This window comes from Vreelandella aquamarina, assembly GCF_020075495.1.
In the GTDB taxonomy this organism is placed as follows: Bacteria; Pseudomonadota; Gammaproteobacteria; order Pseudomonadales; family Halomonadaceae; genus Vreelandella; species Vreelandella aquamarina_A.
The window spans coordinates 172141-229811 of sequence record NZ_JABYQT010000005.1 but is presented as its reverse complement, the minus strand read 5'-3'; the positions used below and the strand labels follow the sequence as shown (position 1 = coordinate 229811).

55 protein-coding genes and 5 tRNA genes (2 of these 60 only partly in view) are annotated in these 57671 nt (G+C 56.5%); 28 read left to right on the top strand and 32 right to left on the bottom strand.

The features are described from left to right. From rsxC to HW452_RS10535, 8 genes are all read right to left on the bottom strand, one after another. Positions 1–1194: the 5' portion of an electron transport complex subunit RsxC gene (gene rsxC / locus HW452_RS10570; protein WP_425348104.1), read on the bottom strand. It extends 468 nt beyond the left edge of the window; only the first 1194 of its 1662 coding nucleotides appear in the window; the start codon lies at positions 1192–1194; the stop codon falls past the left edge of the window. Beyond that, complete coding sequence (gene rsxB, locus HW452_RS10565; RefSeq protein WP_224106066.1) at positions 1195–1788, bottom strand: electron transport complex subunit RsxB; 594 nt, start codon at positions 1786–1788, stop codon at positions 1195–1197. Positions 1789–1797: 9 nt separating this feature from the next. After that, complete coding sequence (gene rsxA, locus HW452_RS10560; RefSeq protein WP_224106065.1) at positions 1798–2379, bottom strand: electron transport complex subunit RsxA; 582 nt, start codon at positions 2377–2379, stop codon at positions 1798–1800. Beyond that, positions 2372–3913, bottom strand: a complete 1542-nt coding sequence (locus tag HW452_RS10555) for a sensor domain-containing diguanylate cyclase (protein WP_224106064.1) — start codon at positions 3911–3913, stop codon at positions 2372–2374. Before HW452_RS10555 ends, rsxA begins: the two co-directional genes overlap by 8 nt. 158 nt (positions 3914–4071) lie before the next feature. Then, complete coding sequence (gene metG, locus HW452_RS10550; RefSeq protein WP_224106063.1) at positions 4072–6108, bottom strand: methionine--tRNA ligase; 2037 nt, start codon at positions 6106–6108, stop codon at positions 4072–4074. A gap of 142 nt (positions 6109–6250) precedes the next feature. Further along, positions 6251–6532 (bottom strand): hypothetical protein, encoded by a 282-nt coding sequence (locus HW452_RS10545; protein WP_224106062.1) that lies wholly within the window; start codon positions 6530–6532, stop codon positions 6251–6253. A gap of 118 nt (positions 6533–6650) precedes the next feature. Then, positions 6651–7835: a 1-acyl-sn-glycerol-3-phosphate acyltransferase gene (locus HW452_RS10540; RefSeq protein ID WP_224106061.1), complete on the bottom strand. Its 1185-nt coding sequence runs from the start codon at positions 7833–7835 to the stop codon at positions 6651–6653. 59 nt (positions 7836–7894) lie between these two features. Beyond that, positions 7895–8833 (bottom strand): recombination-associated protein RdgC, encoded by a 939-nt coding sequence (locus tag HW452_RS10535; RefSeq protein ID WP_224106060.1) that lies wholly within the window; start codon positions 8831–8833, stop codon positions 7895–7897. 165 nt (positions 8834–8998) lie between these two features. On the opposite strand from HW452_RS10535, the gene HW452_RS10530 reads away from it, so the two are divergent. From HW452_RS10530 to HW452_RS10485, 10 genes are all read left to right on the top strand, one after another. Beyond that, on the top strand, positions 8999–9433 hold the full coding sequence (locus tag HW452_RS10530; RefSeq protein WP_224106059.1) for an acyl-CoA thioesterase: 435 nt from the start codon (positions 8999–9001) through the stop codon (positions 9431–9433). A gap of 180 nt (positions 9434–9613) precedes the next feature. Then, positions 9614–9943, top strand: coding sequence for a DUF3140 domain-containing protein (locus tag HW452_RS10525; protein WP_224106058.1), 330 nt, complete (start codon positions 9614–9616; stop codon positions 9941–9943). A gap of 321 nt (positions 9944–10264) precedes the next feature. After that, positions 10265–12967, top strand: coding sequence for a DNA gyrase subunit A (gyrA, locus tag HW452_RS10520; protein ID WP_224106057.1), 2703 nt, complete (start codon positions 10265–10267; stop codon positions 12965–12967). After that, entirely contained in the window at positions 12951–14054 is a 1104-nt protein-coding gene (gene serC / locus HW452_RS10515; protein ID WP_224106056.1) for a 3-phosphoserine/phosphohydroxythreonine transaminase, read from the top strand. Before gyrA ends, serC begins: the two co-directional genes overlap by 17 nt. 5 nt (positions 14055–14059) lie before the next feature. Then, positions 14060–15151: a prephenate dehydratase gene (gene pheA, locus HW452_RS10510; protein ID WP_224106055.1), complete on the top strand. Its 1092-nt coding sequence runs from the start codon at positions 14060–14062 to the stop codon at positions 15149–15151. 5 nt (positions 15152–15156) lie between these two features. Next, positions 15157–17436: a bifunctional prephenate dehydrogenase/3-phosphoshikimate 1-carboxyvinyltransferase gene (locus HW452_RS10505; RefSeq protein WP_224106054.1), complete on the top strand. Its 2280-nt coding sequence runs from the start codon at positions 15157–15159 to the stop codon at positions 17434–17436. After that, entirely contained in the window at positions 17429–18118 is a 690-nt protein-coding gene (cmk, locus tag HW452_RS10500) for a (d)CMP kinase (protein ID WP_224106053.1), read from the top strand. The genes HW452_RS10505 and cmk overlap by 8 nt, the downstream gene beginning before the upstream one ends. A 183-nt stretch (positions 18119–18301) precedes the next feature. Then, positions 18302–19981, top strand: a complete 1680-nt coding sequence (gene rpsA / locus HW452_RS10495) for a 30S ribosomal protein S1 (RefSeq protein ID WP_224106052.1) — start codon at positions 18302–18304, stop codon at positions 19979–19981. Between the two features lie 300 nt (positions 19982–20281). Continuing rightward, positions 20282–20659 (top strand): histone-like nucleoid-structuring protein, MvaT/MvaU family, encoded by a 378-nt coding sequence (locus tag HW452_RS10490; protein WP_224106051.1) that lies wholly within the window; start codon positions 20282–20284, stop codon positions 20657–20659. Positions 20660–21266: 607 nt separating this feature from the next. Further along, positions 21267–21614: a hypothetical protein gene (locus HW452_RS10485; RefSeq protein ID WP_224106050.1), complete on the top strand. Its 348-nt coding sequence runs from the start codon at positions 21267–21269 to the stop codon at positions 21612–21614. Here HW452_RS10485 and HW452_RS10480 read toward each other — a convergent pair. The 6 genes from HW452_RS10480 to pilB all read right to left on the bottom strand — a co-directional run bounded on the left by HW452_RS10480 (position 21599) and on the right by pilB (position 27212). Then, the gene (locus HW452_RS10480; RefSeq protein WP_224106049.1) at positions 21599–22477 is read right to left on the bottom strand and encodes a DNA replication terminus site-binding protein; all 879 of its coding nucleotides are present in this window, start codon (positions 22475–22477) and stop codon (positions 21599–21601) included. The two genes, HW452_RS10485 and HW452_RS10480, sit on opposite strands and share 16 nt — an antisense overlap. Positions 22478–22491: 14 nt before the next feature. Then, entirely contained in the window at positions 22492–22725 is a 234-nt protein-coding gene (yacG, locus tag HW452_RS10475) for a DNA gyrase inhibitor YacG (protein ID WP_224106048.1), read from the bottom strand. A gap of 27 nt (positions 22726–22752) precedes the next feature. Then, positions 22753–23343 (bottom strand): dephospho-CoA kinase, encoded by a 591-nt coding sequence (gene coaE, locus HW452_RS10470; RefSeq protein ID WP_224106047.1) that lies wholly within the window; start codon positions 23341–23343, stop codon positions 22753–22755. An 85-nt stretch (positions 23344–23428) separates the two neighbouring features. Further along, positions 23429–24271 (bottom strand): prepilin peptidase, encoded by an 843-nt coding sequence (locus tag HW452_RS10465; RefSeq protein WP_224106046.1) that lies wholly within the window; start codon positions 24269–24271, stop codon positions 23429–23431. Between the two features lie 16 nt (positions 24272–24287). Beyond that, complete coding sequence (locus HW452_RS10460) at positions 24288–25514, bottom strand: type II secretion system F family protein (RefSeq protein WP_224106045.1); 1227 nt, start codon at positions 25512–25514, stop codon at positions 24288–24290. 3 nt (positions 25515–25517) lie between these two features. Beyond that, the gene (gene pilB / locus HW452_RS10455; RefSeq protein ID WP_224106044.1) at positions 25518–27212 is read right to left on the bottom strand and encodes a type IV-A pilus assembly ATPase PilB; all 1695 of its coding nucleotides are present in this window, start codon (positions 27210–27212) and stop codon (positions 25518–25520) included. 261 nt (positions 27213–27473) lie between these two features. Between pilB and HW452_RS17655 the strand changes: the two genes are divergently transcribed. Next, positions 27474–27878, top strand: coding sequence for a prepilin-type N-terminal cleavage/methylation domain-containing protein (locus HW452_RS17655; RefSeq protein WP_317986342.1), 405 nt, complete (start codon positions 27474–27476; stop codon positions 27876–27878). A gap of 416 nt (positions 27879–28294) precedes the next feature. On the opposite strand, the gene HW452_RS10445 is transcribed toward HW452_RS17655, so the two are convergent. From HW452_RS10445 to HW452_RS10435, 3 genes are all read right to left on the bottom strand, one after another. Beyond that, positions 28295–28371: transfer RNA gene (locus tag HW452_RS10445), tRNA-Pro, on the bottom strand. A 133-nt stretch (positions 28372–28504) separates the two neighbouring features. Continuing rightward, positions 28505–29308, bottom strand: a complete 804-nt coding sequence (locus HW452_RS10440) for an inositol monophosphatase family protein (protein ID WP_224106043.1) — start codon at positions 29306–29308, stop codon at positions 28505–28507. An 83-nt stretch (positions 29309–29391) separates the two neighbouring features. Beyond that, positions 29392–29847 (bottom strand): anti-virulence regulator CigR family protein, encoded by a 456-nt coding sequence (locus HW452_RS10435; RefSeq protein ID WP_224106042.1) that lies wholly within the window; start codon positions 29845–29847, stop codon positions 29392–29394. Between the two features lie 239 nt (positions 29848–30086). On the opposite strand from HW452_RS10435, the gene HW452_RS10430 reads away from it, so the two are divergent. Then, positions 30087–30269, top strand: a complete 183-nt coding sequence (locus tag HW452_RS10430; protein WP_224106041.1) for a hypothetical protein — start codon at positions 30087–30089, stop codon at positions 30267–30269. 75 nt (positions 30270–30344) lie between these two features. On the opposite strand, the gene HW452_RS10425 is transcribed toward HW452_RS10430, so the two are convergent. From HW452_RS10425 to ppnN, 4 genes are all read right to left on the bottom strand, one after another. After that, entirely contained in the window at positions 30345–30548 is a 204-nt protein-coding gene (locus HW452_RS10425; protein WP_224106040.1) for a hypothetical protein, read from the bottom strand. 207 nt (positions 30549–30755) lie between these two features. After that, positions 30756–30950, bottom strand: a complete 195-nt coding sequence (locus tag HW452_RS10420) for a hypothetical protein (protein WP_224106039.1) — start codon at positions 30948–30950, stop codon at positions 30756–30758. A 182-nt stretch (positions 30951–31132) separates the two neighbouring features. Further along, a complete protein-coding gene (locus tag HW452_RS10415) occupies positions 31133–31861 on the bottom strand; it encodes a sulfite exporter TauE/SafE family protein (RefSeq protein ID WP_224106038.1) in 729 nt (242 codons plus the stop codon). Positions 31862–31938: 77 nt separating this feature from the next. Then, a complete protein-coding gene (gene ppnN / locus HW452_RS10410) occupies positions 31939–33321 on the bottom strand; it encodes a nucleotide 5'-monophosphate nucleosidase PpnN (RefSeq protein ID WP_263433619.1) in 1383 nt (460 codons plus the stop codon). 148 nt (positions 33322–33469) lie between these two features. Between ppnN and HW452_RS10405 the strand changes: the two genes are divergently transcribed. Then, positions 33470–34372, top strand: a complete 903-nt coding sequence (locus HW452_RS10405) for a LysR family transcriptional regulator (protein WP_224106037.1) — start codon at positions 33470–33472, stop codon at positions 34370–34372. Between the two features lie 38 nt (positions 34373–34410). Here HW452_RS10405 and gcvP read toward each other — a convergent pair whose 3' ends face one another. Both gcvP and gcvH read right to left on the bottom strand, forming a co-directional pair. Continuing rightward, complete coding sequence (gene gcvP / locus HW452_RS10400; protein WP_224106036.1) at positions 34411–37305, bottom strand: aminomethyl-transferring glycine dehydrogenase; 2895 nt, start codon at positions 37303–37305, stop codon at positions 34411–34413. 82 nt (positions 37306–37387) lie between these two features. Beyond that, complete coding sequence (gcvH, locus tag HW452_RS10395; protein ID WP_224106035.1) at positions 37388–37777, bottom strand: glycine cleavage system protein GcvH; 390 nt, start codon at positions 37775–37777, stop codon at positions 37388–37390. A gap of 413 nt (positions 37778–38190) precedes the next feature. Between gcvH and HW452_RS10390 the strand changes: the two genes are divergently transcribed. Beyond that, positions 38191–39597, top strand: a complete 1407-nt coding sequence (locus tag HW452_RS10390; RefSeq protein WP_224106034.1) for an alanine/glycine:cation symporter family protein — start codon at positions 38191–38193, stop codon at positions 39595–39597. A gap of 90 nt (positions 39598–39687) precedes the next feature. Continuing rightward, positions 39688–40800: a glycine cleavage system aminomethyltransferase GcvT gene (gcvT, locus tag HW452_RS10385; protein ID WP_224106033.1), complete on the top strand. Its 1113-nt coding sequence runs from the start codon at positions 39688–39690 to the stop codon at positions 40798–40800. A gap of 74 nt (positions 40801–40874) precedes the next feature. Here the strand turns inward: gcvT and HW452_RS10380 are convergent, their stop codons facing one another. Continuing rightward, complete coding sequence (locus tag HW452_RS10380; protein ID WP_224106097.1) at positions 40875–41666, bottom strand: LysM peptidoglycan-binding domain-containing protein; 792 nt, start codon at positions 41664–41666, stop codon at positions 40875–40877. Positions 41667–41785: 119 nt separating this feature from the next. Then, positions 41786–42667 (bottom strand): acyltransferase, encoded by an 882-nt coding sequence (locus HW452_RS10375; protein ID WP_224106032.1) that lies wholly within the window; start codon positions 42665–42667, stop codon positions 41786–41788. 295 nt (positions 42668–42962) lie between these two features. Here HW452_RS10375 and HW452_RS10370 point away from each other — a divergent pair, with 295 nt between their 5' ends. Together HW452_RS10370 and HW452_RS10365 are read left to right on the top strand one after the other, a co-directional pair. Then, complete coding sequence (locus HW452_RS10370; RefSeq protein ID WP_224106031.1) at positions 42963–43664, top strand: CoA transferase subunit A; 702 nt, start codon at positions 42963–42965, stop codon at positions 43662–43664. Positions 43665–43723: 59 nt separating this feature from the next. Further along, the gene (locus tag HW452_RS10365) at positions 43724–44386 is read left to right on the top strand and encodes a CoA transferase subunit B (RefSeq protein WP_224106030.1); all 663 of its coding nucleotides are present in this window, start codon (positions 43724–43726) and stop codon (positions 44384–44386) included. Positions 44387–44421: 35 nt separating this feature from the next. Here HW452_RS10365 and HW452_RS10360 read toward each other — a convergent pair whose 3' ends face one another. Further along, entirely contained in the window at positions 44422–45189 is a 768-nt protein-coding gene (locus tag HW452_RS10360; RefSeq protein ID WP_224106029.1) for a DUF1338 domain-containing protein, read from the bottom strand. A 121-nt stretch (positions 45190–45310) separates the two neighbouring features. Then, the gene (locus HW452_RS10355) at positions 45311–45574 is read right to left on the bottom strand and encodes a GrxA family glutaredoxin (RefSeq protein WP_224106028.1); all 264 of its coding nucleotides are present in this window, start codon (positions 45572–45574) and stop codon (positions 45311–45313) included. A gap of 224 nt (positions 45575–45798) precedes the next feature. Between HW452_RS10355 and HW452_RS10350 the strand changes: the two genes are divergently transcribed. Next, on the top strand, positions 45799–46572 hold the full coding sequence (locus tag HW452_RS10350) for a 3-hydroxybutyrate dehydrogenase (RefSeq protein WP_224106027.1): 774 nt from the start codon (positions 45799–45801) through the stop codon (positions 46570–46572). A gap of 34 nt (positions 46573–46606) precedes the next feature. Here HW452_RS10350 and HW452_RS10345 read toward each other — a convergent pair whose 3' ends face one another. Genes HW452_RS10345 through HW452_RS10335 form a run of 3 tightly spaced genes read right to left on the bottom strand, consistent with a single transcriptional unit; the run spans position 46607 to position 48882 of the window. Further along, positions 46607–47146 (bottom strand): response regulator transcription factor, encoded by a 540-nt coding sequence (locus HW452_RS10345; RefSeq protein WP_224106026.1) that lies wholly within the window; start codon positions 47144–47146, stop codon positions 46607–46609. A gap of 40 nt (positions 47147–47186) precedes the next feature. Further along, on the bottom strand, positions 47187–48458 hold the full coding sequence (locus HW452_RS10340) for an ATP-binding protein (protein ID WP_224106025.1): 1272 nt from the start codon (positions 48456–48458) through the stop codon (positions 47187–47189). A gap of 7 nt (positions 48459–48465) precedes the next feature. Next, on the bottom strand, positions 48466–48882 hold the full coding sequence (locus HW452_RS10335; protein ID WP_224106024.1) for a hypothetical protein: 417 nt from the start codon (positions 48880–48882) through the stop codon (positions 48466–48468). Between the two features lie 145 nt (positions 48883–49027). Between HW452_RS10335 and pyrC the strand changes: the two genes are divergently transcribed. The 3 genes from pyrC to HW452_RS10320 all read left to right on the top strand — a co-directional run bounded on the left by pyrC (position 49028) and on the right by HW452_RS10320 (position 51741). Continuing rightward, positions 49028–50065, top strand: coding sequence for a dihydroorotase (gene pyrC, locus HW452_RS10330; protein ID WP_224106023.1), 1038 nt, complete (start codon positions 49028–49030; stop codon positions 50063–50065). Positions 50066–50210: 145 nt separating this feature from the next. Further along, positions 50211–51344 (top strand): NADH:flavin oxidoreductase, encoded by a 1134-nt coding sequence (locus HW452_RS10325; protein WP_224106022.1) that lies wholly within the window; start codon positions 50211–50213, stop codon positions 51342–51344. A gap of 79 nt (positions 51345–51423) precedes the next feature. Continuing rightward, on the top strand, positions 51424–51741 hold the full coding sequence (locus HW452_RS10320) for an ArsR/SmtB family transcription factor (RefSeq protein ID WP_224106021.1): 318 nt from the start codon (positions 51424–51426) through the stop codon (positions 51739–51741). A gap of 103 nt (positions 51742–51844) precedes the next feature. On the opposite strand, the gene mtnN is transcribed toward HW452_RS10320, so the two are convergent. Next, a complete protein-coding gene (mtnN, locus tag HW452_RS10315; RefSeq protein ID WP_224106020.1) occupies positions 51845–52552 on the bottom strand; it encodes a 5'-methylthioadenosine/S-adenosylhomocysteine nucleosidase in 708 nt (235 codons plus the stop codon). A gap of 27 nt (positions 52553–52579) precedes the next feature. Further along, a complete protein-coding gene (gene folD / locus HW452_RS10310; protein ID WP_224106019.1) occupies positions 52580–53455 on the bottom strand; it encodes a bifunctional methylenetetrahydrofolate dehydrogenase/methenyltetrahydrofolate cyclohydrolase FolD in 876 nt (291 codons plus the stop codon). Positions 53456–53661: 206 nt separating this feature from the next. Between folD and HW452_RS10305 the strand changes: the two genes are divergently transcribed. The 7 genes from HW452_RS10305 to HW452_RS10275 all read left to right on the top strand — a co-directional run. Further along, positions 53662–53738: transfer RNA gene (locus tag HW452_RS10305), tRNA-Pro, on the top strand. Between the two features lie 91 nt (positions 53739–53829). Continuing rightward, positions 53830–53906: transfer RNA gene (locus HW452_RS10300), tRNA-Arg, on the top strand. A gap of 61 nt (positions 53907–53967) precedes the next feature. Then, a tRNA-His gene (locus HW452_RS10295) sits at positions 53968–54042 on the top strand. Between the two features lie 36 nt (positions 54043–54078). Continuing rightward, positions 54079–54153, top strand: a tRNA-His gene (locus tag HW452_RS10290). Between the two features lie 402 nt (positions 54154–54555). Then, the gene (locus HW452_RS10285; protein ID WP_224106018.1) at positions 54556–55797 is read left to right on the top strand and encodes an NAD(P)/FAD-dependent oxidoreductase; all 1242 of its coding nucleotides are present in this window, start codon (positions 54556–54558) and stop codon (positions 55795–55797) included. A gap of 74 nt (positions 55798–55871) precedes the next feature. Beyond that, positions 55872–56081, top strand: a complete 210-nt coding sequence (locus HW452_RS10280) for a putative motility protein (protein ID WP_224106017.1) — start codon at positions 55872–55874, stop codon at positions 56079–56081. A gap of 189 nt (positions 56082–56270) precedes the next feature. Beyond that, positions 56271–57671: the 5' portion of a peptide chain release factor 3 gene (locus HW452_RS10275; protein ID WP_224106016.1), read on the top strand. The gene runs 189 nt beyond the window's last position; 1401 of the gene's 1590 nt are visible here — the first part of the coding sequence; its start codon is at positions 56271–56273; its stop codon lies beyond the right edge, outside the window.

Sequence of the window (57671 nt, the reverse complement as noted above, 5' to 3'; positions counted from 1 at the left end):
ATCAAAAAGATGATGTTGCTCCAGCTTGTCGTCTTCCCGAGCATGGGCATACCAGTGCAGTTGCTGGGGAAGCAACTGCACGGGGCAGACGCTTTCACAAGCGCCACACCGAATGCAGGGCGAGGCGGGTGGTGCTGGCGGAAGTTCCGCCTGGTCGGCGGCAATCAGGCAGTTGGTCAGCTTGGTGACCGGCGCATTCAAGGTGTCAAGCGTGTTGCCCATCATCGGGCCGCCCTGAACCACTTTGCTGAGTCGGGCGCGCTCAAGACCGACATGAGCCAGCAGTTCATCTATCGATGTGCCCAGGCGCACCCAGTAGTTGCCTGGTCGTGTAATCGCCTCGCCGGTTAGCGTCATCACGCGCTCGACCAGCGGCTGACCGCTCTTGACCGCCTGCAACGCCGCCAGCAAGGTGCCAGGGTTGTGGCACAGTACACCCACATCCGCCGGCAGGCCCTGGCTGGGCACCGTGCGATTCAACAGCGTCTTGATCAGCAGCTTTTCACTGCCGCTTGGGTAGCGGGTCGGTATCACGCTGAGTGTCACCCGGGCGGGTCGGCTCTGGGCGATGACCTGCTTCAAGGCGGCAATGGCCTCGGGCTTGTTATCCTCGATGCCGATCATGATCTGGCTGGCGCCGCACAGGGACGCCATCATCTGTGCGCCCTCGAGTATTTCGCCAGGGTAGTGCCGCAATATAATGTCATCGGCAGTGATATAGGGTTCGCACTCGGTAGCGTTGATGATCAGCGTATCAATGGCGTGGCGCTCGATGACGCGCGCCTTGAACTGCGCAGGAAAGCCTGCCCCGCCAAGACCCACCACGCCGCTTTCATCCAGGCGGGCAAGCAGAGTGAGTGCATCCGTCTCGCGCCAGTCGAGCGGAGTGAGCGTATGCCGGGTATCCAGGCCATCGCCTTCGATCTGGATGGCGTGCGCGCTTACCTGGGTAACGGTACCACTGATGCTGGCATGCACATCGGCCGATATGAGCCCATCACGCTTGGCAATCCGCGTGCCCGTCTTTACGTACTCGCCCGGGGTAACGCAGGCGACGCCCGGGCGTCCACTGTGCTGGCGCAGTGGCAGGATTACCCGTGCCGGTAGCGGAGCTTGCTGCAACGGCACCTGATTTGAGCGGGATTTTCGTTCGGGCGGGTAGATACCGCCTCGAGACGCGAAGAGGGGCATCATTCAATTTCCTCCAGCCGGGTGGCGGTCGCTGGCAATCACACCAGGAGCAAGGGGGGCTACCGGCTGCCAGTGGGTAAGCGGCGCGCTGCGTGGCAGCATGTCGATACAGTCCACCGGGCAGGGGTCGACGCATAGATCACAACCGGTGCACTCATCTTCGATGACGGTATGCATCTGCTTGGCAGCCCCAATAATGGCATCCACCGGGCAGGCCTGGATGCATTTGGTACAACCGATGCATTCCGCCTCGCGTATGAAGGCCACCCGGTCTTGTTCGGGCGCCTCGCCATCGAGCGGTTCGGCTTCGCGGCCCAGCAGGTCGGCAAGCGCTTGAATGGTGGCGTCGCCACCGGGCGGGCACTTGTTCAGGGCATCGCCTTCATTGATCGCCTCGGCGTAGGGGCGACAGCCAGGGTAGCCGCACTGCCCGCACTGGGTCTGGGGCAGCAGGGCATCGATTTGATCGACCAATGGATGCGCTTCACCTTTGAAGCGCTCACTGACCGCGCCCAGCAAGGCGCCGAAACCGACGCCCAGGCCAGTAAGAATGCCGATGGCGCTGGCAACACCCGCAAGGGAAACTGCATCACTCATGATGTTGAATTACCCCTGGGTCAAGCCGGAAAAACCGAGAAAAGCAAGTGACATCAGGCTCGCGGTGATCATGGCAATGGCAGCGCCTCGAAACGGTCTGGGGATGTCTGCGCCGGCCAGGCGTTCGCGCATGGCGGCAAACAGGACCAGAATCAGTGAAAAGCCAAGCGCTGCGCCCAGGCCGTAAAGCGTCGTGTGAAAGAAACTCAACTCGCGATTCAAGGAGAGCAGCGCCACGCCGAGCACCGCGCAGTTGGTGGTGATCAACGGCAGAAAAATGCCCAGCACCTGATGCAGCAGGGGGCTCAGGTGACGCACCATGATTTCGGTAAACTGCACCACGGCGGCGATCACCACGATGAAGCTTATGGTGCGCAGGTAAGTGACCTCCAGTGGTACCAGCAGGCCGTAATAGACAACGTAGCTGGCCGCTGAAGCGAGCGTAAGCACAAAGGTGGTCGCCAGGGACATGCCCATGGCGGATTCCAGCTTGTTGGACACCCCCATGAAGGGGCAGAGGCCCAAGAACTGAACCAGTACGAAATTATTGACCAGCGCGGTGCTGATCAAGATGATGAATAGTTCACTCATGTGGCGTTTCGTGCATATGAACGGGGTCGAGGGAGGGAGTAAATACCATGACCTGGTGTCGGCCGGCAGCCTTGGCGCTGTACAGGGCCTGATCGGCGGTACTCATCAACGAACACGGCAGGATGTCGGTACTGTCTGCCAGCGAGCTTACGCCGACGCAGATAGTAACATAAGCGGATACCGGCGAGGCGCGGTGGGGGAGTTTCAATTGATCTACCGTGCGATGCAAGAGAAGACCGATCTGCCTGGCCGAGTCGGCGGACGTACCGGGAAGTAGCGCGCTGAACTCCTCGCCTCCGGTGCGGGCGATCAAGAACCCATGATCATTGGCCACGCGCTGAAGCGCTCTAGAAACCTTTCGCAGGCACTCATCTCCCATCTGGTGGCCGTAATGATCGTTGAACAGCTTGAAGTGGTCGACATCCAGCATCATGACCGCTAACGGCTGCGATAGTGCGACTGCTTCTTGGATGGCGTCTTTCAGCTGCTGATCAAACAGGCGCCGATTGGGAAGTCCCGTCAGCGCATCGTGGGTGGAGAGGTTCAAGAGCTCGGCGTTGAGCTCTCGCTGGCGTGTCAACTGCTGGTCGAAGCTGCGGGCCAGCATGCCTATTTCATCGCCACGCCGACACAGCGACTGCGCATCGAGATTGGTATCTTGCTTTGATGCCTGGCGGGCGAAAACGGATAGTGCTTTAAGCGGCGTCAGAATGATCCGTTCCATCAGCCAGAGTACAAAGCCGATGACGAACAGCATGAGGCACGCGGTCCAGATCAGTACATAGCGAATGGTATCGAGGCTTGCAAGATAGTGAGTCCGATTCAACTGGGTGCCGATTGCAATACTCATGTCGGGCACACTGGTTGGCAGCAGATGCTGGGCATGGATGGTGTCGCCTTCGATTCTGATCGATGGTTCGCGCTGTGGAGCAGGCAGGCGCTCAATCGCAATAGGCAGGCCGGTGAGCGTCTCCCATTGCGCTATCCACTGCTCGTCCATCAGGCGCATCTTGGCAAGCCAGCCAACGTTTGGGCCGGTGCCGTCGGTGCGAAGAATCGGAGTGATGGCAACCATGGCCGGTGAGCTTATTCCCGGCACCAGAAAGCTCTGCTGATCGGGGTTGTCTTTTATCGACCGCTGCATGGTATCAATATAAGGCGCCATCCAGTCGCACTCGCCGCTGGGTTGGGCGCAACTGGCAAACTGGCCGGTATGTGGAACCAGGCCAGAGAGAAAATAGGGGCTGCCATCGGCGGCAAAAAACGCGATGAGCTGGTAGCGCATTTCCTTCAGCATTTCTGGGCTGAAGTTGACATCAGCATAGCGCGGGTAGTTGCCCTGCACGAATTCATAGGTGTCATCCCAGTTGGCCCAGTCTCGGGCCTGAACCAACAGTTCCTGCTGGGCAAGCACCAGGCTTCGCTCGATACGCTTTAGCTCCTGGTCGATGATGCCTTGCTCTTCCTTGTGCAGCGCCGGAAAAATGAACCACTTGCTCAATGCCCCCAGCGAACCCAGCGCAAGCAAAAGCACACCACTGAGCGCGATTAGGAATTGAAAACGCAGCGATCGAGAAAAGTGCCGAAGCATAAGCAGGCCTGAACAGGGTTTGGGAGGGGAGCGTGGTCATCAGATAAAGAAAAAGGGGTAGAGCCTGAGCATCCCTACCCCTGTCAGTGATAAAACGACGGCTACATTACACGCTGTCCGGGTTCGGCACCAGCATCCGGTGAAAGCAGGTAGATGCCATCCTGGTTGGCAGAGGCGAGCACTATGCCTTCGGAAAGCCCAAAACGCATCTTGCGCGGTGCCAGGTTGGCCACCATGACCGTCAAGCGGCCTTCAAGCGCTTCAGGGGCATAGGCGCTGCGAATGCCCGAGAAGACGTTGCGCGTCTCACCGCCGAGATCCAGGGTCAACTGAAGCAGTTTATCGGCGCCCTCGACGTATTGGGCCTTGGTAATACGTGCAATACGCAGGTCGACCTTGGCAAAATCCTCAAAACCGATTTCATCGGCAATCGGCTCTTCTGCAAGCGGCCCCTTGGCGGCTTCCTTCAGCTTCTGCTCTTCCACCAGATCCTCCTTCGAGGCTTCGATCATGGCATCGATCCTGTCGCGCTCTACGCGGGTCATCAACGGCTTGAATTTCTCGATCTGATGACTGGTCAGTATGACATGGCGACTTTCCCAGGCCATCGAGTCGAGGTTCAAGAACGCCTGAGCCTGTTCTGCCATGGCGGGCACTACCGGGGCCAGATAGACCATCAGCTGACGGAACAGGTTAATGCCTACCGAGCAGATCTCGAGCACTTCCTCGTCACGTCCATCCTGCTTGGCGAGCGCCCAGGGCTCCTTGTCGGCGATGTAGGTATTGGCCTCATCGGCAAGCTCCATGATCTTGCGCATGGCGCGGCTGAATTCGCGCGCTTCGAAATCGTCGGCAATATCATCGCCTGCTGCAATAAAGCGCGCCAGCATCTGCGGCTCGGCGCAGTGGCTTGAAAGCTTGCCCCCGCCCAGCTTTTTCACGAACCCGGCGCAGCGGCTGGCAATATTGACCACCTTGCCGACGAGGTCTGAATTGACTCGGGCGGCGAAGTCGTCCAGGTTGAGGTCGAGATCATCTACCTTGGAGGTCAGCTTGGCAGCAAAGTAGTAGCGCAAGTACTCGGGATTGAGGTGGTCGGCGTAGGTCGAGGCCTTGATGAAGGTGCCTCTGGACTTCGACATCTTGGCGCCATCGACGGTCAGGAACCCGTGGCAATTGACGGCCGTAGGTGTTCTCAGCTCGGCACCATGCAGCATGGCTGGCCAGAACAGGGCGTGGAAGTAGACGATATCCTTGCCGATAAAGTGGTAGATCTCGGCATCGGAATCCTTGTTCCAGTAGCTGTCGAAGTCGATGCCTTCACGTTCACACAGGTTCTTGAAGCTGGCCAGGTAGCCGATGGGGGCATCCAGCCAGACATAGAAGTATTTGCCCGGGGCATCGGGAATTTCAAACCCGAAGTAGGGGGCATCCCGAGAGATGTCCCACTCGTTGAAACCGGACTCGAACCACTCCATCAGCTTGTTGCGGATCTGAGGTTGAACGTGTCCCGCGTCAATCCAGGTTTGCAGGAACTCGGCAAAGTCAGGCAGCTTGAAGAAATAGTGCGTGGAGCTGCGCACTTCCGGTGTTGCCCCTGAAATGGCCGATACCGGGTCGATCAGGTCCGCGGGGGTGTAGGTGGCCCCGCACTTTTCACAGTTGTCGCCATACTGGTCGTTCGTGCCGCACTTGGGGCAGGTACCCTTGATGAAGCGATCGGCGAGAAACAGCCCCTTTTGCGGATCGTACATCTGCTCGATATCTCGAGTGGCAATATGCCCCTTGTCACGCAGACGCTTGTAGATCAGTTCGCTGAACAGGCGGTTCTCTTCCGAGTGAGTGGAGTGGTAGTTGTCGAACCCCACGCCAAAGCGGGCGAAATCCGCCTGGTGATCGCGAGAAACCCGGTCGATCAGCGCCTCGGGTGTGATGCCTTCCTGCTCGGCGCGCAACATGATGGCGGTGCCATGAGCATCGTCGGCGCATACGTAGTAACACTGCTGGCCACGGCTTTTCTGAAAACGTACCCAGATGTCGGTTTGGATATATTCAAGCAGGTGACCGAGGTGGATGGCTCCGTTGGCGTAGGGGAGCGCGCTGGTCACCAGAATGTTGCGCGTGGCAGAGTTGGACATGATGAGTGCTAATTCCAATTTGGCAATGACGATAGGGCGGCGAATTTATACGGTACAAGGCCGGCGATGTGGTGAAACGCGAGCTTGCCAGGAGTGCGAGGCACTCTTGGCTGCTATGGGGTGGCTGGCGTTTCGGAGTAGGCTAGTAAAGTGCCTGCTCTTGCTGTACGACTTCTTTCAAGAGTTCCAGAAACAGCTTGTCGGCCTCTGAATGTTCGGCCGGATCTTCTGGAATATGTACGCTCGTGGTAGCAGATATTTCGTTGGCAATCCTGGCCATGACGGCGGGACTGCTGCCTTCACCAAGCTCTTGTCGGGCAATGACCAGTGACTGTTCAAGAATGTCGGGATCTTGAAGCAGTTTGCGGATGAAGCCGCGCAGCTCGTTAATAATTCGCGATTTTTGAATTTCTGATGCAGACATGAGGTTCTCCTTAATGTCGCGCTGATGAACGCGACAGCGAAGCCGGACAATGCTTTGACCATAGCATTTTTTGGTCCAACAGGCATCGGCTCACCTGCCGGCTTGTATGGCGCCGCGATTACTTGAGCGTCAGGCGGCCTGCCTTGTGCTTGACCGGGTTGGCATATTGCAATAACCAGTAGGGGCGCAGTGCTTCGGGAACGCTTCCAAGGCGCGTCTTGAAGCGTTCGCGATCCTGGCGGGTAATGGTCTTGCGGGCTACCAGCTCGGGGGCCTCTCCCAGTGCTTCGAGTGCCAGGTAGTGGCTGGGATAAAGTCGATAACCGCCAATTACCTGGCGGTCGATTTCACCGGCCACTTCATCCGGTGTTGCCATGTCCACTCCGACCGGGGTGCCAAAGCGCAATTGAACCCGGCCCTTGTCACCGGTAATGCCGGCAACGATCGAGCGAATGTCTTCAAACTCGCTTTTGGCGTAACTGCCCTGAGCGGCCAGGTCATGCAGTTCCTGGGCCTTTTGCACATCGCAGGGATCGTATTCATAACTGATCGATACCGGGACGAGCTTGAGTTCGGCTACCGCTTCGCCAAACATGATGTCACGCTCGGCGTTACGCTTGGCCATGGTAAGCATCTTTATGATGGCGGGGTCCGTCCGGTCGATACCGTTCTTGGCCCGGCCTTCGCGCTGCGCCATCCAGATAGAGTGCTGATCTTCGGTAATCGAGTGGCGTATATAAGCGGAAAGTTGCTGATAGGCCGCCAGCATGGCGCGTTTACCGCGTGCACTGCGAGGGACGATGAAGCTTTTGTTGAGCCGCATCAGATCGGTGACGTAGGGCTTCTTGAGCAGGTTGTCGCCAATCGCGATACGTACCGTGTCGCGGCCTGCCTTGTAGAGCGCATAGTTCACGAACGCCGGATCAAGCGATATGTCACGATGATTGCCGATGAATAGATAGGCGCCTTCAGGGTCAAGCTTGTCAAGCCCCGACACCTCGAATGCCTCGGTGGTGGTGCGAATCATGCGCTCCATGTAGGTAGCTATGCGCATCTGAAAATCGCGTACCGAGGTAACCCCTTTGACTTCACGCTGAATGGCGCGACTGGCAAGCGTCCGAGCAAGCGACGGCATCCAGCGGACCAGACGGGGCAGCCGAAAACGGGTGAGCGCATCCAATAGCTCGCTGTCGCGGGCCAGACGTGCAAGGACATCTGCCACTTCGCTATCCGCATAGGGGCGTATGTCCACCCATGGGTCGGTGGTAGGGAGAGCGTTGGGTGCGTCGTTGTGTTGAGTCATGCGATCCGTTGGATGATAAACAGTAAAGAACGATTCATGATGGCGGTGGCGTCAAGGTATCAGGTATCTGTAGACGCAGCAGGTTCCTGCCGGTTTTCCCCATCCAGCCACTCTAGCAGGCGGACGATATCATCAGATAGCGCCTGGGCCATTAAAATAAAGTCGGTTTCCAGTCTTGCCAGTGCGTCATCGCCATCGTCGGCGTGATCCGCCTCTTCAATCAGGGCGTCCCCAAAGCGCAGCGACTTGAGCGCCAGATCGTCATGCAGCACGAAGCTCAGCCGTCCTTCAAGGCTCATGGCGAGCTTGCTGGCCTGACGCCCGCTTTCGAGCAGTTGCTGGATCTCGTCACTGTCGAGGTCCACCTGGCGGGCGCGCAGTACGCCGTCATCGCCCTTGGCCTTGAGTTCGACCTGGTCACCCAGTTGCAGGTCCGCCGGCCGGCTTGCCGGGTCGCCAAGCCAGGTCGTCATGGCGCGGATAGGCAGTGTCCGGGAAGAGAGTGGCGTGGCTTTCAAGCTGCCCAGCGTTTCACGCAGCAGGTCCAGTACGTCCTCGGCACGCGTGCGTGAGCTTGCATTGATACCTATCAGCTGGCGGCGGGTATCCCACCAGAGATCGACTTTCTGGCTGCGAACGAAGGCGCGTGGCAGCAGCTCTTCGGTTACCTGCTCTTTGAGGGCGGTTTTCTCTTTGCGGGTTACCTTGCGTCCTTCGCGTGCCTCTATGTCGGCCACCTGTTCATCGACCTCTTCCTTGACGACCGAGGCGGGCAGCAGGCGCTCCTGGCGCAGCACCGAGAGTAGCCGGTGGCCCTGAATCTCGTGCATCAGTTGGCCACCGCCCAGGCGGCCCGCGGGTGCAGTCCAGCCCAGGCGGCGCGCATCCGCCGTGCCCAGCGGTTTGGCTGAATGCGCATCGAGCGCATCGGCCAGGGAGCTGCTGTCAAGCTCGGGGGCGCCGTGCAGGCGATATAAATGCAGGTGCTTAAACCACATGTCACCGGTCCTGTTCAAAAGGTGGCACATTATGTCGAAAGCAGGGCGTTCCTGCCAGCTCCTTGCCTGCCTTGAACTTGTTGTATGTGTTTCAAACTTGTGTTTGATTGGTGTTCGTGACGGCGAATACCGCTGCCGACATCACGTTTTCCAAGGAGAAGAATCATGTCCGAGGCGCTTTCACGCGTGACGTTACGCGTTCGTGGATACCACCTGGATGGCTATCAGCACGTCAACAATGCCCGCTATCTTGAGTTCATGGAGGAGGGGCGCTGGGCGTTCTTCGATAAACATCCTGATTTGATGAAGGAGTTGCATCAGGCCGGGCGTGCCTTCGTCGTGGTCAACCTCAATATAGACTATCGACATGCCGCGGTTCAAAACGACGACCTGAGCGTACTTACCGGTATCACCCAGGTCAGTGAGCGTAGTGCGCGCTGTCATCACCGTATCCTTCGCGCTGATGGAAAAGTGATCGCCCAGGCGGATCTCACCTTCGTGCTGTTGGATATCAAATCGAATGCCGCCAGTATCATCGAGGGTAACGTTTTTGAGGCGCTGAAAAGGCTTTGTGTCGATAAAGAGGCGTTTTCGCTTTGACAATGGGATCAGAAGCTTTCATCCCGACAAGGTGATGAGGCCTTGTCCTGCGCTTTGGCAGGCGCTTCTGGCCCGGGTGGGCTAATCTTGAGCTGGCGCCTGGCAAGCTCACTTGCCTCGGCGCATTAATGCGTCAGAAATGACATGCTCCGATCAGCAGCCATCGACAGGGAGGTGCAAATGAGCAGTGACAAGGAAGCGATCTATCAGGATTTTTATGCAAGCGTGAACATGGCGCCCAAGGAACTCGAAGAGTGGCTTGATACCGAAGCGTCGAAATCCGTCGGCGATAGCGACAGTGGCGAGTCCACGGGCCACCGTTCGGGGCGGCGTATCGTGGATATAAAGCGCAAGCGCAAGGCTGATCTCAGTGATGATGACTACGCGCATATGAAAAAAGTGAATCAGTATATAGCGCGTCACCTTGAGCAGCCGCCGCAGAAAGAGGACAAGAAAACCTCACGCTGGCGTTATTCGCTGATGAACTGGGGCCATGATCCTTTGAAATAACGACTTGCCTGAATACCGTCTTGCTTTTTTTCTCTCACCCTTGTTCGAACCTGATGTCATGTCGCCGGCCGCATAGGGCAGGCATGATTCGGTCAGGTTCGAATCACCCTGCGTGCAATCACGCTTCTAGATCCCGTTTGCTGGCTGTATTGGCCCTATTGATGTGCGCGGATGCTTTGAGGCGCTCGCTGGCTGCCCTTGATGCTTATGCAGTGGTATGATGGAGGGGTATGTGCGCTCGCCTGTTGATGCTCAATCACGGCAAAATTCAAGCGCTTTCAACTCTCGCAGTGCCAATGCAGTGCAAAGGATCTGACTTTCATGGGTGACATCGCCAGAGAAATCCTGCCCGTCAATATCGAAGACGAGCTCAAACAGTCGTACCTCGACTACGCGATGAGTGTCATTATCGGCCGCGCGCTGCCTGATGTGCGCGACGGTCTGAAACCGGTCCATCGGCGTGTGCTGTTTGCCATGCACGAACTGGGTAATGACTGGAATAAACCGTACAAGAAGTCGGCGCGCGTTGTCGGCGATGTCATCGGTAAATATCACCCGCATGGTGATAGCGCGGTTTACGACACCATCGTACGTATGGCCCAGCACTTCTCGATGCGTCACGTGCTGGTCGATGGTCAGGGCAACTTCGGCTCCATCGACGGCGATAACGCCGCCGCCATGCGTTACACCGAAGTACGCATGTCGCGCCTTGCTCACGAGCTGCTTGCGGATCTTGAAAAGGATACCGTGGACTGGGTCGACAACTACGATGGTACCGAACGCATTCCGGCAGTACTTCCCACCAAGGTACCCAACCTGCTGATCAACGGCTCGTCGGGTATCGCGGTCGGTATGGCGACCAATATTCCTCCGCACAACATGCGCGAAGTCATCGATGGCTGCCTGGCACTGATCGATGACTACACTTTGTCGGTGGATGACCTGATGGCGTATATCCCGGGTCCTGACTTCCCAACCGCCGGCATCATCAATGGTCGTGCGGGCATTCTGGATGCATATCGCACCGGGCGCGGACGCATCTATGTGCGCGCAACGCATACCATCGAGCACGACGACAAGACCGGCCGTGACCATATCATCATCACCGAGCTGCCTTATCAGGTAAACAAGGCGAGGCTCATCGAGAAAATCGCCGAGCTGGTCAAAGAGAAGAAGATCGAAGGCATTGCCGAGTTGCGTGACGAGTCCGACAAGGACGGTCTTCGCGTGGTCATCGAGATCAAGCGGGGCGAGTCAGGCGAGGTCGTGGTCAACAACCTGTTTGCCCAGACTCAGCTGCAGAACGTGTTCGGCATCAACATGGTAGCGCTGGAGAACGGTCAACCACGTACGCTGAACCTGAAAGAGATGCTGGAGGCGTTCATTCGCCATCGGCGCGAGGTGGTAACCCGGCGGACGCTGTTCGAGCTCAAGAAAGCCCGCGAGCGGGGCCACATCCTGGAAGGTCTGGCCGTTGCCATCTCCAATATCGATGCCATCATCGAGATGATCAAGGCCTCGCCAAGCGCTTCTGAGGCCAAGGAAAAACTGCTGGCGACCACGTGGCAGCCGGGCCAGGTGACCGCCATGCTCGAAAGGGCGGGAGCGACTTCCTGCAAGCCCGAAGAGCTCGATGAGCATTTTGGCCTTAACCCGTCAGCCACCGAATACCGGCTGTCGCCGGGCCAGGCCCAGGCGATTCTCGAGCTGCGCCTGCACCGCCTTACCGGCCTTGAAACCGAAAAGCTGCTCAACGAATACCTGGCTATCCTTGAGCGCATTGCCGAGCTTACCGAAATCCTGGCCTCGGCCGACCGCCTGATGGAGGTCATTCGTGAAGAGCTTCATGCGGTGCGTGACCAGTATGGCAACGACCGTCGCACCGAGATTCAGGCAAGTCACCTGGATCTTTCCATGGAGGATCTGATTGCCGAAGAGGATATGGTGGTAACCGTGTCGCGCTCGGGTTATGCCAAGACCCAGCCGCTCTCGGACTACCAGGCGCAGCGTCGAGGCGGTCGAGGCAAGTCGGCCACGTCCATGAAGGACGAGGACGTGATCGAGCACCTGCTGGTCGCTTCCACCCACGACACCGTGCTGCTGTTCTCCAACCGCGGCAAGGTGTACTGGCTGAAAGTCTACGAGATGCCCGCCGCGAGCCGTGGTTCCCGTGGCAAGCCGCTGGTGAACATGCTGCCCCTGGAAGAGGGCGAGTCGATCAACGCCATTCTGCCGGTGCGCGACTACGACCCTGAACATTACATCTTCTTCGCCACCGCCAATGGTACGGTCAAGCGTACGAGCCTCGAGCAGTTCTCGCGACCGCGTAGCGTGGGTCTGATCGCGATCGATCTTGAGGAGGGGGATCGTCTGGTAGGAGCTGCAATCACTTCGGGTTCCGATCACGCCATGCTGCTCTCATCCAATGGCAAGGCGATCCGCTTCGAGGAGGGGAACGTACGCGCCATGGGACGTACCGCCCGTGGCGTACGCGGCATGCGCCTGGCCGATGGTTGCGAAGTGATCAGCCTGATCATACCCAAGAGCCAGCAGATTGATGCCGAGGCCGATACGGATGGCGACGAGGCACAGGAGTCTGCTGCTGAAAATATCCAGTCGGAAGGCCAGATCTATATTCTGACCGCCAGTGAAAATGGTTACGGCAAGCGCACACGCCTGGAAGAGTTCCCGCTGCGTGGGCGCGGTGGTCAAGGGGTTATCGCCATGCAGACCAGCGAGCGTAACGGTGCGCTTGTGGCCGCCATGCAGGTTTACGACGCTGATGAAATGATGCTCATCACCGACCGCGGCACGCTGGTACGCACGCGCGTGGAAGAGGTGTCCACGACGTCACGTAATACTCAGGGCGTAATGCTGATTCGTCTGGGTAAAGAGGAAAAGCTGGTTAAAACCGTGCGTGTCGATGAGCCCGAGGACAGTGCACTGGACGCGCTGGACGAAACGGACGAGGACAACGCAAGCGATAATGCACAGGATACCGGGGCTGATGACGCGTCACTATAACTTCTGCGCAGGGCCGGCGGCCCTGCCTGTCGCGGTGCTCGAACGAGCCCGCAACGAGCTGGTCGATTATCAGGGGCGTGGCTTGTCCGTCATGGAGATGAGTCATCGAAGCGATGAGTTCGTGGCGATTGCCGAGCAGGCGGAGGCGGATTTCCGCGCCTTGCTGAACGTTCCTGAGCATTACCGGGTCCTGTTTCTGCAGGGCGGGGCGAGCATGCAGTTTGCCATGCTGCCCATGAACCTGCTGGGACAGGGGGGCAGTGGCAACTTTATCCAGACGGGTATCTGGGGCAAGAAGGCCTTGAGCGAAGCCAGGCGACTTGGCTATGCGTGCCACGTAGCGGGCAGCAGCGAGCCAAACGGCCATACCGCGGTCCCCGGGCTGGATACGCTGGATATCAGCCGCGATGCGGCTTACCTGCACTACACGTCCAACGAGACCATCGGGGGGCTCGAGTTCGACTACGTGCCCCACGTATCACGGCCCGATGGCAAGCAGGTGCCATTGGTCTGCGACATGTCCTCCAATATCCTTTCCAAGCCCATGCGGGTCGAGGATTTCGGGGTCATTTATGCCGGGGCGCAGAAGAATATCGGCCCGGCGGGCCTGACGCTGGTGATGGTTCGCGACGATCTGCTGGGCCGTGCCCAGTCCGACATCCCCTCGCTGTTCGATTACCAGCAGCTGGCCGAAGCCGGCTCCATGGTCAACACGCCTCCCACCTATGCCTGGTACCTGGCAGGGTTGGTCTTTCAGTGGCTGCGCGATGATATTGGCGGGCTTGAAGCAATGGATGCCATCAATCAGCGCAAGGCGGACAAGCTTTATGGCGCCATTGATAGAAGCGATTTCTACAGCAACCCGATTGCCAAGGCGAACCGTTCGAGGATGAACGTGCCCTTTGTGCTGGCCGATGCGGCGCTCGACAAGGTGTTTCTCGAGGAGGCCGATCAGGCGGGGCTTCTCAACTTGAAAGGCCATCGCAGCGTGGGTGGCATGCGTGCCAGCCTGTACAACGCGGTGCCTGAAGAGGCGGTAGATGCGCTGGTGGCCTTCATGGCCGATTTTGAACAACGAAGAGGCTAACGACCATGTCCGACTCGTCAATCAACCTGGATGAGCTGCGCCAGCGTATTGATCAGCTGGATGGTGATATTCTGCGCCTGATCAGCGAACGCGCCGACTGCGCGCAGAAGGTAGCGCACGTCAAGCTGGCCGATGACAAGGACGCGGTATTCTACCGGCCCGAGCGGGAAGCACAGGTGCTCCGCCGCATCATGTCGCTCAACAAGGGACCGCTGGACTCCGAGGAGATGGCGCGGCTGTTTCGCGAAATCATGTCGGCCTGTCTGGCGCTCGAGCAGCCCATCAAGGTGGCGTATCTCGGGCCGGAGGGAACCTTTACTCAGCAGGCGGCGCTCAAGCATTTTGGTGAAAGTGCGATCAGCCTGCCCATGGCGGCCATTGACGAGGTGTTTCGTGAGGTAGAGGCCGGCGCGGTCAACTATGGCGTAGTGCCGGTCGAGAACTCGACGGAAGGGGTGGTCAATCATACGCTCGACACTTTCATGGATTCGTCCATCCATATCTGCGGCGAAGTCGTGCTGCGCATACACCACCATCTTCTGATCAGTGATACCACGCGTCGCGACAAGATTTCGCGTATCTATTCGCACCCGCAGTCCTTTGGGCAGTGCCGCAAATGGCTGGATGCACACTATCCTCACGCTGAGCGCGTGCCGGTTTCCTCCAACGCTGAAGCGGCCAAGCTGGTCAAGACCGAATGGCATAGCGCCGCCATTGCCGGCGACATGGCCGCCAAGCTTTACGGGCTTGAGCGGATTGCCGACAAGATAGAAGACCGTCCGGACAACTCGACGCGATTCTTGATTATCGGCAACCAGCGTGTCCCCATGGCCGGCGAGGACAAGACCTCCATCGTGGTCGCCATGCGCAACCAGCCAGGCGCGCTGCACGACCTGCTGGAGCCCTTTCATCGCCACAAGATCGATCTGACACGGATCGAAACCCGTCCCTCGCGCACCGGCGTATGGAACTACGTGTTCTTTATCGATTTTAAGGGCCATGTCGATGAGCCACGGGTCGCCGCTGTACTCGAAGAGGTCAAGCTGCGTGCTTCCGAGCTGCGTGTACTGGGCTCCTACCCGCAAGGCGTGCTGTGACATCCATGCGTTTCCCAGCGACCAACCAATCGTCGTGTACTGAACACAAGCTGGTGATTGTCGGCTTGGGCCTGATCGGCGGGTCGCTGGCGGCCGCCCTGCGCGCGTCAGGATTTCGCGGTGTTATTACTGCCTGTGATCCCGATTCGGATGAAATCGCCTGCGGTATCGACATGGGCTTGATCGATGGCGGCGGTGTGGACCTGGCCGCCCAGCTTGCAGGCGCCACCATGGTGGTGCTGGCCGTGCCGGTGCTCGCCATGGAGTCCGTCATGACGTCGCTGGCGCATGTGCTTTCCCTGGCAGCCGATAATGTCGTACTGACCGATGTGGGCAGTACCAAGGCGACCATTCGTGCCTGCGCCATCAGCGCGTTTGGCAGGGTGCCGCCTAACATGGTGCTGGGGCATCCTATTGCTGGCTCGGAAAAGAGCGGCGTTGCCGCTGCCAATCCTGCGCTCTACACGCATCATCGCGTCATCTTGACCCCTGAGCCGGATGTCGACCCCGCTGCCTTGCAGCGGGTACGTGCGCTGTGGCACGCCTGCGGTGCCGATGTGCTGGAGATGGATGTCGCGCGCCATGATCAGGTACTGGCGCGTACCAGTCACTTGCCGCATCTGCTGGCGTTCTCGTTGGTGGATACCCTGGCCCGCCAGGATGAGCGGCTGGAAATATTTCGCTATGCCGCCGGCGGGTTTCGCGACTTTACCCGAATCGCGGGCAGCGACCCGGTGATGTGGCGAGATATCTTCATTGCCAATCGTGACGCGGTGCTGGCATCGCTGGATGACTTTGAGTCAGGACTGGCCCGGCTGCGTCAAGCCGTGGAGCGTGGCGATAGCGATGCGTTGATCGCCACTTTTGACCGTGCAAGCCATGCACGCCATTACTTTGATACGTTATTGAATAAAACCAGCTACCAAGCGGAATACAATATGCAACCACAGGGTAAGGTGACCTATCGAGTCCACCCGGGCGGTGAAGCCAAGGGCCGCCTGCGCGTGCCGGGCGATAAATCCATGTCGCACCGCTCGATCATGTTGGGCGCCCTTGCAGAAGGCGTCACCGAAGTAAAAGGGTTTCTTGAAGGCGAGGACAGCCTGGCCACGCTGCAGGCGTTTCGTGAAATGGGCGTTGCCATTGAAGGCCCGCATCAGGGACGAGTCACCATTCATGGTGTTGGCATGCATGGCCTGAAGGCGCCGTCCGGGCCGCTTTATGTCGGTAATTCCGGTACGGCCATGCGCCTGTTTGCCGGGCTGCTGGCAGGTCAGGCGTTCGATAGCGAATTGACTGGCGACGAGTCGCTGACCAAGCGCCCCATGGCGCGTGTGGCAGACCCGCTTCGCTCCATGGGTGCCACGATTGATACTGCCGATGGTGGCCGGCCGCCACTAAAGATCAAAGGTGGTGCGGTGCTCAAGGGCATGTTCTACGACATGCCCATGGCCAGTGCGCAGGTGAAATCCTGCCTCTTGCTGGCAGGTCTCTATGCCGAGGGGGAGACGCGTGTACGTGAGCCAGCGCCTACCCGTGACCATACCGAGCGCATGCTCAATGGGTTTGGCTACGCGGTTTCCCGTGAAGGTGATACCTGCTGGCTACAGGGGGGCGGCAAGCTGACAGCAGGCTCGATCGACGTACCGTCAGACATCTCCTCAGCCACTTTCTTCCTGGTGGCTGCCGCCATCACACCGGGGGCCGATATCACTCTGGAGCATGTGGGGATCAACCCGACGCGCATTGGCGTGATCAATATTCTTGCCCTGATGGGTGCCGATCTGGCGCTGGAAAACGAGCGTGAAGTAGGGGGCGAGCCGGTAGCGGATATTCGTATCCGCCATGCGCCGCTCACAGGCATCGATATTCCGGTCGATCAGGTGCCTCTGGCAATCGATGAGTTTCCGGCGCTGTTTATCGCCGCCGCCAATGCAGAAGGCACAACGCGCCTGCGGGGCGCCGAAGAGCTGCGTGTAAAAGAGTCTGATCGCATTCAGGCCATGGCCGATGGGCTTGCCATACTCGGTGTTGAGCATACCGTGTTCGAAGACGGTATCGATATCGTGGGCAATGGCAATCTGCATGCGCCAAGCTACGGCGGTGGACGCGTCGATAGCCTGGGGGATCATCGTATTGCCATGGCGTTCGCTATTGCCGCGCTGCGTGCACGCGATGATATCGTCATCGAGGACTGCGCTAACGTGGCGACCTCTTTTCCCACCTTTGTCGAACTTGCCAACCGAATAGGCATGAGCGTCAACGTGGAGAGCGGGCATGACTAAGTCAATCCCGGTGCTGACCATTGATGGTCCGGGTGGCGCAGGCAAGGGAACCATCAGCAGCCTGCTCGCCAAGCGTCTGGGCTGGCACTTACTGGATAGTGGAGCGCTTTATCGGTTGACGGCAGCGGCGGCCATCAAGCATGACGTGGCACTGGATAACGAGCAGAGCGTGGCTTTGCTGGCTCAATCGCTGGACGTTGCCTTCCCGGTCGAGGAAGGCGGTGTTCGCACGCTGCTCGAAGGCGAAGATGTCAGCCAACTGATCCGTACCGAGCAGATGGGGGAACGCGCCTCCAAGGTGGCAGCTCTGCCCGCCGTTCGTGGCGCCTTGCTCCAGCGTCAGCGGGACTTCTGTCAGTTGCCGGGCCTGGTGGCGGATGGGCGTGATATGGGGACGGTCGTATTTACCGATGCACCCTTGAAGGTATTCTTGACCGCCAGTGCCGAAGAGCGAGCACGTCGCCGCTATCTTCAGTTGCAGGAGGCGGGCATGAATGCTAGTCTTTCGAGTCTTTTAAAGGAGATTCAGGCACGCGATGCACGCGACACGCAGCGCAGTGTGGCTCCTCTCAAGCCGGCAGATGATGCTGTGACGCTTGATACCACGCGCCTGAGCATACCGGAAGTGGTGGAACGGTTATCGGAGCTGCTGGCCCAGAAAGGCTTGGCTTCTGTTGATTGATTCTCCCTTGCGGCGCTTTTGATGCGGCGTCATAACGTGGCAGGGCAGGTAACTCACATCGGTGAGCCCGGTCAGGTTTAACCAGCGCTAACGCCCTCAAAGGCAGAGTTACATTAGGCCCGCACTCGCTGGTGGTGCGGAGAAGGCATTTATGCCTCAACAACGTTATTACGTAGGAACACCATGAGCGAAAGCTTTGCTGAGCTGTTTGAACAGTCTCTTAACGACATCAACATGGAGCCGGGCGCTATTGTTGCGGCTCAAGTTGTCGACATTGACGGTGACTGGGTTACTGTCAACGCTGGCCTGAAATCTGAAGGTCAAATCCCGGCCTCTCAATTCCGTGACGAGAACGGCGAACTGAACATTGCCATTGGCGATGACGTTCACGTTGCACTTGAAGCGGTCGAAGACGGTTTCGGTGAGACTCGTCTGTCGCGTGAAAAAGCCAAGCGTGCTGAAGCTTGGAAGATTCTGGAAGCGGCTTTCGAAAAAGACGAAATCATCAAGGGTGTCATCAACGGCAAGGTCAAAGGCGGCTTCACCGTCGAAGTTGATTCCATCCGTGCCTTCCTGCCGGGCTCTCTGGTTGATGTTCGTCCGGTTCGCGACACGGCGCACCTGGAAAACAAAGAGCTGGACTTCAAGGTCATCAAGCTCGATCCGAAGCGCAACAACGTGGTCGTTTCACGTCGTGCGGTTCTGGAAGCGGAGAACAGTGCCGAGCGCGAAGCGCTGCTGGCCACTCTGCAAGAAGGCCAGCAGATCAAGGGTATCGTTAAGAACCTGACAGACTACGGCGCTTTCGTGGATCTGGGCGGTGTTGACGGCCTGCTGCACATCACTGACATGGCGTGGAAGCGCATCAAGCATCCTTCCGAAATCGTGGCCGTCGGCGACGAAATCAACGTCAAGGTGCTGAAGTTCGACCGTGAGCGCAATCGCGTATCTCTGGGTCTGAAGCAGCTGGGCGAAGACCCGTGGGTCAACATCAAAGAGCGCTATCCGGAAGGCACAAAAGTGCACGCGGTCGTCACTAACCTGACTGACTACGGCTGCTTTGCCGAGCTGGAAGAGGGCGTTGAAGGCCTGGTTCACGTTTCCGAAATGGACTGGACCAACAAGAATATCCATCCGTCCAAAGTTGTCCAGGTGGGCGACGATGTTGACGTCATGGTGCTGGATATCGACGAAGAGCGTCGTCGTATTTCTCTGGGTATCAAGCAGTGCACTGCCAACCCGTGGGAAACCTTCAACGCTGAATACAACAAGGGCGACCGCGTTTCGGGTACCATCAAGTCAATCACTGACTTCGGTATCTTCATCGGCCTTGAAGGCGGCATCGACGGTCTGGTTCATCTGTCCGACATCTCCTGGACAGAGACGGGTGAAGAAGCCGTTCGCAACTTCAAGAAAGGCGACGAAGCCGAAGCGGTTATCCTCTCTATCGATCCTGAGCGTGAGCGCATCTCGCTGGGCATCAAGCAGATGGATTCCGACCCGGTTGCTGAATACCTGTCTGTAAATGACAAGGGCAGCATCGTCACCGGCCGTGTCGTCGAGGTAGATGCGAAAGAAGCTCAGGTTGAGCTCGCAACTGACGTGATCGCGATTCTCAAGGCGTCTGAAATCAGTGCTGACCGTGTCGAAGACGCACGTAACGTACTGAACGAAGGCGACAGCGTCGAAGCGCGTATCGTGAGCGTTGATCGCAAGAGCCGTCAGATCAATCTTTCCATCAAGGCGAAAGAGCAAGACGATACTCGTCAGAACCTGAAGAAGTTGCGCGACCAGGAGCCCGAAGCAGCGGGTGGCCCGACTACTATCGGCGACCTGATCAAGCAGCAGATGGGCCAAGACTAATTCTTTAGTCATTGGTTTCATCAAGCGCCGCCCTTTGGGCGGCGCTTTTTTTTATAAAATTTTTAATCGTCTCGATATACACTATCTAAGGCCTGTCGGGTTTTTAACTTTTAAACTTGGGTTAAGCAGTTAAAAATTATTAGTAATTAAATGAAACCGCGCTAGACTATTGTCAATTAGAGTTTTTAAAGTAATAATAGCGACGCATCCTGAACTAATGGATATTGTGTTGGTCGGTTGGACAAGTTTCATTGGCTGATGTGATGTCTAGTAGATAAACCCGAAGTAAAAGGACTCCCCATGTCACTTCTCAACGAATATATCCAAAAAGAGCAGCAGCTTAAGCAGCTTCAAGAAGATTTACAGCGTCTTGAAGGTGATCAGCGTTTAAAGAGCGAACTGGAGTTCAAGGCTAAACTCGAAGCCTTGATGAATGAGTTCGGCAAGCGTCCTGCTGACGTGATTGCACTGCTGGACCCGTCAAACGATCAGCGTAGTGTAAAGGCGCCGGCCGCCAGCAACTCCAATCGTCGCAAGCGCCGCCTGAAAGTGTACAAAAATCCCAAGACGGGTGAAGTCATCGAAACCCGCGGTGGTAATCACAAAGGCTTGCGTAGCTGGAAAGACGAGTACGGCGACGAAACGGTCGAATCCTGGCTGCAAAGCATGGAAGACTAACGCGAACTATCGGCACTTCTGCCCCTGGAAGTGCCGTTTTTTATTACTTGCCTACCTTGATGGCGCTACTTGAATCTCTTTTGATAAAACCCGATGTATGATTACTGCGGGCAATCCTGCACTACTCTGGCCGAAAGCCCCACTGATTCATCAAGTGGCAAGAAAAGAATGGTACGCAACGAGAATCTACAGTAGTGGTTCATTATCATTTTCAAGGTATAATTCCAATACAAGCTTTTATTCAGCAAGCCGATGGCTCTGCGCGCCGCGGTTACAGATAGCCATACTCCATGCTATACGATGGCAGTTTGAGCATTGAATAGCTGTACCTGTCTCAGGAACCCGTCCGCTATCGAGCGGGTCATAAGCAAGGCGATGGGCTCAGGGTGACTTGGCTCTGAATATCATATCGGTGTTGGCTACCCCCTCGTCACAGCTTGCCTCAACTGACAGTTTGAATGGTGTTCAGGCGTGTCTGGCTGCATCGCTTTCATTGCGAATGAGTGCAGTATCTAGCCAGTACCTGCAGATGCTTTGGCATGATCTGTAGAAGATATTGATTACCAGATAATTCGACCATTTCAAGCAAGGTGTAAATGAAACATCAATGAAATATCACAAAGCTCCAAAACAGTTGGATGAGCGTGAGAAGCTGCGCAAGTTTCGTGAATTGGACGATGCGTTTGCCCAGGCATTACGTCAGCTGGAAGATCCCGGCAGCGATCTTGATATCCCAACTGGGCCGCCGGTACGCTCGCTGGCCGTGCTTGAGGAAGAGGAAGCCTCGGTACTGCTGGAAGAGCGTGATCGCCTGTTTGAAGCCCGTCTGAAAGAGTTGATGAGCGAATATGACCTATCAGGTGGGGCCTTGAGCGAACTGATTTCTACGCTGGTGGCGTTTGGCTTATGGCCGGAAGACCGCTCTCCGGGAATGGCCGATCAGGCATCTTTATAGCGGTAGATGCGCAAGCTCGGTAGAAAGGGGGTCTGTTCAAGTTTTTCATCGCGTCTTCTGGCACGCGTGCGTTGCGCGGGCGGTTGAGGCGCAGGCAAATTGATATGCGGAAGCCGTTGTTCATGAGCCGGCACGAATAGCGGCATGGCAATATTGAATGCGCGTCTGGTATGACCGTCGGGCAGAGGTTCGATGAAAAACAGGTTGGCGCGCATCAATGGAGCCTGCGCCTGAACCTGGGCCAATACCTCATCGCTGGGCAGGCCTGCCAGCTTGCGCAGCTGGATCCGGACGTGGGCGGCCTCGGTGTCCAGCTGGGCAAGTTTCCTTTCGGCTTCCTGAACGCTCAAGCGCTTGATCGAGCGGCCGCTGCTGTACCAGGCAAGACGTATACGCGCAACGGGTGCTTCGGCAATGGGTAGTTGCCGCCAGCACTGCTTGAGATGCAGTCTTGCAAATCCGCTTTGTCTCATGACCTCATCAACGTACGGGTGGCGCTTGGGCAGACGCTGTTTGATTTCTCCAAACGCTTTAGGCGAAAGGCTCTTTATTCGCTGAAGTAGTTCACTGATGTGCGCCTTTGCCTGATTGATGCAGACAATCGCTTCCATCAGCGCTTCACTCGCTGCTATGACACCCACGTAGTTACGTGTTTCTCGCCCGTCTTGTCCTTCCTGGTGCCACATGTCAAGCAGCGCTTTTCTCAACCAGTCGGTTGCAACGACTGGTTGATGGAATGCCCAGGTGAGAGGCGATTGTTGCTCGTAGAGAGACAGCGCCGCTTCGATGGAGGCAATGAGGCGATCAAAGCGTTCGTCAAGCTCGTACAGCAACCGATATGCCGTTACATCGGTATCAGGCATGGGTGTCCACCGTTTCAAGTGAGGGGCGCGTCCTTGTCCGCTTGGGCCAGCAGCGTTTCCAGGTCGGCCTCATCCATGGCAGATTCGCCTGCAATTCGATGCGATTCTTCTGCCCATGCGCCAAAGTCGATCAACTGGCAACGCTTGCTGCAAAAAGGGCGATAAGTGCTTTCAGGTCTCCAGGCAACTGGTATTCCACATTGGGGGCAGTTGACTTCAAGAGGAGCGTCGTTGGCAGAATGAGACATGCAGAAATCCTAGATAAAATAATAAACTCAAAGGTCGCGATAATAACGGTCCAGTCGCTCGACCTGACGTCGCATGTGGGCCTGGTCCTGGCTGTTGTCAATCACATCATCGGCTTTTGCCAATCGCTGCTCACGCGGTAGTTGAGCGGCCAGAATGGCATGTATCTGTTCTTCGCTGACGCCATCGCGGGCAAGCGTGCGCGACAGCTGGATCTCTGCAGGTACATCCACGACCAGGGTGCGCTCAACGAGAGCATCCTGACCGGACTCAAACAGCAAAGGTGAAACGAGCAGAACATAAGGCGCTTGCCTGGATAAGTCCGTCAGGCGAGCCATCAATCGCTCTCTGATACGAGGGTGCGTCACCGACTCGAGCCAGCGACGTTGAGCCGGGTCCTGGAAAACGCGTTCACGCAGAGCGGGCCTATCAAGCGTGCCGTCCGGTCTCATGAAATTCGCGCCAAAGTGATCAATGATCAGAGCCAGTGCGGGCTCTCCGGGTTGCACTATCTCGCGCGCGACGTGGTCAGCATCGACAAAGCCGGCGCCAAGGGCTTCAAAGGCGCTGGCAACCGTTGATTTACCTGAGCCGATACCACCGGTTAAGCCAATGATCATAGCTGTCCTTGATACTTGCTTGAATGGACTATTTTACGCGCTTTCTTCTCCAAAGTCGGTACTTGCCGGCAGATGAATGCTTTCGTCAACCAGCCACTGATAGATAGAGCGCCAGCAGCTCGTTACCCATCAGCAGACATAGCCAGCCTGCAATCGCCAGAAATGGTCCAAAGGGAAGAGGAGTGCCGCGTAAATGCGGGTGAAGAGTTTGTGCCGTGACACCGATTAATGCTCCAAGTCCTGCCGATAATATCAAGAGCAGTGGAAGGAAGCTCCAGCCCAGCCAGGCTCCCAGGGCTGCCAGGAGCTTGAAATCTCCGTACCCCATGCCTTCCTTGCCGGTCATCAGCTTGAACAGCCAGAAAAAGCTCCAAAGCACCAGGTAGCCCCCCATTGCGCCAATGACGGCGTCAGAGATCATGTAAGGCTGAAACAGCAGTTGGTAAAGCAAGCCAGCCCATAAAAGTGGCAGTGTAAGGATATCGGGGAGAAGATAAGTTCGAAAATCGATAGCCGAGAGGGCAAGAAGTACCAGGCAGGCAGCATAGATGAAAAGGCTCGAGACGCTGATTCCATGAAGCAGCAAAACCGCCAGGGCCAGAAGGCCACCGCCCAGTTCAATCAGGGGATATTGCAGGCTGATTCTGCCCTGACAGTGGGTGCAACGGCCGCGGCGCTTGATCCAGCCAATCAATGGCAGATTGTCATGCCAGGCAATAGGGTGTTCGCAGCGGGGGCAAAGCGAAGCCGGCAGAAGCAGGTTGAACCGTGTCACCGGTTCCATGGTCAGCTCCAGCGCACTGCGTGCTTCTCGGCGCCACTGGTTCATCAGCATTACGGGAAGCCGCGTGATCACGACATTCAGAAAGCTGCCCAGACAGATGCCTAGTATGAAAACGAGAATGATCACGTGATGAGGCTGGTACATGGGACTCCTTGTCAAATCAGATAACCGTGCCTAAATCAAAGATCGGCAGATACATGGCGGTCACGATGCCGCCAACGAGCACTCCCAGGATAATGATGATGAGAGGCTCCATTAGAGAAGTCAGTGCGTCAACTGCGTTATCTACTTCTTGCTCATGGTACTCAGCAACACGACGCAGCATGGTAGCAAGCGCGCCGGCCTCTTCGCCAATGCTTACCATCTGTATCGTTAGAAGAGGAAAGCGGTTAGTCATTTTCATGGAGAGATGGAGCGGGTGACCGGCGGCGACGTCCTGGCGGATCTGTCGCACTGCCTGCTCGTATACCCTGTTGCCTGTCGTGCCTGCGGCAGTTTCAAGGCCTTCGACCAAGGGAACGCCGGAGGCAAACATGGTGGCGAGGGTGCGGGTAAAGCGCGCAACGGCCGCCTTGTCGAGGATGTTGCCGATAACAGGTAACTGCAACAAGGCGCTATCCCTTCGATAGGCAAGCGGAGCTGCCCGTTGTGAAGCCCATCTGAATAGCAGTATGGCCAACAGGGTCGAGACCACGAACGGTAACCAGAGCTGTTGTGCAAGAGTCGATAGTTCGACGATCAGCTGGGTAAGAGCGGGGAGTTCGGCGCCAAAACTTCGGAACATGCCCTCGAACTGAGGCACTACCTTTACCAGTAGCAGCAGAGTAATGCCAATACCGGCCATCAGTACGCAGGCGGGGTACCAGAGTGCCTTTTTGACCCGTGCCCGAAGCGACTCCACCTTCTCCTTGTGAACGGCATTCCTCTCCAGCATGCTGGCAAGCGTTCCTGACTGCTCGCCTGCTGCTACCAGATGGATAAAGAGCGAATCAAAATGTTGAGGATAACGACGCAGCGCTTGAGAAAAGCTGGTGCCCGACGCCACATCTTGCGCCAACGCTTTTACAAGCACTCGCATGGCGGGTTTTTTAAAACTTTCTGCGACGACGCTGAGGGACTGCAGCAAAGGAACGCCGGACTGTACCATTGTCGCCATCTGCCGTGAAAAGAGCATGATATCGCCAGAGCTGATCGCACTCTGGGAGCGTGCGCCACCTATTTTACGAATGCGGCGAACATGAATGTTCTGTCTGCTCAACTCGGCAATAATGTCCGCCTTGCTGTGGCCTATGCTTTCACCGTCTAGTGGTTGCGACGCAGGGCCTGTGGCCGTCCATTTCCAGCGATAAAGGCGTCTGGTGCGAGCTTTTTGAAGGTGCCTCGGCATCCATCACTCCTTGGTTACGCGGTTGATCTCTTCCAGGCTGGTGATGCCTTGCATGACATATGAAAAGCCACTTTGGCGAAGGCTTGGATGGCCCTCCTTTCTTATCTGAACATCGATCTCCATAGCCGGTGTGTTGTGCATGATCTGTGTCTGAATAGCATCTGATATAGGCACGACTTCGTAGATGCCGATACGCCCTTTATATCCGTGGGTACACTTCTTGCAGCCGACCGGTCGATATAAGGTTGCGTGGGCAATTTCGTGTGGCGTGAAACCTTCATCGTGCAGTACATCAGGAGAAATGGTGGCAGGGACCTTGCAGTGGTTGCACAGCTTTCTGGCCAGGCGCTGAGCCATGACAAGGCTCACCGCGCTTGCAATATTGAACGATGAAACGCCTATATTCGAAAGGCGAGCCAGCGTTTGCGCTGCCGAATTGGTATGCACGGTTGACAGTACCAGATGGCCGGTTTGAGCTGCCTTGACGGCAATGTCTGCGGTCTCGAGGTCGCGTATTTCACCGATCATCACGACATCGGGGTCCTGGCGCAGAAAGGCTCGAAGCGCATTGGCAAAGTCTAGGCCGATCTTGGGCAATACATTTACCTGATTGATACCCGGCACTTTTATCTCGACGGGATCTTCGGCCGTACAGATATTGCGCTCTTGCTCGTTAAGCAGAGCCATGCCCGTATAGAGAGAAACCGTCTTGCCGCTACCCGTGGGGCCGGTAACCAGAATCATGCCTTGAGGCTGCCTTAACGCATTCTCGTAAAGCGCTTGCTGCTGTTCCGTGAAACCCAACTGCCCGATCCCAACATCAATGGCTGCAGGATCAAGCAGCCGCAAGACGATTTTTTCACCATATACGGTGGGAAGTGAGTTGATACGAAGATCCAGCGCGCGCTCATGGGATAGTTTCAGCTTGATGGCGCCATCCTGAGGAAGACGACGCTCCGATATATCCAGTCTGGCCATTATTTTCAAGCGTGCCGCGATCTGATTGCGCATTGAAAGGGGCGGCTTGGCAATCTCGACGAGCACGCCATCGATACGAAAACGGATTCTGCAATGATGTTCATAGGGTTCAAAATGAATATCGGAAGCGCTGCGGTCTATGGCATCCAGCAACACCTTGTTGACAAACTCCACCACTGGGCCTTCCTCGGCATTTTGTAATGTCTCTTCAAGAGAAAGGTCATCGTTATCCTCCGCCAGATGGCTGATGGTAATGTCCGACATCTTATCCAGCGAAGAGTAGCGGCTATTGCTCAAGTAGTTAGCCAGCATTTCATCGAGCTGGTTGATCGGGGACAGTACGGCATCTGTTCGCGCAACATTAACCGCAAAGGCCAATTCCTTGAGCCTGGGCAACTGAGAGGGGCAGGCAATGGCAACGGTGAGGCGCCGGTTTCGCCGGGAAAGTGGTAATACGCCTAGCGACTTGAGTAAATGACCGGGAAACGCCGTGGCCGGTGGAAGTGCATCAAGCGACACGGCTTCCAGGTCGACAAGAGGCAGCCCATACTCCTCGGCAGCCACCGATGCGGTCGTGATGGCATCCAGCAGGTCGTGTTCAACCACATAGCGCAAAAGCGAAATGCCTGATTCCTGTGCGCTCACCTGAGCGTGGATTGCCTGCTCGGTGGTCAGCAAGTGCCGGCTGACCAGATAGCCAGCGAAACCCCGAACACTCATCGAGACACCCGATGTACTGTCAGTAATGTCTGGCTACAAGCTCTTGATTCAAATTTATTATCCATTCCACCTTGGATGATATCGCTCAGCGCCTTGAAAGATGAGTGGCAGCCATAAAAAGGCATATTAAAAATATCCTAATCAAAACTATTGATTAAGTAAAATTAAATATGTATTAGTGAGCGGACGACAAATCAACAAAAGATAAGCGCGGATGGCTGCAATCTGGCTTTATTCAATGCATCAACAGCAGGGGGAAATATGAGTTCTGGTTGGTATGCCTGTCACGGCAAGTGTTTTCAAGATGGCTTCACACTGATCGAGCTGATGGTAGTGATCGCGATTATTGGTGTATTGATGGCGGTCGCGGTGCCTCAGTATGGCAACTACATGGACAAAGCGTCGCTGCGCGCTTGTGAAGGAGAGCTGGCCTCTTATCGAAGCATGGTACTGACCAATCACTCCCTGACCCAAACAACCGAGGCAGAGCCTCTAGAAGATTTTACGTTTCAGGCGTGCAATATCGAAGAGAGCCGCAAGCAGTCGTTGGCCAATGCGTTTGCCAACAGCAGTGAGACTAAAGAGGAAGTCACCACCAAGCGTGCCGGTGCGGGGAGTATCACGGTCCAGAACGGGAGGATAAACCCAGGTAACGCCGACATCTAGGCGGTTGTACACAGTCCGGTACAGCAATGAGCTTATTGTCTTTCGGGGCGTCAAGGCCAGGCATGGTTGCATGCATAATCTACTGGCTAGGCTAGATTTAAGGATGAAGCTTGATCAACCTTGTCACCCCTCTCATGAGGGACCAGGAGGTTCAAATGAGAAAATGGATTTTGCTGGCGATTCTTAACTGGTTGCGTAAACCGGCCAATCGGCAAAAAGCAAAGGAAGCATGGAGCAAGTACCAGGGCAGAAGCCGTGCAAATCGCTCGCCTCGCTTGCGTGATACACCCGCTGCGCATGCTGATGAGCCTGGTCATCGGCGCAGGTAGCTAAATCAAGGGAGGAAGTGGCAGTATCTGGCAAAATAAAAAAACCGCCGCTCGGTATTACCCGTAAGCGGCGGTTTTCAAATTATCTGGTCGGAGTGACAGGATTCGAACCTGCGACCTTTGCAACCCCATTGCAACGCGCTACCAAGCTGCGCCACACTCCGATGTCTCGTAGACAATTGCCTCAAGACGGTGCGTATACTATCGTTTTATTGATCAAATGAAAAGCCCTTTTTGCGCTTTCTTTTCAAGTATTTGCCATATCAGCGCTTTCAGCGTCAAAAGAGTGCAGGAGGCTTACCTGGCATCGAGCAATAGTTGTTCCATCGCTCCATAAATACCTGGCGCGGCCACCAGCAGCTCATTGGGATAAAGATCGGCCGGTACTCCTTCTGGTATTTCGCCTAGATGGCCCACACGAGCGCCTGCTTCACGCGCGATTAACCAGCCTGCTACAAAATCCCAGGGGGAAACTGTTTCGTAATAAGCGCCCAGGCGCCCGCAGGCGACGTCGCATAGATCGAGTGCTGCCGCACCATTGCGGCGTACATCGCGGCAGTTGGCCAGCACCGCGGACAGCCTGGGCATCAATGCCTGGCGGGCCTCCCGCTGGTAGGGAAACCCGGTGCCTACCAGCGTTTCAGCCAGGCTGGACACATGGGCTGCTGAAATAGGTTGCTGGTTGCAGTAAGCGCCCAGCTCCTTGGCGGCACTGAAGGTCTCCTGAAGAAAGGGGGCATGCACCACGCCAACCTTGGTAACGCCATTTTCCATCCATCCAATGGATACCGCTACATGACGCAACCCTTGAGCAAAATTGACGGTTCCATCAATGGGGTCAACTACCCAAAGTGCGGCTGTCTGTGTATGCAGGGCGTGCTCTGGGGAGAGTTCTTCGCTTAACAGTGCCTCTTCGGGAAAATGCTCGTTCAACCGCTCTTTTATCAAACTGTCAACGGCTACATCCACGTCGGTGACCAGTTCTTCGTCGGCTTTGAGATGCTGGGAAAAGGATTGATTCACGCGAGCTTCACGAATCAGCGTACCTGCCTCTTCGGCAATGGAAATGGCCAGGGTCAAGCGCTCTTGCAGGGCGGACATGCGTTTTTCCTTCGGTTGCATTCACTAAACCAGCTAGCATACTCCCATAATATGACTTTTCGAGTCACGTGGATGTCGAGCGCTCAGCGACGCAATGCATCAACGACGATGTCGACCACTATGCGTGTAGCCGCTTCGATGAGTATGACATCGTTACCTGCACGCTCCCACTCGTAGCCAGGATAGTGAGGCAGTTGTGTTGCGAGTGTTCCATCAAAGCGCTTGGCAATTCCCGGCGGCAAGGGCTTGCCACGCTCGATCTGCCGTTGGATACCAGGTGGTAGTGGTTGCGCAGAAGGCGCATCATATCGTCGGAGCAGACGCACCAGCTCGCGCTCGTTGATACGTGGCAGATCTATCTGTGAGCGGTGGCGCTCATCACTCGGCTGGCGTGTGTCTCTTCGAAAGTGCGCATCGTTGTGGTCCTGTTGATGACGCGCGCCGTGTGCCGGCGCATGTGCTGGCTGGGCAAGAGCGCTATTGACAGTCAGCGCGATGCCCAGGGCGCTGATGAGGACCTGAATCGGTTGCCGCTTCATGGCAATCTCCTGGCTTGCAGACAAGTTTCCAGTCTAGAGGCAAAAGAAAGGCTGAGTGTGGAAAGAAAATGATTATTCAACACAGGCTCAGCGCCAAGACATGGACTGCGCCTGGATATCGCCTCTCATGGCCAGTTTTGATGATAGAAAACTCTTATCGGCGCTATGCTGGTAGGGCACTCATGCCAGGAAAGCGCTTATGCTGGCAAGCGCTATTGAACTGTTTAAAGGAGTATTACATGGATAGGATATTTGCTTGGGATGCTCATCGAAGCCGTGTGGTATATCGAATTCCGGGACATACCCACAAGGATGGACGAGAAGATAGCGATCTTTCGCCAGTATGGTTGCCTGCTGAGCAGAGCGACCTCCCTCAAGGAGTCAGTATCGAAGACTTGAGAAAAGTCGAGGTCGAAGAGTAGTACTTGGCTTGGTTGGGCGCTGATCGGCCGGATAAGAAGAGGCGATCAGCGCCTTACGAATATTTATCGAGGGAATCAGGGTGTCAGGATATCGAGAATCTTGACTTCATAGTGGTCCTCGTTAACCGACACTACCTTGAAGATAACGTCTCGCGTTATGCGATTATGCTCGTTACGATTATCCTGAAGGCCGTAATGCTCTTTCTGGTCTCCTACCGCAAGCGTCTCCTTGACCTCGGCTTTAGGAATCAGCAGCACATCATCGATCATTATGGACATCGTCTCTCTCCTTGTTTGCGACAGGTTCTACCTGTACTTCGACTTGCAAATGAACGATTGGTTTCGATAATCAGGCAAGTTCATCAAGAAGTGAACGACTTTAATCCTTGTCAATTACCAGGCAGCCAAACTGAGGATGGATGAATTCTGGAAAAGAGCGCCAGACACCTTCGCGCTGGCGGTAATAAAGGTGGACAGGAGTGTGGCTCACTCATCAGCCTCATGGTCTGCCAGCGCGGCTGCCACGGCTTCTTCCCATTGGCCTTTCGAAAGATCCCAGTGTTCCATTTGTGCCTGGTCGGCAGGCCCTTCAGAAGCTGCGCGTAGTTCATCGACAGAGCTGGCTTCATAGCAATGCTTGGCAAAGGCCTTTACCTTGCCGTCGCGTAATTGATCGATCATCAACATAGTAATTTCCTTATCTAGGTCGTAGAACATTCGAGGGTGAAACCGTACGAATGGCGCCTCAAGACATCTTGAAGGTACTTTGATGCACCCATATTTGATGCTTGCTTTGATTGGCGCCCCTTCAAGTGTAGCGCGTTTGAGACTTTTCGCTTTTATCCTCAAGGGTTAGGTAACAGTCAGCCAAAAAGAATGTCGATCACGATCTTGGTGGCGATCCCCGCAAGCAGCAACATGATCAGGTTATCGAACCATTGATGGGGTAAACGCTTACCCAGCCGTGCTCCAAGTGGCATGGTCAGCAAAATGATCACCAGAGCCGCCCCGCTATAAAGTGAGCGTTCAAGGGTCAGGATGCCGGCGCTCAACAGGGCGGGTATCTGCACAAGAGTAATCGAGGCAAAAAAGACCGAGATGGAACCAATGAATACCGGTCGCTCCAGGCGCATTGCGTTCAAGAAGGTAATGGACGCTGGTGCTGACATTCCGGCGGCTCCTTGCAGAACGCCACCCAGTAAGCCGACGGGGATGACGATACGCGAAGCAGTCGGGTAGGAAAGGGTAAATTGGCGGTTGGTGAGCTTGACAAGCAGATACAGCGCAATGGCGCCTGCGACACCCATCGACAATAGCGCCGGCGATAACACCACCAGGCCCCAGGTGCCTACCAGAATGCCCATGGCACCCGCCAGGGAGAACGCGGCAAGAAAGCGAAGCGGTAACAAGTGCCGGCGAAACTGCCAGATCTGAACCATGTTCGTGAACAGGTTAGGGGCTACCAGAAGCGCTATGGCCAGCTTTACATCGTAAAGCATGGTCAGCACTGGAACGACCAGTACGGGAACGCCGGAGCCAATGGCCCCTTTGACTATACCGGCAGCTAGAAGCGTAAGCAGTGCGATTAACAACGTTGTAGTCTCGGCACGCGGCACCCGTCAGACGCGATGGCGGTCGACGGGCGCATGGGGTTATGTTGATAGCAGGCTTACTTTAACACGTAGCAGGGAGTATAGGGTTGCCCGTCAAGCTTCATCCGCCCCTGGGCGACAAAGGAGCTGAGCAGTTCATCCAGGCGCTGCATCAAAAGCGGTTCGGCGGTAAGGACAAAGGGGCCGTGGGCTTTGATGGCGCGTATGCCTTGCTCCTTGACATTACCCGCCACGATACCCGAAAACGCGCGGCGTAAATTGGCGGCCAGTTCGTGCCTGGGCTGGTCGCGGTGAAGCGCCAAGCTGCGCATGGCTTCATGAGTGGGTTCGAAGGGCGCCTGGAACTCACGGGCAATGGTCAATCGCCAGTTGTAGTAGAAGGCATCCTGCTGATGGCGGCGAAATTCCTTGATGGTATCGATGCCTTCGCGCATCTTGCGAGCCACCGCTACCGGGTCGCCGGTAATGATGGTGTAGTACTGGCGAATCTCTTCGCCAAGGGTATATACCAGGAATTCATCGATTTTATGGAAATAGGCCGCCGAGTCCGCCGGGCCCGTAAAGATGAGCGGGAAGGGCGTTTCACTGTTTGTCGGGTGCAAGAGAATACCCAGCAGGTAAAGAATCTCTTCTGCCGTTCCCACGCCGCCGGGGAAGACGATGATGCCATGGCCCAGACGAACAAACGCCTCCAGGCGCTTTTCGATATCCGGCATGACGACCAGTTCGTTGACGATCGGGTTGGGCGCTTCGGCGGCAATGATGCCCGGCTCTGATATCCCCAGATAACGACTATCCTTGCGGCGCTGCTTGGCGTGGGCCACGTTGGCGCCCTTCATGGGGCCCTTCATGGCGCCAGGGCCGCAGCCGGTGCAGATATCCAGATCACGCAGCCCAAGATGATAGCCCAAATCCTTGGAGTATTCGTACTCTTCACGCGAGATCGAATGGCCGCCCCAGCACACCACCAGGCTCGGGTCGCGTCCGGGCTTGAGCGTGCCGGCTTTACGCAGAATATGAAAAACGGCGTTAGTCGTGCCTTCACCGGTGCTCAAGTCAAACCGGTTGTTGTGATGGATTTCGTTATAGACGTAGACGATATCGCGAATGATCGAGGAAAGATGTTCACGAATACCGCGAATCATCTGGCCGTCCACGAAGGCTTCAGCCGGTGCATTGGTGAGCTTCAAGCGAATGCCGCGATCCTGCTGCAGGACTTCGATATCGAAGTCCTTGTAGGCTTCAAGAATGGCAACGCTGTCATCGGTGGGTCTGCCACAGTTCAAGACAGCGAGCGCGCAGCGGCGCAGAAGGTCGTGCAGGCCGTTTTGCGATGTACTTTGTAATCGATTGACTTCGTGCTGGGACAAGACTTCCAGACTTCCTTCGGGGGAGATAATGCTGGAAATTGTCGCGCGGGGTTGAATCGTCTGGGTCATTAGTTCGCCGGTTCCTGGTCATTTTGGCATCTGCTGGCATACTAACACGCCTGGCCAGGGGGTACAGGGCCACCAAGGCTAAGCCTAATTGTGTTACCCTATAGCCGAAATGAGTATTTATGGTGGCTGACAAAGATGGCGTTTTATCATGTTTAATGCGCTCTATTTTCGAACGTTTATCACGTTGGTAGAGACCGGTAGTTTTACCCGAACAGCGCAGCGTCTGGATATGACCCAGCCGGGCGTGAGCCAGCATGTGCGCAAGCTGGAAAACTATCTCGATAAAACCCTGCTGGAACGTAAAGGGCGCAGCTTTACGCTGACAGAGACCGGGCGCCGCGTGTATGACTACGCGCTCAAGCTGTTTGCCGAGCATGAACAGTTTCGCCACGGGCTGGACGATGATTCGCTGGATAGCGGTGAATGCCGGATCGCCTCGCCAGGCAGCGTCGGGCTCATGTTCTATCCGTTCATTCTCAGCCAGCAGCAGATGCATCCTAACCTGACCGTCAATTACAGTTTTGCCTTCAACCACGAAATCGTGAACGATCTACTGGAAGGGCGATACGATATCGGTATCGTGACTGAGGCGGTCAACCATTCAGAACTCACCTGCACGCTATGGCACAAAGAACCTCTTTGCCTGGTTGTGCCAGCAGACTTTGCCGGCAATACGCTTTCAGAGCTGATGGGTATTGGCTTTCTCAACTACTATGATGGCATCAACCATGCCAATGCGTTATTGCGTGCCAACTACCCTGAAGAATTTCGCTCGATGACGCATTTTCGTTATCAGGGGTTCACCAACGAAGTGAGCATGGTACTGGATGCGGTTGCCCGCGGATTGGGATTCACGGTGGTATCGCTTCTGGTGCTGGAAACATCCCCCTGGCAGCGTCAGGTAAAAGCGCTTGCGCTACCGCATGCGGTCAATGAGGAACTGTTCTTGTTACGTCGCCGTGACTCCGTGCTGCCCAAGCGATACGAAAAATTGCTGGAAGGCTTCTACAGACAGCGCATTCAGGAGCGAGCGCCGCAGCTACCCGAGTAATCTCGGGTAGCTGCGGCTACTCAGTGCTTCCTGGTGTCTTAGTGGCGATACTCGTCGATGCTGGGGCACGAGCAGACCAGTTGCCGGTCGCCAAACACGTTATCTACCCGATTCACGGCAGGCCAGTACTTGGCCGCTGTCACGGCTTCACTCGGGAAGGCGCCGAGACGGCGGTCATAAGGCCGCTCCCACTGGCTATCCATGATGTCCGCCTGGGTATGGGGTGCGTTGACCAGCGGGTTATTGTCGAGCGGCCATTCTCCTGCCTCGATACGCTTGACCTCCTCACGGATCGCGATCATGGCGTCGCAGAAGCGATCGATCTCGTAAAGTGATTCGGACTCCGTGGGCTCTATCATCAGCGTACCCGGTACCGGGAACGACATGGTGGGCGCGTGGAAACCGTAATCCATCAGGCGCTTGGCGATATCTTCTTCACTGATGCCCGATGCTGCCTTGAGCGGGCGAATATCGATAATGCACTCATGCGCCACATGACCATTGGCACCGCGATAGAGAATGGGGTAAGCCTCTCCCAAGCGCTTGGCAATATAGTTGGCGTTCAAGATGGCAAGCTCGGTGGCCTCGCGTAGGCCGCGTGCGCCCATCATCTTGATATAGGCCCAGGAGATAGGCAGGATCGAGGCACTGCCAAAGGCCGCCGCCGATACGGCACCACTCGCTTCATTGACGCCATTGACAGGTGTGACCACATGGTTGGAAACGTGCGGCGCCAGGTGAGCCTTGACGCCAATCGGGCCCATGCCGGGGCCACCGCCGCCGTGAGGAATGCAGAACGTCTTGTGCAGGTTCAAGTGAGATACGTCGCCACCGAAGTCGCCCGGGCGTGTCAGGCCGACCTGGGCATTCATGTTGGCGCCATCCACGTACACTTGGGCGCCGTGCTGGTGTACGATCTCGCACACCTTGCGTACATGCGACTCGAACACACCATGGGTGGACGGATAGGTGATCATGATCGCCGAAAGCCGCTCGCTATGCTTGGCGGCCTTGTCGGTCAGGTCGTCGATATCGATATTGCCGTTCTGGTCACACTCCACTACCACGACATCCATGCCCACCATGGCCGCGGTTGCCGGGTTGGTACCGTGCGCCGAACTTGGGATCAGACATACGTTACGATGTGATTCGCCCTGCGCTGCCTGGTAACGACGAATGGCCAGAAGACCCGCGTATTCGCCCTGAGCGCCCGAGTTGGGTTGCATGGAAATGTGGTCATAGCCGGTGATCTCCACCAGGAAAGCAGCCAGCTCATCAATCATTTGATGATAGCCTGCGACCTGGTCACGCGGCGCGAACGGGTGCAGGTGGGCAAATGCCGGCCAGGAGACCGGAATCATCTCGCTGGTGGCGTTCAGTTTCATGGTGCACGAACCCAGCGGAATCATTGCATGGACAAGGGAAAGGTCCTTGTTTTCCAGCCGCTTCAAGTAGCGCAGCATTTCCGTTTCGCTGCGGTAGCGGTTGAAGGTCGGATGGCTCAAGAAGTCGCTTTCGCGCTGACAGGCACCGGGAATACCGGTCATGCCATTGGCCACAACCTGCTCGTCCAGCGCAGTGACCGAAAGCCCATGCTCGTCAGCCAGCAGTACGTCGAACAGCGTAGCAACATCGTGGGCCGACGTGGTTTCATCAAGGCTTATGCCGACATCGCCATTGGCGAAGTAGTGCAGGTTGATACCGTGGGTCATGGCGCGTCCATGAACCTTGCCCGCATCGATACCCGTCAAGCGCAGCGTATCGAACCAGCTGTCGTGGGCCAGAGTGATTCCCGCCTGAGTCAGGCCTTGTGCCAGCACGGTGGTCAGTCGATGCACTCGGCCGGCTATCTTGCGCAAGCCTTCGGCGCCATGATACGTGGCGTAGAAACCCGCGATATTGGCCAGCAGCGCTTGCGCAGTGCAGATATTGGAGGTGGCTTTTTCGCGGCGAATATGCTGCTCACGGGTTTGCATGGCCATACGCAGCGCCGTGTTGCCGCGGCTATCCTTGGATACGCCGATGATCCGACCGGGAATGGAGCGCTTGAGCTTGTCCGAGGTGGCAAAGAATGCAGCGTGCGGTCCGCCAAAGCCCATCGGCACGCCAAAGCGCTGCGAGTTGCCGATGACGATATCGGCACCCAGCGCACCCGGCTCCTTGAGCAGTACCAGACTGAGCAAGTCGGATGCCACGCAGGTCATGACGCTGCGCTCGGCTGCGGCGTCCAGCAACGGCTTCAGGTCGTGCAGCTCACCGCTGGCCGAAGGGTATTGAACAAGAGCGCCGAATACATTGTGGTCGGCAAGCTCCTGCGCCGGGCCGCTGATCAGTTCAAAGCCGAAAAATGCCGCGCGGGTTTTTACCACGTCCAGGGTCTGGGGAAAGATATCATCGGCCACAAAGAAGGCATTGGATTTGCTCTTCTTGTTGCTGCGTTTGCATAGCGCCATGGCTTCGGCCGCCGCGGTCGCTTCATCCAGCAAGGAGGCATTGGCAAGCTCCATGCCGGTCAGGTCCATGATGACCTGCTGAAAATTCAGCAATCCTTCCAGGCGCCCTTGGGAAATTTCGGGCTGGTAGGGCGTGTAGGCGGTATACCAGCCTGGATTTTCGAACACGTTGCGCTGGATGACCGCAGGCATGTAAGTGCCGTAATAGCCTTGCCCGATATAACTTTTGGCCACGCGGTTCTGGCGGGCCAGCTGGCTCAAGTACTCGAGCGCTTCGGCCTCGCTGCGCGGTTCGTCCAGGTCAAGCTCACGGCCCAGCCGGATATCGCCGGGCACGGTCTGCTCGATCAGATCTTCCATGCGCTTTAAGTTGAGCACTTTTAACATGGTTTCCACTTCGGCCGCGCAGGGGCCGTTATGGCGTTTGATAAAAGCATCGTGGTCGGCCAGTTCGGCCAAGCGGCGTGTTTCAAAAGGCATGGGAAGATTCCGAGCGTGAAAAAGAAACTTTGCAGGGGTATTACTGATGGAGCCTGCACTCAGGCAGGCTCCATCATCATTTCTAATCGTCAGCGCTTAGCGTGGCCTGGTAGGCGTCAGCGTCGAGCAGCGCATCCAGGTTCTTGTCGTCAAGGCGTACTTTCATGATCCAGCCGCCTTCATAAGGCGCCTCGTTGACTGTTTCAGGAGCGTCTTCGAGTGCTTCATTGACCTCGATCACCTCGCCTGTCACCGGCGAGTAAAGATCTGACGCGGCTTTGACCGATTCGATGACGCCAAACTCCTCGCCCTGGGCCAGCGTCTTGCCAACGTCGGGCAGCTCGACAAATACCACATCGCCAAGGGCTTGCTGAGCATGATCGGTAATGCCCACACTGACCGTGCCATCCTCGTGGTCAAGTACCCACTCGTGGCTTTTGGCGTAGCGAAGATTCGAAGGAAGGTTGCTCATGGTGATTCCCTTTATGAAACAAGTGTCTGGACTGTTGAATACTAGCGCTTGTCGCTGGTCTTGGCGACTGTCCGCATGCCAGGCAATGGGCAGGTTTGGGCGTATGTTAACGTGTTTCTGATTGGAAACAAATTTCTCCAGCGAGAAAATGTGCCGCTGGCAGGCAACGTCAATGGCCGGCGGGCAAGCTCATGATGGCGCCGATTGCTCATTTGCCATGCAGATGCGGTATTGACATGGAAGAGCACCAACTAAATGGTGTAAAACATACGAGTGTTTCGCCCAAGCGTTTGAATATTGCCAGCTTCGGACCTGGCATGCCCAGCGCAGGGGATACAAGATAAGGATGAATGTCGGCAGATTAACCGTCAAACACCTATAAAAAGCGAACTAACAGGGTTAAGGAGAAGCGTGTGGAAACTTTGAATAGCCTCGTCGGGGCAGTCAATGGGGTGGTGTGGGGCCCATTGATGCTGCTTCTGCTGCTAGGCGTGGGGATCTATCTGCAAATTGGCCTGAAACTGATGCCGATCAGAAAGCTCGGCATGGGTTTCAAGCTAATGTGGCACGGGCGCGATGCCAAGCCAAACCAGAAGCAAGCGGCGGATAAGGCGGGAGAAGAGGGTGAAATCTCGCCTTTCAACGCGCTGATGACCGCCCTTTCCGCCACGATCGGAACCGGCAATATTGCTGGCGTGGCAACCGCAATTGCGTTAGGCGGCCCAGGAGCCGTGTTCTGGATGTGGATTACCGCGCTGGTGGGTATGGCCACCAAGTTTTCAGAAGCGGTACTTGCCGTACGCTACCGGGAGACCGACAACACGGGCTACCATGTCGGTGGCCCGATGTTCTACATCAAGAATGGTCTGGGCAAAAAATGGCTCTGGCTGGCTGGACTGTTCTCGTTCTTTGGTGCAGTAGCGGCGTTTGGTATCGGCAATACGGTGCAGTCCAATTCAGTGGCGGATGCCATGGATGCGACCTTTGGTGTGCCGCATTGGCTGACCGGCGTGGTGATCATGGTACTGGCGGGGGCGGTTATCCTGGGGGGTATCAAGCGTATTGCCAAGGTGGCCGGCAAGCTGGTGCCCATCATGGGAATTGCCTACGTGATTACAGGCCTGGTAGTGCTGATCATCAACGCCGGGCAGATTGGCGACGCGTTCGGCTTGATTTTCTATTATGCCTTCAATCCTATCGCCGCTGCGGGCGGTTTTGCAGGCGCGGCGGTAATGGCGGCCATTCGCTTTGGTGTGGCGCGGGGTATCTTCTCCAACGAAGCGGGCCTGGGGAGTGCACCGATTGCTCACGCCGCCGCCAAGACCAAGAACCCGGTGCGCCAAGGACTCATCGCCATGTTGGGTACCTTCATCGATACCATCATCGTGTGCACCATCACGGCACTGGTCATTCTGACCTCGACGGTATGGCAGACCGGTGAGGAGGGGGCGTCATTGACTGCACTCTCCTTTGATCAGGCGCTGCCCGGGCTAGGTAACCCGATCGTCGCCATTGCGCTATCCATCTTTGCATTTACTACCATTCTTGGCTGGTCGTTTTATGGCGAGAAGTGCTTCCAGTTCCTGTTTGGTACGCGCTCCATCATGCTGTATCGCGTGCTGTTCGTCATCGCCATTCCACTTGGGGCAATCGCCCAGCTTGGCTTTATCTGGCTGATGGCGGATACCTTCAACGCCATGATGGCCATACCCAACCTGATTGCGCTGGCCCTGCTGTCACCGGTGGTATTCAAGCTGACCAAGGACTACTTTGCCGGCAAGGAGGTTCTGCCCGGCGAAGCGCTGGACCACGACAAGTAGCGCGCGACGAAAGCTGGGTAGCGTGACATTCATGTACTGACTGAATCGGGAAGCCAGGCTTCCCGATTCTTGTTTCATCAAGGAGCTATCATGAACGACTTGAAGCATACGCCGCTGCATGCGTTGCATCTTAAACTGGGTGCCAAGATGGTGCCCTTTGCGGGGTATGAGATGCCCGTGCAGTACCCGCTGGGTGTCAAGAAAGAGCACGAGCATACACGCCAGCAGTGTGGTCTGTTTGATGTATCGCACATGGGGCAAATCCTGATCTCGGGGCCCGATACGGCTAAAGCGCTGGAAACCCTGATTCCCGCCGACCTGGTAGGTCTGGAGAAGGGGCAGCAACGCTATGGGCTGTTCACCAGCACCGAGGGCGGCATCATTGATGACTTGATGCTGGTCAACGCAGGCGAGCATTTCTACCTGGTCGTCAACGCCGCCTGCAAGGACCAGGACCTGGCGCATCTGCGCGCTAACCTGGGGTCTACGCATGAAATCGAACCGCTGGACCGTGGTTTGCTGGCGCTACAGGGGCCGCAGGCGCACGTAGTGATGCAGCGTCTATGTCCTGAGGCCTGCGAGCTCGTGTTCATGCAGCACCAGCGCTTCAACATCGCTGGATGCGATGTCTGGGTGAGCCGCAGTGGCTACACGGGAGAAGATGGCTTCGAGATCTCCGTTGCTGCCGACGACTGCGAAGCCTTTGCCCAACGCCTGCTGGCCGAGCCGGAAGTGGAAGTAATCGGGCTGGGCGCGCGTGATTCACTGCGCCTTGAAGCGGGGCTTTGCCTGTATGGGCATGATATGGATGCCTCGACTACGCCTGTCGAAGCTGGACTGATCTGGGCGATCGGCAAACCGCGCCGTCATGGGGGAGAGCGATCGGCCGGTTTTCCGGGCGCGGATCTGATCCTGCATCAGGTGGATACCAAGGATCACATGCGTAAACGCGTGGGGCTTTTAGCGGAAGGCCGTGCGCCTATTCGTGAAGGCGCCGTACTGGTGGATGACGCCGGTAATCAGGTGGGCGAAGTCACTTCGGGCACCTTCGGGCCGAGTATAGGCAAACCGGTGGCGATGGGGTATGTGAGCCGGGAGTGGGACGCGCCGGGAAGCCAGGTATTTGCTGAAGTGCGAGGCAAGCGCTTGCCCATGACGGTAACCGCCATGCCCTTCATCAAGCCCGGCTACTACCGCGGCTGAGACCACTGCCGAGCGTCACGAAAGCACTGGCAAAAGCCCCTGAAAAGGGGCTTTTGCACATTCCTGTCCCCTGGCTAGCGCAGCACCTGGCGCGGATCGATAGGCTTGCCACCCTGGCGTAGATCAAACAGCAGGTCGTAGCGCTGGCTGGCGCTGCTCTGGCCCACATCGCACAGGGCATCACCGGTTTTGACCTGCTGGCCCACCGAGACCAGCGTACGCTCGCAAAGGGCATATACGGACTGAAGATTATCGGCATGATGCACGATGACCACTTCGCCCAACTGACGCATGCCGTTGGCAAAACGCACCTCGCCAGGCGCTACCGCCTGCGCCTTGGCACCTGCCTGGGTAGCCAGGAGCATGGGTTGCAGCGTGCCTCTATCATCGGCACCAAAACGCCGCACAATACGATAATCCTCCAGCGGCCAGGGCCAACGCCGCGCCGAGGCCGGCAGGGCTGACGGTGCAGGCGCAGGCGCCGCCGGTCGGCTGCTGGCGCTACTGCTCGAGGAAGATACGCCGCTACTGGAGGATGCGCGGCGCGGCGCGCTACCTGAAAGCGGCACGCTGACGATCTGTCCGATTTTAAGCGCCGTAGGCGACGTGCCAGGGTTGGCGCTCTGGATTCGTCCGCTGGTGGTACCAAAGTGCCGGGCAATGCTCGAGTAGGTATCCCTGGCGCGTATCTGGTAGCGGTAGGGGCCGCCCGAAGGCGCGCGCTCCTGCTGGGTGGGGATCAGCAGGCGCTGACCGACGGCTAGTCGTGTGGCATTCACACCTGGATTGAAACGCTCCAGACGTTCGAGAGGAACATTGGCCCGGTTCGCCAGTTTGCCAAGCGTATCGCCTCGCTGAATTTCCACCCAGTTGCCGTTGAGCTGACTTGTACTGGCAGCAGGTATGGTATCGACACGCTGGGTGGACGAAGGCCCCGCGCACCCCGCCAGCAGGCTGGCTACCAGGCACGCGCCGAGCCAATTGACTAATCGTGGTCGGTCTGGCTGTCCAACAGGGTATCTTTTTCCTGCCAGAGTGAATTGATCCATGCGTGGAAGCGTTCCTTGTGCTGCTTTTCATCGGAGTGGTTGGATTCGTACATCCACTGAGGAATGGCCAGCTGCCTCGCATGAAGCATGACGGGTGCTTCCTGGCCGCATAGAAATCCCCAAAAGGTCGGCGACGGATTAGCATAGCTGATCGTCACATCTAGAATACCATTCAATTGATCGCCAAGCAGGCTAAGCACTTGAGAAACTCCACCGGCCTTAGGACGCAGAAGATGACGGTAAGGGCTTTTTTGCGCATCGCGCTTGGCAGGAGTGAATCGGGTGCCTTCAACGAAGTTGAAAATGGCGATGGGTGCATGGCGTGCCTGACGACACATCAATTCGGTCGATTGGCGATCAATGGTGGCAAGTTTGGGGTTGGCTGCAATCTGCTCGCGGCTGAAGCGGCGCATGAAGGGAAACTCGAGCGCCCAGAAGGCAAGGCCCACAATCGGAATCCAGATCAGCTGGCGCTTGAGAAAGAAACGCGGCATGGGAACACGGCGGTGTACCGCCATCAGCAAGATGAATATATCTGTCCAACTGCGATGGTTGGAGATGACCAGCCACCATTGATCGGGACTCAAGGAGTCCGGAACAGAAAACGTTATCCGGGGCTTCAACCAGCGCTTCATCCACCATAGGTTGACACCGATCCAGTTCAGTGCCACGGCGCAAAGCGCTTTCAGAATCCATGCTCTGTAACGCTGTACCGGAATGATTACCTTCAAGATGGTCAAGGCGATCAGCGGAACGCCCCAGAACAATGTGTTGAGCGTAAGCAGCAAGACGCTGACCGTACCCGTGAAAAAAGCCATGCCTCTTCCTTAAAAGATCAACAATAATAAATGCTAATGGATCGAACCCGGATTGCCTAGCGAAAGCCGTCTTGACGTCGCTGGTATAGAGACGGTTAGGCTAATGCCTTGTTCGTTTGCACTGCTGAATCATGGGGCATGCGCCAGCGTGCGAAACGCCAGCAAGCTGCCCTCGAATCTTCATAAACTAATACACTGGAACAACAAGAAGACTAACCTGATGGACAGGCGAAGAACCATTCAGGGCTATAGAGAAGTTCTCGATCACTGAACGATAACAAGGCGAGGTACGACCATGGCAGGATTCGACAAGCGTGTTGCTTCCTATGAAGAAGCGATGGAAGGTATTGAAGATGGAATGACCGTGCTGGCCGGCGGGTTCGGACTATGCGGAATTCCTGAAAATCTCATAGCGGAAATCAAGCGGCGCGGGGTCAAGAACCTGACGGTTGCCTCCAATAATTGTGGAGTGGATGGCTTTGGCCTGGGCGTGCTGCTGGAAGACCGCCAGATCAGCAAGATATTTGCCTCCTATGTGGGTGAAAATGCTCTTTTCGAACAGCAGATGCTCAATGACGAGATCGAAGTCGTATTGACCCCCCAGGGGACCCTGGCCGAACGCATGCGTGCCGGTGGTGCCGGCATTCCGGCGTTCTATACGGCCACCGGCTATGGCACGCCGATTGGTGAAGGCAAGGAGGTACGCGAATTCAACGGCCGCCACTACATCATGGAGGAGGCGCTCGTAGGGGACTTCGCCATCGTGAAAGGCTGGAAGGCAGACCGATATGGCAACGTGGTATATCGCCATACCGCCCAGAACTTCAATCCGCTGGCTGCCACGGCTGGCAGGGTCACCGTTGTCGAAGTCGAGGAGATCGTCGAGCCGGGTGAGCTCGAGCCCAGCCAGATTCATACGCCGGGTATCTATGTGGACCGTATCATTCAAGGCACCTTTGAAAAGCGTATCGAAAAGCGCACGGTTCATGGCAACTAGTACCTGGCGTGATGAACAGTTTGCTCACCTTTCTCAATGTTGATAACGAGGTAGTCTCCATGGCTTTGACACGTGAACAGATGGCACAGCGCGTAGCACGCGAACTTGAAGATGGATTCTATGTGAATCTCGGGATCGGAATTCCTACTCTGGTAGCCAACTATATCCCCGAGGGAATGGACGTCATGCTTCAATCCGAAAACGGACTGCTCGGCATGGGCCGTTTTCCTACCGAAAACGAACTCGATGCCGACATGATCAACGCGGGCAAGCAGACCGTTACCGCTCGTCCGGGGGCCGCAATCTTTTCATCCGCCGAGTCCTTTGCAATGATTCGTGGTGGCCATGTGGATCTGACGGTGCTGGGCGCTTTCGAAGTCGATCAGGAGGGTAATATCGCTTCCTGGATGGTGCCGGGCAAGCTGATCAAGGGGATGGGCGGCGCCATGGACCTGGTTGCGGGCGCAGAAAATATCATCTGTACCATGACACACGCTTCCAAGCATGGGGAGTCGAAGCTGCTCGAGAAATGTACGCTACCCTTGACCGGTGCTGGCTGTATCAGCCGGGTATTGACGGATCTTGCCTATCTGGAAATCAAGGACGGGGCCTTTGTGCTCAAGGAGCGCGCCCCGGGCGTCAGCGTCGAGGAAATCATCGAAAAGACCGCAGGCAGGCTTGTCGTGCCAGATCACGTACCTGAAATGACGTTTGTCCAGTGACGTAACATGACGCGGCCCTCCGGGGCCGTTTTGTTTCAGGCTACTTCACACCGCGCATGGGAGGGGAGCAGTATCTGAGCGATGCGCTCCTCGCCAGCCTCTAGCTGTTTTTGAGTAAGCGCCAGCCCGCCAAGGCAAAGGCGGTGTTCATCCCCGTCGCTGAAGACCACACGTTGTGGCATGGCAGGGTAAAAGCAGTGCTCGACGAGTGGGGAAAGAGAGAAGACGCCATTGTGAGCCTCCTTGAGGCCCGGCATGCCGATCTTTGCCAGTTGGCCGTCCAGTGTACCCAGACAGTTGCCCAGCACGGTGCAGTCGAACCCGGCATGGTGCAGTCGTGGTCCCATCACGGCTATCCAGGCTGCCAGCGGGTGCGCCTGTTGAAGCTGCAGATAAAGCGTCCAGGTCGGCATCGGCCATGGCCGGCCACGACATAGCAGATTGTGCCCTTTGCAGTCCTGGGGATGCGATTGCATGACCAGGTGGGCAAGTGCATCGCGGGGCATTTTGCACAGCGTGCCAAGCTGCAATTCGGCAAGTATCAGGCAGCTTCCGCCATCATTGGGGGCCAGCAGGTAGATCAGCAGCCCCTTATCGGCCATGGCGTAGTGGGCGATCGATTGATAGCCCATGTGTGAAAGCTGCCCCATCAGGTTATGAGCAGAAAAGGGCCCGTAATTGAGCGTTACCAGGGTCAGGTACTCGGCGCTTGATGACAACGGCCAAAGTCTCAAGGCGCCTATATCCGGATGGGCATGAACGTAATCCAGCCACAATTGCTGTACGAATTCATCACGGTGCATGGTGTGAGCCTCGCCGCCTGAACAAGCGCGTCAGATGAAATTGTTATTGGCTGGAGTATAGGCAAGCAGCGGGCGGACAGGTTCAACGGCTACCAACGCGCGATTTAACGCTCAGCTTCGTTTAACGGCCAAGTAGCTGTTTGTCACGTACAAACTGATCAAATTCAGTAAAACCGCCAATGTGGGCTTGATCGACGAATACTTGAGGCACGGTATGAATGGGTTTGCCAGCCGTTTTGGCGATGTCTTCCTTGGTGACGCCTTCGGACGGCATGTCGACATAACGATAACCCTCGATTTTACCTGCCGACTCCAGATGCTCGGCAAGCTGCTTGGCGCGGACACAATACGGGCAGGACATCCTGCCAAAGATAACCACAAACATGTAAAGGCTCCTGGCCTGGGTAGGAAAGGCGCGCCATCTGACGGCGCCCATGTCAGTCACGCCTGACATTGTGACGCAGCCACCTGAATTTCGCCAATAGGCTCAGCGCATCGCGTCTATCGGGCGCTTTCGCGCCAGCCAGGAATTACGCAGCATGACCCCCATGCTCCTATACTGGGACTGATTCTCGCCAAGCAATTTTGCTGACTTCAAAGGAGAGCTGAATGACGTCACCTACAGGTTCTACCCCCCGAGTGGCACTGGTTACGGGTGCCAGCAGTGGCATAGGGGCGGCAGTGGTCGCGCATTTCTGCAAACAGGGTTACCAGGTCCTGGCGGTCGATTTCAATGCAGCTGGCAAGGAGGTGGCAGAGGCAGCCGGTGCTGCCTTCTTTCAGGCAGACCTGACCGACCCACAGGCGTGTCATGACGCCGTTGACGATGCGGTAGCACGATTCGGTGGGGTGGATGTGCTGGTCAACAATGCCGGTATTCAGCACGTGGCCACCATCGAAACCTTTCCCGAGCAGAAGTGGCGCAACATCATTGATCTCATGCTGACGGCGCCTTTTCTGCTGAGCCAGGCTGTCTGGCCCCATATGCGCAAGGGCGGTTGGGGGCGCATCATCAATATCGCCTCTATTCACGCCAACGTGGCATCACCGGGCAAGGCTGCTTATGTCAGTGCCAAGCATGGCTTGATCGGGCTGACCAAGACAGCGGCGCTGGAAGGTGGTGATCAGGGAATTACCGCGAATGCCATTTGCCCGGCCTATGTGAAAACGCCGCTGGTGGATAACCAGATTGCCGATCAGGCCAAGCTTAACGGAATGGACGAACAGGAGGTGATCGAAAAGATCATGCTCAAGAACGCCGCCGTCAAACGCCTGATCGAACCTGTTGAAGTAGCCCAGATGGTCGCTTATCTGGCCTCCGATGCCGCAGGCGCGGTGACCGGGGCAAGTTGGAACATAGACCTGGGCTGGACCGCTCACTGATACGCTGCCGCCGAATATGCCCCTGAATGGAAAGTCAGCGCTTTACGGGGCGTTTTTGCAGCTTGCGCTGCAGCGTACGCCGATGCATACCAAGCGCGCGCGCCGTTGCCGAGATGTTGCCATCGTGCTCCTGGAGCACTTTCTGGATATGTTCCCAGGTAATACGGTTGATGGAGGGCGGGTTATCGGCAAGCTCGATATTGGGATCGCCCTCCTGGTGTTCGAATGCGCCGATGATATCGTCAGCATCTGCGGGTTTGCACAGGTAGTTGGCAGCGCCCAGCTTCATGGCCTCGACGGCGGTCGCGATACTCGAGTAACCGGTCAGTACCACAATGCGGCAATGAGGCACGGCGGCCAGCATGTCAGGCAGCAGTTTCAGGCCTGAACTGTTTTCCAGCTTGAGGTCCAGCGTGGCCATGGTGGGCTGGAACTGGGCCGCCACGGCGAGTGCCTGATCGGCATCGTGAGCCGTCATCACTTCAAAGCCACGGCGGGTGAACGCGCGACTCAATACATGACAGAACATCTCGTCATCATCGATGATGAGCAGGCGTTGGTCGGTCGTTAACATGATGTCCTCAACGTTATGGCGTAAAACGCGCAGGCGCGTTTCAGTGGGGAGGCGAGCTACGCGGCAGGGTCACTTCGGTCAGGGTGCCGCCTTCCGGGTGATTATACAGGCTAACGCCACCCCCAAAACGGTTGATCGTGGCATGGGTCAAGAAAAGCCCGATGCCCATCCCCTTGCTCTTGGTAGATATGAACGTATCGCCCAGCTGGTCTGCGATTGACATGGCAATCCCCGGGCCATGATCGCGGATATCAATTACCACGCTCTCTTCTTGCCAATCCAGACGAATCGCGATGTGCTCGGGATTGGCGTCGGCGGCGTTATTGAGCAGGTTCATCAGCGCCTGATCCAGCGTGGTATCTACTGCAAGCCACGGCTTCCCACGTTTTTCAGCGATATCCAGCTGGTGGCTGACGTCCGGGCGCAGCACCAGCCAGCGCTGGACGACCCCAGCCAGCCATTCGTGTGCCTCGAGTATTTCCGGCTCCGCCATACGCCGTCGGTCCGAGCTGGTCACCAGGTGCTGAAGGCGTGATTTGCAGATATCCACCTGCTGGCGCAGCAGCTTGATGTCCTGCTGCAGCGTGCCATCATCGCCTGCCTCGGCCTGCATTTCTTTCAAGAGCACTGCCATGGTCGACAGCGGCGTGCCCAGTTCGTGGGCTGTGCCGGCGGCTTGGGTGGCTACGGCCAGCACCTGCTCGTTGCGCAGCGCAGCCTCGCGGGTTCTGGACAGCGCCTTGTCCCGGCTACGCAGTGCATGAGCCATTTTGTAGATGAAGAACGTGACCAGCCCGGCAGAAAGACCAAAATTCAGCCACATGCCCAGGACATGCAGGTTGAGCATGACATCGCTGTTGATATGGGCAAGTTGGGGGATGGGATGGTAGTAGAACATCAGAAAGCTATAGCCTGCCATGGCGCACCCGGCGCATGCCCAGGCGTGCCGCCAGGGCAGAGTGGCGGCGGCAATGGTGACCGGCACCAGGTAATAAGTGATGAACGGGTTGGTCGAGCCCCCCGAAAAATAGAACAGCAGGGTCAAGCCGGTAATATCCGCCAGTAGATGCAGCAGGTACTCGATATGCTCGACCGCCCGTGGACGACCCAGGCGCCACCAGGTCATGATATTCAGCACGCCCATGGCAATCACGACGCTGACGACCGCCGTGACAGGCAAGTTGAAGGCTAGAAGTTCCACGCCCACCACGATTGCCAGCAGAAAGCCTGTCCACGTGATTCCTCGAACAATCGTCAGGCGTACCAGGTTGCGGTTGGGCGTGGAGAGCGGAAGCGGCAGGGCAGGCTGCATGGGCCACCTATTTGTGAGAAGTCTTGATGCTGTGGATGACGAACTTGATAAACAGGGTCATGACATAGGTCATCCAGCCGGCCGAGGCCAGCAGGTTGAACAGCAGCATCTTGGGCGGAAGCCAGGCACTGCCCAGGGTCGCTTCCACCATGATGTGAAAGAACATGGCCAATAGCAGGGGCAGTGCCAGTATATGGATCCACATGTCGGTGCGCCGCTTGCGAATATGATAGCGGCGCAGCAGGTAGCGCATGGGGCGATGCGCCCAGCTGAACAGCACCAGCGCTGCTGTGATAAACAGCGCCGCAAGCGTAGGCTCTGTGCTGCCGTGATGTACTGAGATGGAGATCGACCAGGCAAGCCCGAGCCATACCAAGCCCTCTATGCTGGCAATGATATCCGCATAGCGTCGCACGTTTTGCATAAACAGTTGGACCTTGAACCTTTAAGAGTGCCGTCATAATACGATACTTGGCCCATGCTGTGGCACCCGGGCATGGATTTCTCCCACAGCCGTATCGCGTATACTGTGGCGGTATTTTCCCTCTTTCATCAGTCTAGGACTTGCCGTGGACGTTATTACCCTGACCCGCCCCGATGATTGGCATCTTCATTTACGCGATGGCGAAGCGCTGGAAGCCGTTGTCGGTCATACTGCCGCCCAGATGGGGCGCGCCATCATCATGCCCAATCTAACGCCCCCGGTAACGACCACCGCTCAGGCGCTCGAGTACCGCGAACGTATTCTGGCGGCGCTTCCTGAAGGCAGCACCTTTGAGCCACTGATGACGCTTTATCTCACTGACACCACGCCGCCCGATGAGATCGAACGAGCGGCACGCAGCGGTGTCATCAAGGCCGTCAAGCTGTATCCCGCCGGCGCGACCACCAACTCGGATTCCGGCGTAACCGATCTTGCCCATTGCGATGACACTATTGCCATGCTCGCCAAGGTGGGTATGCCGCTGCTGGTGCATGGCGAGGTGACTACCGCCGATATCGATATTTTCGATCGTGAGGCGGTGTTTATCGAGCGCGTGATGAAGCCGCTGCTGGCGCGCCATCCTATGCTAAAAGTAGTATTCGAGCACATCACGACCCAGCAGGCAGCGGAGTTCGTAGCCCAGGCGCCGGATAACATTGCTGCCACGATTACCGCTCATCACCTGCTGTTCAACCGCAACAAGATGCTGGTAGGGGGTATTCGCCCGCACTACTACTGTCTGCCTATTCTCAAGCGCGAGCAGCATCGCCAGGCGCTATTGAAAGCGGCCACTAGCGGCAGCGCCAAGTTCTTTTTGGGAACCGACAGCGCTCCGCATGCCCAAGGCGACAAGGAGTCAAGCTGCGGCTGCGCCGGCGCCTACACGGCGCCTGCTGCCATTGAGCTTTATGCCCGCGCGTTTGATGAAGTGGGCGCGCTGGACCGGCTCGAGGCTTTTGCAAGCCTTAACGGGCCGCGTTTCTACGGCCTGGAGCCTAACCCTGACAGCATCACACTGGAACGCAAGCCGTGGCAGTTGCCTGACAGCTACCCCTACGCGAATGGCAAAAGCATCATTCCGCTACTTGCTGGTGAATCCCTGGAGTGGTCAATCAAGGCCTGATGGGCACACCTCACAACGGAGCCTGAAGGCTCCGTTTTACTAGCTGCCTTTTCAAGCTTGACCAGCGTCTTTCGGTGACACGGTTTAACTGTGAGCAAATTTGTGTTTATATATTGAGATATATCTATATATTAATGGAGATTGTATGACCGTTTCTGCAAAAGCACTTGCCGCTCCCCTGTTTGAAACATTCGCCATGGGACCTGTCACGCTACCCAACCGTATTGTCATGGCGCCCATGACGCGCAATCAGTCACCCGGCGGCGTTCCCGGTGAAGAGGTGGCAGCCTATTACAAAAGTCGCGCTGAAGGAGGTGTTGGGCTAATCATTACCGAAGGCACCTACATTGATCACCCGGGCGCCAACGGCTACCCGAACGTGCCGGCCTTCTGCGGTGACGAAGCGCTGGCCGGTTGGCAGCGTGTCGTGGAGGGCGTACACGCGGCCGGCGGCAAGATTGTCCCCCAGCTGTGGCACGTAGGACGCGAGCGTCGCCCAGGCACCGAGCCGCAAGCGAGCGTGCCTGGCTTTGGGCCCATGTCGATCGTGGAAGATGGTCTCGAAGTGGTTGAAGCGATGACCGAAGAGGACATCCAGGACGTGGTCGCTTCTTTTGCTCGCGCGGCACGTGATGCACAGCGCATCGGTTTTGACGGTATTGAGCTGCATGGCGCTCATGGTTACCTGATCGACCAGTTCCTGTGGGAGGAGAGCAACCAGCGTACGGATGCCTACGGCGGTAGCCTTGAAAATCGCCTGCGTTTTCCGCGCATGATCGTGCGTGCAGTGCGGGAAGCGGTGGGTCCGGAGTTCCCCATTATTTTCCGTTTCTCTCAATGGAAGCTATCTGACTACACCGCCATCATTGCTGAAACGCCCGACGATTTGGGGCAAATTCTCAAACCGCTGGCCGAGGACGGGGTGGATATCTTTCATGCCAGCACACGCCGCGTGTGGGAACCTGGTTTTGAAGGCAGCGATAAAACGCTAGCCACCTGGACGCGCGAATTGACCGGAAAACCGGTCATCGCCGTTGGGAGCGTAGGCCTGGACCGTACTTTCCGTACCGGCCACTTCACACGCACCGAAGATCCGACCTCAAAAAGCCGTGTCAACGTTGAAGAGTTGGCCATGTGGCGCTCGCGGGGTGATTTTGATCTGATCGCCATTGGTCGCGCGCTGCTTTCCGACCCACAATGGGCCAATAAGGTAAACGAGGGGCGCCTGGACGAACTGTCGGATTTTGACACCAAGGCGCTTGATACGCTGGTACGGTAATGCATGGCTGCCAGGCTGTCTCGGCAGCCTGGCCTGAAACCGCGTATAATGGTTCGGCTTTCAACCATTGGCCGTGATCATGGATATCAATACCGTTTTAAGCGCCCTGGCGAACCCGGTGCGCCTCGACATTCTGACCTGGCTGAAAGAGCCCGAGCGCCATTTTCCGGCTCAAAAAGAGCTGGCGCCGCCGGGTGGAATCTGCGTCAGCCATATTCGCGAAAAGGCCGGACTCTCCCAGCCCACTATTTCTCTTTACCTGTCCACGCTTTCCCGTGCAGGCCTGGTTTCTTCCCAGCGTGTAGGGCAGTGGACCTATTACCGCTATGAGCGTGAAAGGGCCGAGATATTTCTGGATAGTCTGACTGAGCGGCTTAAAGTTAAGACCGCGCCCTGAGCCTTTATCCATCTGCCCCTCCTAACGAGCCTTCTTCGGGCCAGACGCTATAACGACAAACGGAGCCTGATGGCTCCGTTTGTGTGTTTAACGAGAGAGCTGGCTAACGCTGCCCGAGGGCATGAAGCATCTCGTCCACCATACGCGATGAGTGCGCCGCGGCTACGTCCAGAAACTCCTCGAAAGAGAGGTGGTTATCCTCATTGCCTGGAATGTCCGACAAGGCGCGAATGACCACAAACGGGCATCCGTAAAGATGACAGGTCTGTGCGATGGCGGCCGCTTCCATTTCAACGGCCAGCATGGCCGGAAACTGGGCACGGGTGGCGGCCACGCGCTCGGGGTCGGAGATGAACGAGTCGCCGGTGGCGATCAATCCTTCACGTACGCTGACCTCGCCCAAGGTATCGATCGCCTGGCGGGCAAGCTCTTTCAATGATGCATCCGCTACGTAGGCTGCCGGCATGCCCGGCACCTGGCCAATTTCATAGCCAAATACCATGGCGTCCACATCATGATGGCGCACCTCGTCTGAAATGATCACATCGCCAATCTTGAGGTCAGTTGCAAACCCGCCAGCGGAGCCTGTGTTGATGATCGCCTCAGGCTGGTGACGCTCCAGCAGGATGGCGGTACCCACGGCGGCATTTACCTTGCCGATGCCCGACTGCAGAATGATGACCTCGACACCATGGCGTGTGCCGGAGTAGAACAAAAACCCTGCGTGCTCGTAACGCTCGGCGTTTTCCAGCTGGCTCACCAGAATGCTGACTTCCTGGGCCATGGCACCGATGATTCCAATGCGCTTCATAGCAATGGCTCCTTGATACATGAAAGGTTAACGAGAGCCTGCCTGGGCGTTTGCGTCATGCAGCTCAGCGGCTTCTAGCGTGTTTTCCAGTAACGTAGCGACCGTCATCGGGCCGACGCCGCCCGGTACCGGCGTAATATGGCTGGCGCGTTGAGCCGCTGCCTTGAAGTCGACATCGCCAATCAGCGAGCCATCCGCCTGACGATTGATGCCGACATCGATCACGATGGCGCCTTCCTTGATCCATTCACCCTTGACGACGCCCGGTTTGCCTACCGCTACCACTACCAGGTCGGCACGACTGACGTGCGCTTCCAGATCACGGGTAAAGCGGTGGCATACAGTGGTGGTGCAGCCTGCCAGCATCAGCTCGAGCGACATGGGGCGACCCACGATATTGGACGCGCCCACGATAGTGGCATTCAGGCCACGCACGTTGAGACCGCTCTGCTCTAGCATGGTCATGACACCCTTCGGCGTGCAGGGGCGCAGGGCAGGTAGTCGCTGAGCAAGGCGGCCCAGGTTGTAGGGGTGAAAGCCATCCACATCCTTGCCTGGATCGATGCGCTCCAGGATAGGGCCCGCATCCAGATGTCCAGGCAAAGGAAGCTGGACAAGAATACCGTCTACACTTTCATCCTCGTTGAGCTGGTCGACCAGGGCTTCAAGCGCTTGCTGAGTGGTATCGGCAGGCAGAGCGTGCTGAAAAGAACGAATGCCGGCCTGCTCACAGGCGCGATGCTTGTTATTGACGTATACATGAGACGCCGGGTCTTGTCCGACCACAACAACGGCTAGTCCTGGTGCGCGGGCGCCAGCTTGCTGGCGTGCCACTATCTTTTCGGCAACGCGTTGACGGACATGAGCAGCGATGGCTTTTCCATCGATAAGTTGGGCGGTCATTTACAAAGATCCCTGTGGAAGTTGAAATGCTGGCGCGCAGGCCCGCAGGCAGGCGCGTTTGCTAAGGCGGGCAATTTTCGCATGCCAGGGCGGTCAGGCAAAGCTTCAGCATGACCAATCGCTTTAAGTGTTGACTTTCAATTTAAAAATAGTAATATATGCCTCGCTTGAGACGGGCAGCGCGGTAAGCGTCAAGAGTGATAAATCGGGATGTAGCGCAGTCTGGTAGCGCGCCTGCTTTGGGAGCAGGATGTCGGGGGTTCGAATCCCTCCATCCCGACCACACTTAGCGTGAAAGATAGCAAGTTGCTTTTCCGAGCGTGGTTGTGGTCAAGTGCTCATCGGTATTCAGCATCATTTCGAATGCCTTACGTGCGCCCATAGCTCAACCGGATAGAGCAACGGCCTTCTAAGCCGTAGGTTGCGGGTTCGAGTCCTGCTGGGCGTGCCATTAGCGAGCATAGAATGGTCATATCCGGGCAGGATCATCAAGTCAGTCAGCACTATCAATGGTGGATGTAGCTCAGTGGTAGAGCCCCGGATTGTGGCTCCGGTGGTCGTGGGTTCGATCCCCATCATCCACCCCAGTTGATAGGCGCAGCAGTACCCGGTTTTAGGTTGTGGTGGATGTAGCTCAGTGGTAGAGCCCCGGATTGTGGCTCCGGTGGTCGTGGGTTCGATCCCCATCATCCACCCCATTAACCTTTTTCTGATTCTTCCTTTTCCTCTTGTTGTTTTCCTCACCACCTTGCACGGTGGATTTTGCGTTTATTCTTCATCTTTTCATCTGTCTTTTTGCTGCTTTGCTGCGTTGAAGTCTACGCTGTTGCGGCGCTTTTATACTCTTATCGTTTTCATGCTTGGCGTCCATGTCTTCATGGTATGCAGGTCGGGCTATACCTGCGATTTTAATGCCGTTAACGATCTGAGCAGAAAAGTCATCTTTTAAATATTTTATTGTAGAAGATATTGCTGATCTGAAAGTGTAAAAAGGTTTTTTGCACTATGTTAATAGTCCCTGTTTGGTGATATTTTTCAATGACTTGTTAAGTAAATTTTCGTTGTAGATGAGTGCGAGCGTAGACGTTCAGGGGCATGCAATGACGCGACAGACGGTGGTGTTGGGAGCAGGAATGGTGGGGGTCAGTATTGCCTGGCATCTACAGCAGCGCGGACGTCAGGTCACGCTGGTCGATAGGCGTCAGCCAGGTCGGGAAACCTCGTTCGGCAATGCAGGCATCATCCAGCGCGAAGCCGTACGCCCCTATGCATTTCCGCGTGATATGAAAACCATCTTGAGCGTGCTGCCCAACCGGCGCGTGGATATTCGCTATCGGGCGGCAGGGATGATGAATGCGGCATCGCCGCTGCTGAGTTACTGGCACAATTCATCGTCGCGCCTGTATCAAAAGATCATTCCCGAGTGGGCATCACTGATTCAACTATGCTTGAAAACTCACGAGCCCATGATCAAGGCCGCAGGTGCCGAACATCTGGTGCGCAAAGCGGGTTGGCTTGAAATCTACCGTACGCAGGCGCGTCTGGAAAAGCGCATAAAAGAGGCTGAAGAGGCGCGTGAGTTGTATGGCGTGCAGTTTTCCGTTCTGGATCGTGCAGGCATCGAAGCCAAGGAACCTGGCCTGAGTTCGGATATTATCGGGGGGATTCATTGGCTCGACCCCTGGACAGTTGCAGACCCAGGGGCGTTGGTGGCGGCGTATGCCAAGGCATTTACCCAGGATGGCGGAGAGCTCCACCAAGGGGATATTCAAAAGGTCCAGCAGTTAGGCGAGCGCTGGCGCGTGGTCACCGATACGAAAATTCTCGAGGCGGATGATGTCGTTGTAGCGCTTGGACCATGGTCAGGCGATTGGATGAAAGGGCTGGGTTATCATTTCCCGACGTTCGTCAAGCGCGGCTATCATATGCACTATGCAACGCAGGCGCCGGCCAAGCTGCACTACTGGCTGATGGATGCCGAAGTGGGCTATCTGCTGGCCCCGATGAATGCTGGCGTGCGCCTGACCACGGGTGCAGAGCTTGACCGCATGGAGTCACCAGCAGATGAGCAGCAGCTACAGGCGGCCGAAAAGGTGGCCCGCAAGCTTTTTCCGCTTGGCGACCGGCAAGACGCTTCTGCCTGGAAGGGCGCTCGTCCCTGTCTGCCCGACATGAAACCGGTCATTGGCGCTGCACCTCGCCATCCCGGGCTCTGGCTTGCCTTTGGTCACGGCCATCAGGGGTTTACTCTGGGCCCGGCTACTGGGCAGTTGCTGGCCGACATGATGGAAGGCAAGCCTACCGAGGTTGATATGACACCTTTCCGAGCGGACCGTTTTTAAAAGGGTGCCAGGCTTTTGTGCGCTGGTGGCATCTTTGCTATCTTGGTTAGATCGTTCACTCAAAGGATAGGGCCATGGACGTTTCCATCAGCAATACGGTCAGTACGGCGCTTTACCTGAATCAGGCGCAAACCGCTGAACAGGTTCAGATGCAGCTTTTCCGGGATGCGCTGGATATGCAGGCGCAACAGGTCACCGAAGTGTTGGCCTCGGCGAACCTGGGGGCTGAGCCGCGTCTGGCTCAGGAAGGTAGCCTGGGTACGCATATCAATACTTACGCGTAATGCCTCACTGCGCCAAGGCGCTGAGCTTTTCTTGAAACGCCGAGATGTTCGGCGTTTTTTTACGTTCATAGTTTAGCCACCAAACCGTTGAAAGTATGCTGCAAAGGCCTAGTTGCGGTACCATGGCGACCATTGATGCCTTTATTCCAGGCAATACCTATTGAACCGGCACCACCTCTAGAGAACTCCATGTCTGATGCTCAACTAGCGCGCGAAGCCGATCTGCGCCGTACTTTCGCTATCATCTCTCACCCCGACGCGGGTAAAACCACCATCACTGAAAAGATGCTGCTGTTTGGAAATGCCATTCAGCTGGCCGGCTCGGTCAAGAGCAAGCGTAATGACCGCCACGCGACCTCGGACTGGATGAAGATGGAGCAGGAGCGGGGTATCTCGGTCACGACCTCGGTAATGCAGTTTCCCTACGGTGGGCGAATCGTCAACCTGCTGGATACGCCTGGGCACGAAGACTTTTCCGAAGATACCTATCGTACGCTGACGGCCGTCGATTCTGCACTCATGGTAATTGATGGTGCCAAGGGTGTTGAGGACAGGACCATCAAGCTGATGGAAGTATGTCGCTTGAGGACAACGCCGATCCTGACGTTCGTCAACAAGATGGACCGCGACATTCGTGATCCTATCGAAGTCATGGATGAAGTCGAAACGGTGCTGAACATACAGTGCTCACCCATGACCTGGCCCATTGGCATGGGGCGTCACTTCAAGGGGGTCTATCACCTCTACAATGATGTCATTCACCTGTATACCCAAGGCCAGGGCAGCCGGATACCGGAAGACAAGCGTATCGAAGGATTGGACAACCCCGAAGTCGATGCCGTGCTTGGCGAAGAGCAGGCCGAAGAGCTGCGCATGGAGGTCGAGCTGGTGCGTGGCGCCTCACACGAGTTCGATCTCGAGGCGTATCGCCGTGGTGAAATGACGCCGGTCTATTTTGGTACCGCCATGGGTAACTTCGGCGTACGTGAAATGCTCGATGGCTTTGTCGAATATGCGCCGGCCCCTCAGCCGCGCGAAACCGATGCGCGTGAAGTCACCGCCCACGACGAGCGGTTCAGCGGCTTCGTGTTCAAGATCCAGGCCAATATGGATCCAAACCATCGTGACCGAATTGCCTTCCTGCGTGTTTGTTCGGGCAAGTACGAAAAGAACATGAAGATGCGTCACGTCCGGATCGGCAAGGACGTCAAGATTGCCGACGCGTTGACCTTCATGGCATCCGACCGCTCTCATGTCGAGGAAGCTTGGCCTGGCGATATCATCGGGCTACACAATCACGGCACGATTCAGATCGGTGATACCTTCACCGTAGGTGAAGACATGCGCTTTACCGGCATTCCTCACTTTGCCCCGGAACTGTTCAAGCGAGTGCGCCTGAAGGATCCGCTGAAGATGAAAGCGTTGCAGAAAGGCTTGCAGCAGCTCTCGGAAGAGGGCGCGACTCAGGTCTTCATGCCCATGGATAACAATGACCTGATTCTCGGGGCCGTGGGCACGCTGCAGTTCGACGTGGTGGCACACCGCCTGAAAGAGGAGTACAAGGTCGACTGTATCTACGAAGGCGTGAAT

Coding starts and splice junctions, on each gene's coding strand:
- rsxB (WP_224106066.1), bottom strand. CDS start 1,788: ATGAGTGATGCAGTTTCCCTTGCGGGTGTTGCCAGCGCCATCGGCATT.
- rsxA (WP_224106065.1), bottom strand. CDS start 2,379: ATGAGTGAACTATTCATCATCTTGATCAGCACCGCGCTGGTCAATAAT.
- metG (WP_224106063.1), bottom strand. CDS start 6,108: ATGTCCAACTCTGCCACGCGCAACATTCTGGTGACCAGCGCGCTCCCC.
- HW452_RS10545 (WP_224106062.1), bottom strand. CDS start 6,532: ATGTCTGCATCAGAAATTCAAAAATCGCGAATTATTAACGAGCTGCGC.
- HW452_RS10540 (WP_224106061.1), bottom strand. CDS start 7,835: ATGACTCAACACAACGACGCACCCAACGCTCTCCCTACCACCGACCCA.
- HW452_RS10535 (WP_224106060.1), bottom strand. CDS start 8,833: ATGTGGTTTAAGCACCTGCATTTATATCGCCTGCACGGCGCCCCCGAG.
- HW452_RS10530 (WP_224106059.1), top strand. CDS start 8,999: ATGTCCGAGGCGCTTTCACGCGTGACGTTACGCGTTCGTGGATACCAC.
- HW452_RS10525 (WP_224106058.1), top strand. CDS start 9,614: ATGAGCAGTGACAAGGAAGCGATCTATCAGGATTTTTATGCAAGCGTG.
- gyrA (WP_224106057.1), top strand. CDS start 10,265: ATGGGTGACATCGCCAGAGAAATCCTGCCCGTCAATATCGAAGACGAG.
- serC (WP_224106056.1), top strand. CDS start 12,951: ATGACGCGTCACTATAACTTCTGCGCAGGGCCGGCGGCCCTGCCTGTC.
- pheA (WP_224106055.1), top strand. CDS start 14,060: ATGTCCGACTCGTCAATCAACCTGGATGAGCTGCGCCAGCGTATTGAT.
- HW452_RS10505 (WP_224106054.1), top strand. CDS start 15,157: ATGCGTTTCCCAGCGACCAACCAATCGTCGTGTACTGAACACAAGCTG.
- cmk (WP_224106053.1), top strand. CDS start 17,429: ATGACTAAGTCAATCCCGGTGCTGACCATTGATGGTCCGGGTGGCGCA.
- rpsA (WP_224106052.1), top strand. CDS start 18,302: ATGAGCGAAAGCTTTGCTGAGCTGTTTGAACAGTCTCTTAACGACATC.
- HW452_RS10490 (WP_224106051.1), top strand. CDS start 20,282: ATGTCACTTCTCAACGAATATATCCAAAAAGAGCAGCAGCTTAAGCAG.
- HW452_RS10485 (WP_224106050.1), top strand. CDS start 21,267: ATGAAATATCACAAAGCTCCAAAACAGTTGGATGAGCGTGAGAAGCTG.
- HW452_RS10480 (WP_224106049.1), bottom strand. CDS start 22,477: ATGCCTGATACCGATGTAACGGCATATCGGTTGCTGTACGAGCTTGAC.
- yacG (WP_224106048.1), bottom strand. CDS start 22,725: ATGTCTCATTCTGCCAACGACGCTCCTCTTGAAGTCAACTGCCCCCAA.
- coaE (WP_224106047.1), bottom strand. CDS start 23,343: ATGATCATTGGCTTAACCGGTGGTATCGGCTCAGGTAAATCAACGGTT.
- HW452_RS10465 (WP_224106046.1), bottom strand. CDS start 24,271: ATGTACCAGCCTCATCACGTGATCATTCTCGTTTTCATACTAGGCATC.
- HW452_RS10460 (WP_224106045.1), bottom strand. CDS start 25,514: ATGCCGAGGCACCTTCAAAAAGCTCGCACCAGACGCCTTTATCGCTGG.
- pilB (WP_224106044.1), bottom strand. CDS start 27,212: ATGAGTGTTCGGGGTTTCGCTGGCTATCTGGTCAGCCGGCACTTGCTG.
- HW452_RS17655 (WP_317986342.1), top strand. CDS start 27,474: ATGAGTTCTGGTTGGTATGCCTGTCACGGCAAGTGTTTTCAAGATGGC.
- HW452_RS10440 (WP_224106043.1), bottom strand. CDS start 29,308: ATGTCCGCCCTGCAAGAGCGCTTGACCCTGGCCATTTCCATTGCCGAA.
- HW452_RS10435 (WP_224106042.1), bottom strand. CDS start 29,847: ATGAAGCGGCAACCGATTCAGGTCCTCATCAGCGCCCTGGGCATCGCG.
- HW452_RS10430 (WP_224106041.1), top strand. CDS start 30,087: ATGGATAGGATATTTGCTTGGGATGCTCATCGAAGCCGTGTGGTATAT.
- HW452_RS10425 (WP_224106040.1), bottom strand. CDS start 30,548: ATGTCCATAATGATCGATGATGTGCTGCTGATTCCTAAAGCCGAGGTC.
- HW452_RS10420 (WP_224106039.1), bottom strand. CDS start 30,950: ATGATCGATCAATTACGCGACGGCAAGGTAAAGGCCTTTGCCAAGCAT.
- ppnN (WP_263433619.1), bottom strand. CDS start 33,321: ATGACCCAGACGATTCAACCCCGCGCGACAATTTCCAGCATTATCTCC.
- HW452_RS10405 (WP_224106037.1), top strand. CDS start 33,470: ATGTTTAATGCGCTCTATTTTCGAACGTTTATCACGTTGGTAGAGACC.
- gcvP (WP_224106036.1), bottom strand. CDS start 37,305: ATGCCTTTTGAAACACGCCGCTTGGCCGAACTGGCCGACCACGATGCT.
- gcvH (WP_224106035.1), bottom strand. CDS start 37,777: ATGAGCAACCTTCCTTCGAATCTTCGCTACGCCAAAAGCCACGAGTGG.
- gcvT (WP_224106033.1), top strand. CDS start 39,688: ATGAACGACTTGAAGCATACGCCGCTGCATGCGTTGCATCTTAAACTG.
- HW452_RS10375 (WP_224106032.1), bottom strand. CDS start 42,667: ATGGCTTTTTTCACGGGTACGGTCAGCGTCTTGCTGCTTACGCTCAAC.
- HW452_RS10370 (WP_224106031.1), top strand. CDS start 42,963: ATGGCAGGATTCGACAAGCGTGTTGCTTCCTATGAAGAAGCGATGGAA.
- HW452_RS10365 (WP_224106030.1), top strand. CDS start 43,724: ATGGCTTTGACACGTGAACAGATGGCACAGCGCGTAGCACGCGAACTT.
- HW452_RS10360 (WP_224106029.1), bottom strand. CDS start 45,189: ATGCACCGTGATGAATTCGTACAGCAATTGTGGCTGGATTACGTTCAT.
- HW452_RS10355 (WP_224106028.1), bottom strand. CDS start 45,574: ATGTTTGTGGTTATCTTTGGCAGGATGTCCTGCCCGTATTGTGTCCGC.
- HW452_RS10350 (WP_224106027.1), top strand. CDS start 45,799: ATGACGTCACCTACAGGTTCTACCCCCCGAGTGGCACTGGTTACGGGT.
- HW452_RS10345 (WP_224106026.1), bottom strand. CDS start 47,146: ATGTTAACGACCGACCAACGCCTGCTCATCATCGATGATGACGAGATG.
- HW452_RS10340 (WP_224106025.1), bottom strand. CDS start 48,458: ATGCAGCCTGCCCTGCCGCTTCCGCTCTCCACGCCCAACCGCAACCTG.
- HW452_RS10335 (WP_224106024.1), bottom strand. CDS start 48,882: ATGCAAAACGTGCGACGCTATGCGGATATCATTGCCAGCATAGAGGGC.
- HW452_RS10325 (WP_224106022.1), top strand. CDS start 50,211: ATGACCGTTTCTGCAAAAGCACTTGCCGCTCCCCTGTTTGAAACATTC.
- HW452_RS10320 (WP_224106021.1), top strand. CDS start 51,424: ATGGATATCAATACCGTTTTAAGCGCCCTGGCGAACCCGGTGCGCCTC.
- mtnN (WP_224106020.1), bottom strand. CDS start 52,552: ATGAAGCGCATTGGAATCATCGGTGCCATGGCCCAGGAAGTCAGCATT.
- folD (WP_224106019.1), bottom strand. CDS start 53,455: ATGACCGCCCAACTTATCGATGGAAAAGCCATCGCTGCTCATGTCCGT.
- HW452_RS10285 (WP_224106018.1), top strand. CDS start 54,556: ATGACGCGACAGACGGTGGTGTTGGGAGCAGGAATGGTGGGGGTCAGT.
- HW452_RS10280 (WP_224106017.1), top strand. CDS start 55,872: ATGGACGTTTCCATCAGCAATACGGTCAGTACGGCGCTTTACCTGAAT.